The 57,671-nt window shown below is 59.6% G+C and carries 45 protein-coding genes and 1 tRNA gene (1 of these 46 running past the window's edge); 3 read left to right on the top strand and 43 right to left on the bottom strand.

What is annotated here, in order from left to right; all coding sequences use genetic code 11:
• The 13 genes from NFR19_RS06285 to NFR19_RS06225 all read right to left on the bottom strand — a co-directional run.
• Nucleotide 1: transfer RNA gene (locus tag NFR19_RS06285), tRNA-Leu, on the bottom strand; it reaches 88 nt to the left of the window's first position.
• Between the two features lie 54 nt (nt 2-55).
• Nucleotides 56-313 (bottom strand): preprotein translocase subunit SecG, encoded by a 258-nt coding sequence (gene secG, locus NFR19_RS06280; protein WP_251212940.1) that lies wholly within the window; start codon nt 311-313, stop codon nt 56-58.
• Nucleotides 314-375: 62 nt separating this feature from the next.
• Nucleotides 376-1,947, bottom strand: coding sequence for a 2,3-bisphosphoglycerate-independent phosphoglycerate mutase (gpmI, locus tag NFR19_RS06275; RefSeq protein WP_251212939.1), 1,572 nt, complete (start codon nt 1,945-1,947; stop codon nt 376-378).
• Entirely contained in the window at nt 1,948-2,727 is a 780-nt protein-coding gene (gene tpiA, locus NFR19_RS06270) for a triose-phosphate isomerase (RefSeq protein WP_251212938.1), read from the bottom strand.
• A 13-nt stretch (nt 2,728-2,740) separates the two neighbouring features.
• The gene (locus NFR19_RS06265) at nt 2,741-3,925 is read right to left on the bottom strand and encodes a phosphoglycerate kinase (protein WP_251212937.1); all 1,185 of its coding nucleotides are present in this window, start codon (nt 3,923-3,925) and stop codon (nt 2,741-2,743) included.
• A 198-nt stretch (nt 3,926-4,123) separates the two neighbouring features.
• Entirely contained in the window at nt 4,124-5,125 is a 1,002-nt protein-coding gene (gene gap / locus NFR19_RS06260; RefSeq protein ID WP_251212936.1) for a type I glyceraldehyde-3-phosphate dehydrogenase, read from the bottom strand.
• A 122-nt stretch (nt 5,126-5,247) separates the two neighbouring features.
• Nucleotides 5,248-6,177 carry a DNA-binding protein WhiA gene (whiA, locus tag NFR19_RS06255; RefSeq protein WP_251212935.1) on the bottom strand — a complete coding sequence of 310 codons (930 nt, stop codon included), beginning with the start codon at nt 6,175-6,177 and terminating at the stop codon, nt 5,248-5,250.
• Nucleotides 6,178-6,180: 3 nt separating this feature from the next.
• On the bottom strand, nt 6,181-7,311 hold the full coding sequence (locus NFR19_RS06250) for a gluconeogenesis factor YvcK family protein (protein WP_251212934.1): 1,131 nt from the start codon (nt 7,309-7,311) through the stop codon (nt 6,181-6,183).
• The gene (rapZ, locus tag NFR19_RS06245; protein ID WP_251212933.1) at nt 7,308-8,279 is read right to left on the bottom strand and encodes an RNase adapter RapZ; all 972 of its coding nucleotides are present in this window, start codon (nt 8,277-8,279) and stop codon (nt 7,308-7,310) included. The genes NFR19_RS06250 and rapZ overlap by 4 nt, the downstream gene beginning before the upstream one ends.
• Nucleotides 8,272-10,302 carry an excinuclease ABC subunit UvrC gene (gene uvrC, locus NFR19_RS06240; RefSeq protein ID WP_251212932.1) on the bottom strand — a complete coding sequence of 677 codons (2,031 nt, stop codon included), beginning with the start codon at nt 10,300-10,302 and terminating at the stop codon, nt 8,272-8,274. The genes rapZ and uvrC overlap by 8 nt, the downstream gene beginning before the upstream one ends.
• Nucleotides 10,295-13,846: a UvrD-helicase domain-containing protein gene (locus tag NFR19_RS06235; protein WP_251212931.1), complete on the bottom strand. Its 3,552-nt coding sequence runs from the start codon at nt 13,844-13,846 to the stop codon at nt 10,295-10,297. Before NFR19_RS06235 ends, uvrC begins: the two co-directional genes overlap by 8 nt.
• Complete coding sequence (locus NFR19_RS06230; protein WP_251212930.1) at nt 13,843-16,470, bottom strand: PD-(D/E)XK nuclease family protein; 2,628 nt, start codon at nt 16,468-16,470, stop codon at nt 13,843-13,845. The genes NFR19_RS06235 and NFR19_RS06230 overlap by 4 nt, the downstream gene beginning before the upstream one ends.
• A 204-nt stretch (nt 16,471-16,674) precedes the next feature.
• A complete protein-coding gene (locus NFR19_RS06225) occupies nt 16,675-17,715 on the bottom strand; it encodes an SEL1-like repeat protein (RefSeq protein WP_251212929.1) in 1,041 nt (346 codons plus the stop codon).
• A gap of 217 nt (nt 17,716-17,932) precedes the next feature.
• Here NFR19_RS06225 and NFR19_RS06220 point away from each other — a divergent pair, with 217 nt between their 5' ends.
• The 3 genes from NFR19_RS06220 (at nt 17,933) to gdhA (ending at nt 21,968) form a co-directional block, all read left to right on the top strand.
• Nucleotides 17,933-19,060, top strand: coding sequence for a beta-ketoacyl-ACP synthase III (locus NFR19_RS06220; protein WP_251212928.1), 1,128 nt, complete (start codon nt 17,933-17,935; stop codon nt 19,058-19,060).
• An 8-nt stretch (nt 19,061-19,068) separates the two neighbouring features.
• Nucleotides 19,069-20,505 (top strand): DEAD/DEAH box helicase, encoded by a 1,437-nt coding sequence (locus tag NFR19_RS06215; protein ID WP_251212927.1) that lies wholly within the window; start codon nt 19,069-19,071, stop codon nt 20,503-20,505.
• A 131-nt stretch (nt 20,506-20,636) separates the two neighbouring features.
• The gene (gene gdhA / locus NFR19_RS06210) at nt 20,637-21,968 is read left to right on the top strand and encodes an NADP-specific glutamate dehydrogenase (RefSeq protein ID WP_251212926.1); all 1,332 of its coding nucleotides are present in this window, start codon (nt 20,637-20,639) and stop codon (nt 21,966-21,968) included.
• Between the two features lie 13 nt (nt 21,969-21,981).
• Here gdhA and NFR19_RS06205 read toward each other — a convergent pair whose 3' ends face one another.
• The 30 genes from NFR19_RS06205 to NFR19_RS06060 form a co-directional block, all read right to left on the bottom strand.
• Entirely contained in the window at nt 21,982-22,719 is a 738-nt protein-coding gene (locus NFR19_RS06205; protein WP_251212925.1) for a hypothetical protein, read from the bottom strand.
• A gap of 20 nt (nt 22,720-22,739) precedes the next feature.
• Nucleotides 22,740-25,658 carry an excinuclease ABC subunit UvrA gene (gene uvrA, locus NFR19_RS06200; RefSeq protein ID WP_251212924.1) on the bottom strand — a complete coding sequence of 973 codons (2,919 nt, stop codon included), beginning with the start codon at nt 25,656-25,658 and terminating at the stop codon, nt 22,740-22,742.
• Between the two features lie 147 nt (nt 25,659-25,805).
• On the bottom strand, nt 25,806-26,750 hold the full coding sequence (locus NFR19_RS06195; protein ID WP_251212923.1) for a site-specific tyrosine recombinase: 945 nt from the start codon (nt 26,748-26,750) through the stop codon (nt 25,806-25,808).
• Nucleotides 26,747-28,123: a methylenetetrahydrofolate--tRNA-(uracil(54)-C(5))-methyltransferase (FADH(2)-oxidizing) TrmFO gene (gene trmFO / locus NFR19_RS06190; RefSeq protein WP_251212922.1), complete on the bottom strand. Its 1,377-nt coding sequence runs from the start codon at nt 28,121-28,123 to the stop codon at nt 26,747-26,749. The genes NFR19_RS06195 and trmFO overlap by 4 nt, the downstream gene beginning before the upstream one ends.
• Before the next feature lie 12 nt (nt 28,124-28,135).
• A complete protein-coding gene (gene dprA, locus NFR19_RS06185; RefSeq protein ID WP_251212921.1) occupies nt 28,136-29,089 on the bottom strand; it encodes a DNA-processing protein DprA in 954 nt (317 codons plus the stop codon).
• Nucleotides 29,086-30,606, bottom strand: coding sequence for a YifB family Mg chelatase-like AAA ATPase (locus tag NFR19_RS06180; RefSeq protein WP_251212920.1), 1,521 nt, complete (start codon nt 30,604-30,606; stop codon nt 29,086-29,088). Before NFR19_RS06180 ends, dprA begins: the two co-directional genes overlap by 4 nt.
• Nucleotides 30,607-31,044: a YraN family protein gene (locus NFR19_RS06175; RefSeq protein WP_251212919.1), complete on the bottom strand. Its 438-nt coding sequence runs from the start codon at nt 31,042-31,044 to the stop codon at nt 30,607-30,609.
• A gap of 259 nt (nt 31,045-31,303) precedes the next feature.
• Nucleotides 31,304-32,095 (bottom strand): ribonuclease HII, encoded by a 792-nt coding sequence (gene rnhB, locus NFR19_RS06170; RefSeq protein ID WP_251212918.1) that lies wholly within the window; start codon nt 32,093-32,095, stop codon nt 31,304-31,306.
• A gap of 33 nt (nt 32,096-32,128) precedes the next feature.
• Complete coding sequence (gene rplS, locus NFR19_RS06165) at nt 32,129-32,476, bottom strand: 50S ribosomal protein L19 (RefSeq protein WP_251212917.1); 348 nt, start codon at nt 32,474-32,476, stop codon at nt 32,129-32,131.
• A gap of 105 nt (nt 32,477-32,581) precedes the next feature.
• Complete coding sequence (locus tag NFR19_RS06160) at nt 32,582-32,908, bottom strand: AzlD domain-containing protein (RefSeq protein WP_251212916.1); 327 nt, start codon at nt 32,906-32,908, stop codon at nt 32,582-32,584.
• Nucleotides 32,905-33,609, bottom strand: a complete 705-nt coding sequence (locus NFR19_RS06155; RefSeq protein WP_349665514.1) for an AzlC family ABC transporter permease — start codon at nt 33,607-33,609, stop codon at nt 32,905-32,907. The genes NFR19_RS06160 and NFR19_RS06155 overlap by 4 nt, the downstream gene beginning before the upstream one ends.
• On the bottom strand, nt 33,606-34,754 hold the full coding sequence (gene mtnA / locus NFR19_RS06150; protein WP_251212915.1) for an S-methyl-5-thioribose-1-phosphate isomerase: 1,149 nt from the start codon (nt 34,752-34,754) through the stop codon (nt 33,606-33,608). Before mtnA ends, NFR19_RS06155 begins: the two co-directional genes overlap by 4 nt.
• Complete coding sequence (gene ppdK / locus NFR19_RS06145) at nt 34,755-37,475, bottom strand: pyruvate, phosphate dikinase (protein WP_251212914.1); 2,721 nt, start codon at nt 37,473-37,475, stop codon at nt 34,755-34,757.
• A gap of 57 nt (nt 37,476-37,532) precedes the next feature.
• Nucleotides 37,533-38,432 carry a pyruvate, water dikinase regulatory protein gene (locus tag NFR19_RS06140; protein WP_251212913.1) on the bottom strand — a complete coding sequence of 300 codons (900 nt, stop codon included), beginning with the start codon at nt 38,430-38,432 and terminating at the stop codon, nt 37,533-37,535.
• The gene (gene glyS / locus NFR19_RS06135) at nt 38,433-40,520 is read right to left on the bottom strand and encodes a glycine--tRNA ligase subunit beta (protein ID WP_251212912.1); all 2,088 of its coding nucleotides are present in this window, start codon (nt 40,518-40,520) and stop codon (nt 38,433-38,435) included.
• A 3-nt stretch (nt 40,521-40,523) separates the two neighbouring features.
• On the bottom strand, nt 40,524-41,450 hold the full coding sequence (locus NFR19_RS06130) for a glycine--tRNA ligase subunit alpha (protein ID WP_251212911.1): 927 nt from the start codon (nt 41,448-41,450) through the stop codon (nt 40,524-40,526).
• Between the two features lie 45 nt (nt 41,451-41,495).
• A complete protein-coding gene (lepB, locus tag NFR19_RS06125) occupies nt 41,496-42,068 on the bottom strand; it encodes a signal peptidase I (protein WP_251212941.1) in 573 nt (190 codons plus the stop codon).
• 35 nt (nt 42,069-42,103) lie between these two features.
• Nucleotides 42,104-42,913 carry a tRNA (guanosine(37)-N1)-methyltransferase TrmD gene (gene trmD, locus NFR19_RS06120; protein WP_251212910.1) on the bottom strand — a complete coding sequence of 270 codons (810 nt, stop codon included), beginning with the start codon at nt 42,911-42,913 and terminating at the stop codon, nt 42,104-42,106.
• A gap of 3 nt (nt 42,914-42,916) precedes the next feature.
• A complete protein-coding gene (locus NFR19_RS06115) occupies nt 42,917-43,450 on the bottom strand; it encodes a ribosome maturation factor RimM (RefSeq protein WP_251212909.1) in 534 nt (177 codons plus the stop codon).
• Entirely contained in the window at nt 43,447-43,704 is a 258-nt protein-coding gene (locus NFR19_RS06110; protein ID WP_251212908.1) for a KH domain-containing protein, read from the bottom strand. The genes NFR19_RS06115 and NFR19_RS06110 overlap by 4 nt, the downstream gene beginning before the upstream one ends.
• A gap of 3 nt (nt 43,705-43,707) precedes the next feature.
• Complete coding sequence (rpsP, locus tag NFR19_RS06105) at nt 43,708-43,950, bottom strand: 30S ribosomal protein S16 (RefSeq protein WP_251212907.1); 243 nt, start codon at nt 43,948-43,950, stop codon at nt 43,708-43,710.
• Nucleotides 43,951-44,209: 259 nt separating this feature from the next.
• A complete protein-coding gene (locus NFR19_RS06100; RefSeq protein WP_251212906.1) occupies nt 44,210-44,860 on the bottom strand; it encodes a hypothetical protein in 651 nt (216 codons plus the stop codon).
• Nucleotides 44,861-45,158: 298 nt separating this feature from the next.
• Nucleotides 45,159-47,630, bottom strand: coding sequence for a helix-turn-helix transcriptional regulator (locus NFR19_RS06095; RefSeq protein WP_251212905.1), 2,472 nt, complete (start codon nt 47,628-47,630; stop codon nt 45,159-45,161).
• 156 nt (nt 47,631-47,786) lie between these two features.
• Nucleotides 47,787-49,208 (bottom strand): signal recognition particle protein, encoded by a 1,422-nt coding sequence (ffh, locus tag NFR19_RS06090; RefSeq protein ID WP_251212904.1) that lies wholly within the window; start codon nt 49,206-49,208, stop codon nt 47,787-47,789.
• Nucleotides 49,209-49,211: 3 nt separating this feature from the next.
• Nucleotides 49,212-50,267 carry a signal recognition particle-docking protein FtsY gene (gene ftsY, locus NFR19_RS06085; protein WP_251212903.1) on the bottom strand — a complete coding sequence of 352 codons (1,056 nt, stop codon included), beginning with the start codon at nt 50,265-50,267 and terminating at the stop codon, nt 49,212-49,214.
• A gap of 9 nt (nt 50,268-50,276) precedes the next feature.
• On the bottom strand, nt 50,277-53,831 hold the full coding sequence (gene smc / locus NFR19_RS06080) for a chromosome segregation protein SMC (RefSeq protein WP_251212902.1): 3,555 nt from the start codon (nt 53,829-53,831) through the stop codon (nt 50,277-50,279).
• Nucleotides 53,832-53,836: 5 nt separating this feature from the next.
• Nucleotides 53,837-54,709, bottom strand: a complete 873-nt coding sequence (gene rnc, locus NFR19_RS06075; RefSeq protein ID WP_251212901.1) for a ribonuclease III — start codon at nt 54,707-54,709, stop codon at nt 53,837-53,839.
• On the bottom strand, nt 54,706-55,725 hold the full coding sequence (gene plsX, locus NFR19_RS06070) for a phosphate acyltransferase PlsX (protein ID WP_251212900.1): 1,020 nt from the start codon (nt 55,723-55,725) through the stop codon (nt 54,706-54,708). Before plsX ends, rnc begins: the two co-directional genes overlap by 4 nt.
• 66 nt (nt 55,726-55,791) lie before the next feature.
• Nucleotides 55,792-55,971 carry a 50S ribosomal protein L32 gene (gene rpmF / locus NFR19_RS06065; RefSeq protein WP_251212899.1) on the bottom strand — a complete coding sequence of 60 codons (180 nt, stop codon included), beginning with the start codon at nt 55,969-55,971 and terminating at the stop codon, nt 55,792-55,794.
• A 118-nt stretch (nt 55,972-56,089) separates the two neighbouring features.
• Nucleotides 56,090-57,671: ribonuclease R family protein (locus NFR19_RS06060; protein WP_251212898.1), on the bottom strand; the 1,582-nt coding region annotated here is incomplete at its 5' end.

The following is a 57,671-nucleotide window of genomic DNA, read 5'->3' as shown; positions in this document are numbered from 1 at the left end:
CACATATCGTTCGCACCTGATCTTCCCGGCCGCGTGCGAGACGACCGCATAGACGCTACCCCTGGCTGATCGTTCCGTGGGGGAAGATAACCATGAGCACCAGAAGCGACACCATGAAGATGATAGCGCAAATGATGGTGATGCGGTCAAGATTCTTCTCAATGATGCTGGTACCCGTTTGCGTCGAGTACATGGAACTGGCAATGGCCTCAGAGATCCCAGTGCCCTTACCAGAGTGCATCAAAATGAAGATGACCAGACCCACGCCCGACAGCACGAGCAGGATCAAGAATATGATTACCAGTGGTGTCAAAACCTCACGCTTCTTTCATCATCACGTTAGTACGCGAAACAAGGATTATAGCGATTGCTCTGCTAAACGGCAAGCAGATTATGCCCGGTCATCTCAGGCGGTATGGAGAGACCGATAGCTGACAAGAGCGTAGGCGCAATGTCGGCAAGCTTACCGTCTTCACCGCTCAAGGCATAACCCGCTCCGGTCTCGTCAACCAGGATGAAGGGCACCGGCGCCGTCGTGTGCGCCGTATGAGGGCTTCCGTCTGCGGCGCGCATCTTGTCAGCGTTGCCGTGGTCAGCCGTTACGAAGCTGACGCCGCCCTTGCGCGCCATAGCGGAAAGCACGCGCCCGACCCCCTCATCGACCGCCTCGACGGCGCTGATGGCCGCAGGGACGACTCCGGTGTGGCCGACCATATCGCAGTTCGCGAAATTGACGATATAGACATCCGCTGCGTCGGCCTCGATGGCCTCCACCAGCTGCTCGGTCACCTCAGGCTCGCTCATCTGGGGTTGCAGGTCGTACGTAGCAACTTTCGGACTGTCCACCAAAATGCGCTTCTCACCCTGCTTGGGCTCTTCGCGTCCGCCGTTCAAGAAGAAGGTTACGTGCGCGTACTTCTCGGTCTCAGCGATATGGAGCTGGCTCAATCCAGCCTGAGACAGCACATCGGCAAGCACCTGATCGGGGAAGTTCTTCGCGAACGCGACCGGCACCGGTATATCTGGATCGTACTCCGTGAGGCAGACGAACTCAACTGCGGGCGTGCACGCTCTCTCGAACGCATCGAAGTCCTCATCGACGATGGCACGCGTGATCTGGCGCGCGCGATCGGGCCTGAAATTGAAGAAGATGACCGCGTCCCCATCGCGCATCCCGCGCGCATCCTGAGAAACGGGCACCATGAACTCGTCGGTTACGCGCTGTCCATACGATGCCTCCACCGCTGCATCCGGGCTCATCTCCACCACATTCGCGCCACAGACGAGCGTGTCGAAGGCACGCTGTACCCGCTCCCATCGATGGTCGCGATCCATGGCGTAATAGCGCCCCTGGATGCTCGCAATGCGAATATCGAGATTCGGAGGCCCTTCGAGCAGCATGCCATCGATGACGCTTTGGAGCCGACGCACATATCCCAGGCCGCTCTCAGGCGGCACGTCGCGCCCATCGAGGAAGCAATGGATGTGCGTGCGTTGCACCCCTGAAGCGACCGCCGCGCGCATCAAGGCATACAAGTGCTCATTGGAAGAATGGACCCCGCCATCGCTCAAGAGCCCCATCAGATGCAGAACGCCGCCATTCGATCGCACCGTCTCGAACGCATGCTGAATGACCGGATTCTCGGCGAGCGTGCCGTCTTGGCAGGCGCGGTTGATGCGCGTCAGCTCCTGATCGACCACCCGGCCCGCACCGATGTTGAGATGCCCTACCTCGGAATTGCCCATCTGCCCATCCGGCAAGCCCACCGCAGCGCCGGATGCCTCAAGGCGCACCCATGGGCGCTCGGCGAACAGACGATCGAGCACGGGCGTCTGCGCGTGCGCGATGGCATTGTCCTCGTCAGCGTCTGCCAGTCCGAACCCATCCATGATGATGAGGCATGCAGGCAGCCGCAGCCCCGCTGCACGTGACGCTGCGCCTTCCATCTAAAGCGCCTCTCTCACGATGGACAAGAACGACTTCGCCTGCAATGACGCGCCGCCGATCAGACCTCCATCGATATCGGGCTGCGCGAGCAGAAGCGACGCATTGCCTTCATTCATGGAGCCACCATAGAGCACGCGCATGCTCACGGCGCGCTCGGCACCGAAGAGCTCGGTCACCGTCGCCCGGATGGCAGCGCAGACCTCCTGAGCTTGCTCGGGGGTCGCCGTGCGGCCCGTACCGATGGCCCAAATGGGCTCGTAGGCGATGACAGCTTCTGCCACCTCGCTGACATCAACGCCTGCGAACGCTGCGCGCACCTGCGCATCGACGTATGCAAGATACGATCCCTCATCGCGCACCGCCAGCGACTCGCCTACGCACACGATCGGACGTACCGGATTCAGTTGCTCAGCCACCAAGGCCCGCACTTTGCGATTGATATCCTCGTTCGTCTCACCGAAGAGCTCCCGACGCTCAGAGTGCCCCACGATGCAATAGCCGCACCCAATCTCGCGCAGCATGGGGATGGATATCTCGCCCGTATAGGCACCACTGGGCTCCCAAAAGACATTCTGCGCACCAACGGCTATCCTGAGTTTATCGAACTCGAAAACGGTGCGAACGGGCTTCAGGTCGACGTAGGGCGGGCAAACCGCCACATCCACGTGATCGAGCCAGTCGCGCTCGAAACCGTTCGAGATCTCCTGTGCGAGCACCACCGCCTCGCTCACGGTGTTGTTCATCTTCCAATTGCCCGCGATCAACGGTTTGCGTGCCATCTGAATCACCTCGTTATTTCAGCGCTTCCACACCGGGAAGCCGCTCGCCTTGTACCAGCTCCATCGACGCTCCACCGCCCGTAGAGATGAAGGTCATCTTGTCCGCCAGATCGAACATGTTCACCGCCGCCACCGAATCGCCGCCGCCGATGATGGTGTCTGCCACCGCATTGTCAGCCACCGCATGCGCAACGGTTTCGGTGCCCTTCGCGAACGGTTCCATCTCGAACACGCCCATAGGGCCGTTCCAGAATACGCTCGCAGCATCTGCGATGGCGCGAGCGTAGTTCGCCGCGGTCTTAGGCCCGATATCAAGCCCCATCATATCGCTTGGGATAGCATCGACCGATACCACCTCTACCGGCACATCCTCGGCCATGGAGGGCGCCACCACCACATCAACGGGCAACAACAGCGAAACGCCGTTCGCCTCCGCTTTGTCCATCATCTGACGCGCACGGTCTACCCACTCGTCCTCTTTCAGAGACGCGCCAACGCGTTTGCCCTGCGCCAGCAGAAACGTGAAGCACATGGCGCCCCCGATGATGAGCGTATCGGCCTTATCGAGAAGCGCGTCGATCACCTTGATCTTATCCGACACCTTTGAACCGCCCAAGATGGCCACGAACGGCCGCTTCGGATCGTCGAGCATGCCGGTGATCGTGTTCACCTCATCCTGCATGAGGTAACCAGCATAGGCAGGAAGGAGCGATGCTACCCCCGCCGTTGAGGCATGGGCGCGGTGCGCCGTTCCGAAGGCGTCGTTGACGTACGCATCGGCGAGCGCTGCCAGCTCGCGGCTGAATGCTTCGTCGTTTTTCTTCTCGCGCTTATCGAAGCGCAGGTTCTCGAGCACCAAGACCTCGCCGTCGGCAAGCGCTGCCGCCTTCTCCTGAGCATCAGGACCTACCGTATCCTCTGCGAATGCCACAGGCTGTCCGAGCAGATCGGACAAGCGCATCGCGGCAGGTCGTAGAGAGAACGCCTCTTCAAAACCCTCGCCTGCCGGGCGTCCCAGATGGCTCATGAGGATGACCTTCGCGCCATCATCCACTAAATGAGAGATGGTGGGAAGCGCTGCACGGATGCGCGTGTCGTCGGTCACTTCGCCATCTTTGAGGGGCACGTTGAAATCGACGCGCACGAGCACGCGCTTACCGCGGGAATCGAGCTCGTCAATGCTTCGGATCGATGCCATGAGAATCCTTCCAGAAAGAAATGGAAAACGATGCTGATCGAAAAGGAGCGGAACGTTTCTGGCATGCCAGATCGGCGCAAAAGCCGACAAGACGTGGCTTCGGCCGACGAGCGAGCCGCTTGGAGCTTCAAGCTGACGTACCAGAGATGACCGTAGCGCAAGCAGTTCGCCCCGCCGGAAAGGCGGGGCGAAACGTGACTAGAGCATGATCTTAGCCAGATCCTTTACGCGATTCGAATAGCCCCACTCGTTGTCGTACCAGCTGATGCACTTGACGAAGTTGCCTTCGCCGCCGAGCACCATGGTCAGACCGGAATCGAAGACAGAAGAAGCGGGGTTGCCGACGATGTCGATGGAGACCAGCGGATCGTCGGTGTATTGGAGGATGCCCTTCATGGGCCCTTCCGCAGCTGCCTTCATAGCAGCGTTGATCGCTTCGACCGTGGCTTCGCGCTCGAGCTCTACCGTCAGGTCAACCATGGATCCATCAGGCGTGGGGACACGCGTGGCGAAGCCATCAAGCTTGCCCTTCAGCTCTGGCAGCACCAGAGCGACCGCTCGCGCGGCACCCGTGGTGGTGGGGATCATGGACATGGCAGCGGCGCGAGCACGACGCAGGTCCTTATGCGGCAGATCCAGGATCTTCTGATCGTTGGTGTAGGCATGGATGGTGTTCATGAAGCCGCGCTTGATACCAAAGGTATCCAGAAGCACCTTTGCGAACGGAGCCAGGCAATTCGTCGTGCAGGAAGCGTTGGAGACGATATTGTCGGTCTCCTTGTTGTACGTATCATCGTTGACGCCCATCACGATGGTAGCATCAACGTTCTTGCCAGGAGCCGAGATGATGACCTTCTTGGCGCCTGCCTCCAAATGAGCCTTCGCCTTCTCGCCATCGGTGAACAAGCCCGTAGACTCGACCACGATATCCACTCCCAGCTCGCCCCACGGCAGATCCTTCGGATCGCGTTCGGAGAGCACGCGCACCCGGTGGCCATCAGCGATGAAGCCATCCTCCACCACGTCCACCTCATCAAAGAAGCGGCCATGCACGGAATCGTACTTCAGCAGATGCGCCATCGTGGGCACATCGCCCAGATCGTTCACCGCTACGACCTCCAGATCGGGATCGTTCGCCATTGCGCGAAATACGAGACGCCCGATGCGGCCGAAACCGTTGATGCCGACTTTCGTTGCCATGCTTGTTCTCCTTCACATCCGATGCGGCCAAACCGCGATCCACTATGAGCAAGATATTACCACTGGCCTTCCGGTGCCAGCGCGTTTATTGCCAAACGGTTAGACAAGCCTTAAGAGTCCTCTCAACCGAGCTCGCGCGCCATCTGCTCGATCCGTCGCATGCGGTGGTTGATGGCCGATTTCGAGAGCGGCGGCACCGCGCGGTCCCCCAGCTCTTTCAGCGAGGCATCCGGATAGCGCACGCGCAAGCGGATGAACTCCTTCAAGGCGGGCGGAAGCGTCTCCAAACCGTAGTGCTCCACCACCTTCGAGATGCTCATCAACTGGCCGACCGCCGCACTTGACGCCTTTTGCTGGTTGGCGAGCTCGGCATTGATCTGGCGGTTCACATCATTGCGCACCGATTTGACCACTCGTTCCTCTTCCAGATCGAGCGCAGCGCGATGCGCACCGGTGAACGCGAGAAACTCCAGAATGGCGCTTCCGCTTTTGAGGTACACCATGAAAGAATTGCGCCGTTGCATGATGCGCGCATTAATGCCCTTATCGGCCATGATGGCCACCAAGCCATCCGCAAGCTCTTCGCTTTCCACGATGATCTCGAAATGGAAGTCGCTTTTGGGATTCGATATGAACCCTGACCCCAAAAAAGCCCCGCGCAGATAGGCGGCCGCGCAGCATTCCTTGGCGACAAGACGCGGCTGGATGCCCATCTGCAAGCCACCTTCGGCGGTGATGACGCCCATATCGCGCAGCGCCTCGGCAAGCTGGGGCTGGTTGGGCATCTCGATGAGATAATTCGGCGTACGATGCAAGACCGAACGTCGCACCGTCAGCTCGGTCTTAAGGTGATAGAGCTGATGGAGCAGGCGGATCATCAAGCGCGCGACCGAGGGAGCATCCGTTGCGATCTCCACGCGGTAGCGCCCCGGCCCGCTCACGAACAAAGTGCCTTCGATGCGCACGAGGGCCGCAAGAACGGCTTTGTCACAATGCGAGCACTCCGCAGGAATGCGCGCGAGCTCATCGCGCACCTGAGCGGTAAACGACATCGCCTAGAGTTCCTTCCTGATAGATATCAGGCGGATCACCTGAAGCAGCGCATCACGCAGAGCAGCTGGCGCGTGCCACGTAGGATGCGCAGCATCGGCCAGATTACGCGCCACCACCAGCGGGCCGAGCGCCTGGATATCTTGCACATCCTGGAAGGTCGCGCGCACCGGACGCACCTCGTCGGGAAAATTCGCACCGACGAGGTCTTCCTCAGCCTGATAGGCGACCCCCGCCGCCGCCGCAAACGTGCCTGAAGCCGCTTTAGGTGGCTCGAGCGGGCGGGTCGTGTGGAGCAGCACGTAGTCGAGCAACCCCTCCATGCCGTGCTCCATGAGCGAGCGCACATGTTCGAGCGCCGTGAGACCCCAGGTCTCCCCCTGCACGTCTGCAAGCGAGCATACGAATACCGAGCTGCCGCGCGAACGACGGATCGCATCGGTGACGCCCGGCACGAGCAGATTCGGGATGATGGAGGTGAACAGCGACCCAGGCCCGAGAACGATCAAGTCCGCCTCTTCGATAGCGCGCAAAGCGGGCTCGAACGGGGGTATCTCGGTATCTGGTCCCACGAGACTGACCTGTTCGAGCGCGGTCTTTGAATGGCAAGCAGCCGCCTGACCGTTCAGGCGTCTCCCATCGCGGGTGAGCGCCGAGAGCGTCACGTGCGCGAGCGTCGACGGATACACATGACCCTGCGCATCCAGCAAGCGCTCGCACAAAGCGATGGCTTCTGGAAACGAGCCGCATGCGTCCTCCAAGGCAGCGAGCATAAGATTACCGAGCGCATGGTCATCGGCGATGCGCAGGCGGTATTTAAACGCGCGCACGAGCGGATCGCTCGGATCCCCCGCGAACGCGGTCAGACACTTGCGAATATCGCCAGGAGGGGTGACATCGGCCTTCTCGCGCAAAATGCCAGTCGAGCCGCCGTCATCGGCCATGGCCACGACCGCTGATGTGTCGATACCCAGCGAAAGGAGCGTGCGAATGGATACCGGTGCGCCTGTTCCTCCCCCGATGACCACCGCCTTGAAGGGCCCTTGAAGGATCGGGGGCACCTCCGAGGCATCGCACTCCGCAAGAGCGCTGAACGCTGCAGTGGCCGACGGGTCTATGTTGAACGGCTGTTTCACGCTAGTCCATCCCCGCTTGCATGCACATCCGGGGTCTCAGTGGAGTAATCAACCGGTTTGCCGCGCTCAGCCAGGGCAAGATCGCGATGCGCCACCGACACGCGGTACCCTTTCGACTTCAAGTAGTCCCCCGTCGATTCGGCCAGCGCCACGCTGCGGTGCTGGCCTCCCGTGCATCCCACGCCGATAGCCAGCTGTTGCTTCCCTTCGGCCACGTATCCGGGCATGAGCACGTCGAGCAGGCTGTGCCAGCGCTTCTTGAATTCGATCGTCTCATCGCGCAGCATGACGTAATCGCGCACCGGCGCATCCAATCCTGTCAGTTCGCGCAGCTCCGGGTCGTAATAGGGATTGGGCAAGAAGCGCACATCCATGACCACATCGGCATCGAGCGGTGCGCCGTGCTTAAACCCGAAGGAATACACCGTAACCGCCAAACCGCGGCGCTCGTCTCCGGTCGCGAAGAGCTGACGTATGGTATCGCGCAGCCGACTTGGCAGCATATCGGTGGTATCGATCACGTGCTCAGCCACATCGCGCAGTCCCATCAGCATGGTGCGCTCGCGTTGGATGCCCTGGACGATGGTGGTACCATCGGTGCAAAGCGGGTGGCGACGGCGGCTCGACTTGTAGCGCGCGACGAGCTTCTCGTCATCGGCGTCCAAGAAGATCACCTGAAAGCCGATCCCTTGCGCACGCAGCTTCGCGAGCTGATCGGTGAGCGAGCCGAAATAATCTCCATTGCGCGCATCGCACACCACTGCCAAACGACGATGCGGTCCATCTGAGCGCAGCCCGCCGTTCATCTTCACCAGATCGCCGATCAGGTCAGCGGGCAAATTATCAACGCAGAAAAAGCCCAGGTCCTCGAAAACGTGCATCGCCTCGGTGCGTCCGGCACCGCTCATGCCCGTCACCACGACCAGATCGGGCATCGCCTCAACATCGATCGGTTCGAGCTCAGTCATCTTCGCTTCCTTCCTCTCCGATGTTCTGGCGGTCATTATACTGCGCCAGCACCAAATGCAGCTCTTCTGCCACCTCATCGGGGATCACATGCGCGTCCTTGATCTGCTCGAGCGTGGCAGCCCGCAGATTGCGGAACGACCTGAAATGCTTCATGAGCGCCTTTTTGCGCACCGGCCCGAGCCCCGCCACCTCATCGAGCACCGATGCTGTCATGCCCTTGCCGCGCAGCTCGCGATGGAAGGTGATCGCAAAACGATGCGCCTCGTCGCGCACCTGCTTCACGAGATACAAGCTGGCCGACCCGCTTGGCAGCACCACCGGACCGCTCTCCTGCCACGGCACGAACAGCTCTTCGTCGCGCTTCGCCAAGCCGACCAGAGGGATATCGTCGATACCCAGCTCATCGAACATGGCCAGCGCTGCCGTGAGTTGAGGCTTGCCCCCATCGAGGATGACCAGGTCGGGCTTCGAACCGAATCGCTCGTCAGCCATGCGCTCCGGCGCATACCGGCGGCTCATGACCTCTTGCATGCTCAAGAAGTCATTCGCTTCATCGAGGGGCGTTTTGATCTTGAAGCGGCGGTATTGATTCTTGTCCGGTTTGCCTCCGGTAAACACCACCATGGAAGCCACCGTATAAGAACCATGGATGGTGGAGATATCGAAGCATTCGATGCGCATGGGCGGCGCTTCAAGGGCGAGCGCGCTCTCCAGTTGAAGCAGCGCGGTATTGATGCGCTTGTCGTCATAGTTCGTGCGCACCTTGTAGCGCTGGAGCGCGTGCTTGGCATTGAGCTCGGCCATTTCGATCAACGCGAGCTTTTCACCGCGCTGAGGCGATGAGATGCGCACCTTCGCACCGTGCGCCGATGCAAGCTTGTCCGTTAGCCATGCCTCCATCGCACTCGCATCCTCGGGCATCTCTCGCACGATCAGATCATGCGGGATGGACGCGGTCGTGTCGTAGTAGCGCAGCAAGAAATTGTGCTGAAGATCGAGGTCGGGAACATCGCGCCCGCGATTCAACACGAATTCGTTTGAATTGATGATGCGTCCTTCTCGCACGATTAGCACTTGTGCGCCAGCCACGGTCTCTTCGCGGAAAAAACCGACGATATCAGCGTTCAGATCGTGAGTGGAAACGGCATGCTGCTTGTCCGTGAGCGATTCGATGATCTCAATGCGCTCTTTCGTGCGCGCGGCACGCTCGAAATCGAGTTCAGCGGCAGCATGGGCCATCTCGTCGCGCAGTTGCTCGATGAATTCGCTGCGCTGTCCGGACAAGAAGCGCTCGATAGCGCGCACGTTCTCATGATAGGTCTTGGGGTCTATCCACCCGCAGCACGCCCCTGGCCCCAGGCCGACATGAGCGTCGAAGCACGGGCGCATCTCATCGGATGCGTCGAGAGCGGCTTGGCACACCCGATCAACGCGCGCCTCATCCGTCTCGCGCGAAGCATCCGTGACCTTCTCGAGGCGCCGCTTGAGCGCGCGCCACTCCGCGCAACTCGCCGAGCACAGCGGCACCACACGGCGCGCGATATCGATCAGACGCCGTGCGGCACGACTGTCGGTATAGGGCCCAAAGTAGCGGGTGTCGCTTCGATGCTTCTCACGCGTATACTTGATGGCCGGGAACACGTCGCCTTTGGTGAGCGCGATGAACGGATAGCTCTTATCGTCTTTGAAATCTGCGTTGTAGAACGGCGCGTGTTGGTTGATGAGGTTCTTCTCCAACACCAGCGATTCATGCTCGTTGGCAACCACGATGTATTCGAAGGAGCTGATCCGCTCGACGAGCAGCGGTATTTTGGCACGATCGTCCTGGAAGTTGACGTATTGGCGCATGCGGGCGCGCAACTGCTTGGCCTTGCCCACATAGAGCACTTCGCCATCTGCCGCCTTCCAAAGATAGACCCCGGGCAGGGTGGGCACATCGTTCAGTTCACGCTTGATGCGCGCAAGCTTCTGCTCCTGGGTCTCTTGAGAGGCCCGTGCGGACGCCTCTGACCGCTCACTCATGGCCCGTCACGCTCCGATGCGCCGCGCAGATGCGCATGCGAAGCGCATCGAGATCAGACGTGGTAAAGGCGTATTCCACCGTCTGGGGCTCTTCTGGCGCGAGCGGGTCAGCCTGCTCTACGCGCACGAACGTTGCCTGGATGCGCTCGTACCCGTTGCAGAGCAGCGCATAGGCATAGCACTGCGCTTGGAACAGATGCTTCCGGTACAGCTCATCTGCGCTCTGCCCCCCTGCGCCACCCGTCTTGTAATCGATCAAGTGCGCGCAGACGCCCTCCACCGCCAAGCCGTCTATCTCGCCCACCAAGAAAAATGAAGCCGCCCCGCTCGAGACCTTCACCGCGAAGGGCACCTCGGCTGCCTTATCCTCGAACGCGAAGAACGCTTTGGCCACCCGCGAGCCGAACCAGCGCGCGAGGGCATGCGATAGGCGCGTTGCTGCCGCATCGGAGAGATTGCACGCCAAGACTTGTGCGCGCACCGCCGTATCGGAAGGCATGCGCGGCACACATGAACCTTCCGCCCGGGCGACCACGAGCGCCTGCTGCGCTAACCGATGGAACGCGATCCCCAAGTCCGTCGCGCGCTCTTCGCGTGGTTGCCACAACTGCTCTTGTGCTGCCGCTTCCTCTTCCCCAGGCACTGCGATCGTCTCTCCGAACTCAGGAGAAAGCGATGTGTACGACCATGTTCTGCGCTGCTCGAGACTTCCCGCAAAACACATCGTTTGCGAAACGTCCGCTCTGATAGGGACCTCGAATACCTGAGACGAGCGCTCTGTGGGCTCACGTGTGACTTGTGCCCCCTCATCTTCATCAGCTGATGCCGCCAAACTATCAGGGAGGTACTCAAGGCTCACCCGCGCGGGGCATTGTCCACCGAACTCAAGGGAGGAAACCGACCGCACAGCATCCAATGGCCACGCGAGCGCCTCGTGCAACTCACGCAGAATCGGTGCACCCCGATAGCCCGCTGCTGGATCCTCGGGCACCAACGCCATCAACATGACCGATTTGACCGCCCGCGTCAGCGCTACATAGAGCAACCGCTTCGCCTCTTGAGCCTGTTGGTCAGCTGCGAAGACGCTCAAAGAGCGATAGCGCTGCCCCACCGTTTCGCACGCATCGGCGCTGCGGGGCTCATCGTGGCGCGCGAACGCGCGAATGTTGTTGTACGCGGTGCGCCGCGATGAGTCCGCCGGGCATAGCCCAGCAACATAGGTATGCTCCCCCACGTTCTCAGCTATGAAGATATCCGGCGGGCGGTCCTTCGCTCGCATCTCGGCTATGGCCACATGAGGGAACTCAAGACCCTTCGACCCGTGCACGGTCATGAGGGTGACGAATTCCGCATCTTGAGCGACCAGCAAACCAGGGCGCTCCTGAGCGAGTCGCAGATGAGCGTCGAAGCGCGCGGACAGCTCCGCGATACCGCCGCACTCCTCTTCAAGGGAAGCAATCAAACGGCATGCCTTTTCCATGTTCCCCGCGAACGCAAGGCCAGCTTGCCCTGCTCGCGCAGCTCGGTCGAGCGCCCCGCTTTCGACCAGAAGGGTGCGCAAGGCCTCCGCCGCGCTTTGCCGACGTGCGCGGCGCACGAAGGCGGACAAGGCATCCCGCGCAAGAGCGAACATCGTGCGCGCATCGTCGTGAAGCGACGCGAAGAGATGCTCGTCGGGATCGAAGAGCCCTGCCGCTACCGAGCGCTGATCGCAGACGCCATCCTCTCTGCGGGATGCGCACATGAGTAACGCATCATCGGTGATATTGAACAGCGGCGAGATCAGCGCTGCGAGCACCGCTTGATCGTCACGGCGATTACGAGCCACCTGCAGCAACGTTGCAGCGAGCGACGCCTCTGCCGAGGTGGTGAACGTGGAACCTGCCACCGTCATGGATGGCAACCCTACTGCGCGCAGGGCCTCTGCGTAGACGCTCGCATGCGCCATCGACCCCAAAAGAAGCGCCATATCACGGGCGGGCACACCGGCTGCCGCCAATTCTGAGAAATGATGCGCAATGCGAGCGGCAGCATGAGCACGCACCTCATCGATGCTCATGCGCGGCTTCGATCCACTGTTGCGATAGTGCAGTAAAGCAAGCTCTACCCGCGGAAGCTCATCGAAAACAGGATCAGCGAGATCATTGATAGCCCCTTTGGGCTCCAAGTGCAAAAACGCCTCTCCGAACATCTCCGAGCGCGAAAACAGCACGTCCACGAACTTCAAGATATCTCCATGGCTGCGGAAGTTATCGGGCAGCTCCACCGCCACTGCCTCATCCGAAGAAGCGAACAGCGCTGCGCGATACCCCTCGAACACGTTCACATCAGCGCCTCGGAAACGATAGATGCTCTGCTGAGCATCGCCGACGGTGCATACGTTCGCGAAGCCATCCTGCGCGATGCATTCGATAATGGCTGTTTGCAGTCGATCAGTGTCTTGGAACTCGTCGATCATGATGAGACGGAACATGGTGCGATAGCGCAGCGCCATCGTCTCATCAGCGCTGAGAGCACGGTAGCACTCCCGAAGCAGGTCATCGTTATCAAGGCGACTCGGCCCTTTGAGTGCACGGTAGGTTTCATCGAGGTGCTGTGCCACGGATACCTTGAAACGAACGGAGGGCAACGCCACCGCCGCACGCGCTTCCTCGAAGAGCCGCGCATATTCGCTCCGATAGGATGCGATGCGTTCAGCTCCCTCCTTCTTCGCACCGTAGGCGGGCGTTGTAGGGGGAAAGGAATGGATCACGTCCATGAATGCAGTCGAATCGAACGCTGCATCCGCAGGATCGGATGGCTCATCGGCGATCCACGCTGCCGCACTCTCTTGCGCGCAGCTGAGCGCATCCAGCACTGCACGATCCTTGTTCGAGAGCTGAGACCAGCTTTCGATGAGCTCCGTCAGTTCAGTGGCGATAGTACTGAACGCGCGCAAGATATCATGCGCATCAGCGCTGACGGGAGGCACCTCCACGCCAGCAAACCCCTCTGGCATGGCATGCACGCGCTCGAGAATCGCCTGCGCATCGCCAAGAAGAGAGCGCCCCTGTTTGGGTGCAGTGAGCTTTTCGTCAGCCAAGATGCGGCGTATGAGCGGATCATCGCTCGCCGAGATCTCGGCAGCCACCATCTCAACGGCCTGGTTCCAAAGGATATCAGCCTCGGTCTCGTCGAGCACCTTGAAAGCAGGGTCAAGACCGATTCTCAGCGCATTCTCGCGCAACATGCGCCCCGCCATCGCATGGATCGTACACACCCACGCATCATCGATCGTACGCGCTTGGTCGCGCAGACCATCAGCGATCAACTTCGCCTTGATACGGCCTTTGAGCTCTGCCGCCGCCTTCTTCGTATAGGTGATCGCGAGCACCTGGCCGATATCATCCAGCAGCGCCGTGCCCTGGCGACAATCGAAGGCTGCGGCGATGCGCTGCGTGAGAGTGAACGTCTTGCCCGATCCGGCGCCCGCACTGACCATCAGTGCCCGGTCGAGCGTATCGATGACCTGCTGCTGTTGAGGCGTGCATCTGTTCGCAGTCATAACCTCACCTCGCAAGCGGTGAAGGGGCAGTAGCTGCACTCCCGCGCACTGCGTGCGCGCGGTTCGATATCGCCCTGAAAGAGCGGCTCTAAGCGGTGCGCCATGACGCTCTCAATGGTATCGAGAAAGCCCTCGAAGGGCCCCGTCTCACACGCAGTACCAGCGAACGGCGAAACGTCATACGCTGCGATATCGAACGAACCCGCCATCGATCCCGCGTCGACCGTGCTCTTATATGATGCATAGAGCGCAGCTGCAGGGCGATATCCCGGGAATCGTTCGCGTAAAGCCAATGCGTAGATGAGAGTCTGCATCTTCTCAGGCAGTTCGTCCGCTGTGCCCTCAGATGATGTCCCCAGACTGCCCGCCGCATGTCCGGCAATGCTTCCTTTGTAGTCGATGACCGCGAAGCGCTTGGCAGCATCATCCACATCAACCCGGTCGACGCGTCCGCTCAGACGCACCCCAGCGACCAATCCGTCCTCGGGCCGAATGGGCATCTCATGCCCTAAGACGCGATAGGTGTCGGGAAGACGGTTCAAGCGGTCCAAGAAACGGTGGAGGTGACGGCGAAGATCCTCCACCTCAAGGTGCTCTGACGGCGTGAGCGCTTTCAGACGTCTGCCGGGAGCATGCGCACTCTCATCGAGAACCGTATCGAAAGCCGTATCGAGCAGCTGATGAGTCTGCACATCGACAGCGCCTTCGGCATGCTCGGCACTGAGCTCTCCGAGCATATCGTAGCAGCGCGCCATCACCGCATGAACGAAGCTTCCCTTCTCCGCGGGACCGAATCCTTCATCGAGCCCGCGCGCGCCGATGCGATTCTCGAGAAACCACGCATAAGGACAGTGCAGATAACGCTCAAGAGCCGAAGGAGAGAGAACGGGCACGCGGTCGTCTCCCTGTCCTGCACCGCGAAGATAGTCCAACAGATCGAGCTGAACGAGCCGCCCGCGCATCGCCACCGGTGCGCGAAGCGTCGTAGCAACAGGCCGAAAATCACGACCGACGCATGCCACCAGGTCGTCTTCAGCTATGCGCCGAAATCCCGGATCGATCTGCGCCATCACCGCCTCTGCGCTTTCTGCATCAACCGTATGCCCGACGATGCACGACAGCAGCTCTTCAAACGCGAAGGAGGGCCAGGTGCGCTCGCGATCATCATCGGTGGCGGGCAACAAGCAAGCAAAGCATCGTCGCGCTGCGGCAAGAGCGGTATTGAGAGCGGCGCGCACCTCGCCGAGCGCGCGATCAGGTGTCTGAATGCCGAGAAGCTGCGTCAGAGCGCCCAAGCAATCAACGGAACTTCTTGCGCAGAGCGCAGCGTCTGAAACATCGTCGATGATGACCGCGTCACATGACGATCGTGCAAGGCGGCGCAGGTCGGCCATGCTACGGAAAACGATCTCGCAGCGAGGCGCAGCGCAACGAGCTGCCACCGTCTGCGCAACCGGGACATCAGCGAGACCGGTCAGCCAGTTACGGTGCAGCGCACCGATATCTCTCAGCGCCTCCGCCGTAGCACAAAGCACCGACAGCGCTTCGCTCTCAAGAGCTGCGATCGTACTCGGAAGAAGGCCCTCTTCCAGCTTTTGGGAGAGCGATGCCGCATCGGCAAAGGGGTCATCCCCTGCTACGATCAGGCCCTCGAGCGCGCCGACCGTATCTGAAAGAGCGCGCAGCGATGCGAGCATGGCGGCGGAATCCATTGCACGATCCCCGCGGATGCTGGCATCCAATCGCTCAGCCTGCCAACCAGGAATGTCGAGCCAAGGATTGAAGGCCAGATCGACCGCCGCTTCTCGTGCGCGCGCATCATCTGCAATGAGGGCGTGGATATCAGCGAGAGCACGACCGAGCCAGGTTCGTCCAAAGGGCACCGAGGCTGTCAGAGCGCAGGCATAATCACGCTCGCGCAGAGGTTCGCACAGGGCCGCGAACGCATCATGCGGATCGTGCGCACACACCGTTATGCTCTGACAGCCCTCAGCGCAAAGACGATCCACGACCGTCAGGAGCGCATGCGGGCCTGCCGCTGGTCCTGCGGGCTGTGCGAACGCGTAACGGAGATGCGCAGGCGCAACCACATCGACCGCGTCGCTGACAGGGGACTCCTGCGCTAGCTGCCTGAAGAGCCGCTCGATCGCGGGCGACACGAAGAGAGGCCCCTCGAACGAGACGCGCAGGGGAAGCGCGCGCGCGGCCAGCATCTCCGCAGCCTCTCCTGGCTCCACAAAACCGCGCTCGCGCAAGGCTTCGCAGTAGCGCGCGACGACATCTAAGACGCGCTGCTCTGGATCATCCGACTCATCCGCGGACGAACGCGACCGAAGCGCACGACGAAGGCCCTCTGTCCCGCACGCACGCTCGACGAACGCCGCGATGGCTGCTGCGGTGCCAGGCGTATCGACCAAGCCGCCTTCTGCGGTTACCAGATCGGCTATCAGAGCCGCGCGCTGCACTGGTGCCACCAGTCGCCGACCATCGCCCCAAAGCTCCCACTGCGCCGCGATGAACGAGGATGGTGTCTGAACGTCGATACCGAGCGCGCCACCATCTTCAGCCATCCGCAAGACGGCAGCATCAGCCTGCTCGCGGCTCGCGAATATGATGGTTCTCATTTCCACGCTCTGCGATCCCCCTTGTCCTCGATGCTCGCACAACAACACCAACACGATCGGGTTCATTCTAAACACTTGTCGCACCGCATTCCATCCGCCACCTCTGTCGGCCGCGACCGGAACGCTGAAAGGAATGGATTCTCAAGATGCCAAGCCGTGCCGCGCAGATGCCCCAGAGTCGCTCGATAGCATGAAAACCCAGCATCAGACACGAAAAGGCACCGCTCCATCATGGTTCATTGTATCGCGAGCAGCACCGGACTCGGCCGAGGTCAGCTCTTCAAGATAGAGCCACGACCCGGCATTGACGCAAGAATCGAGCAGACGCACCGCGGCGGCGTACCATGCGCTCGCACGCGCACGATCGCGTTCGCAACCGCGTCCGTGCTCCAGGCATGCAGCCATGCGCACCGCAGCGCACCCGCAATCCGCAAGGCGCGCGCCATCCCCGCTCACCAGCGCAAGTATCCGTTCGGTATCGCCAGCGGCATCAAGATCATCGGTCGTGCATCCCGCCGCCCGACAGAATGCCCCCCGATACAGATTCCATGCGAGCGCTTGCTCCATCTCGCACCCCGCGCCCTGCGCGCGCATGTCTCCCAATCGCCATTTCGCTTCCGCATCTCCGCGCGCCGCTGCTCGCGACAGAGCGCGCACTGCCTTGCGAAGCACATCCTCCCGCGCATGCTTCGCATGAGCGCTCACAGAATCGCGCCAATACGCGCCTTGGCACAAATCAGCGCAATACAGTGCGCCAAGACGACACAATGCCTCGACACTGCCGCGCTCGGATGCATGCAGATACAGGATCTCGGCGGCCTGAAAGCAAGCGATCGACACCGCCGTATCAGACGCTGCCGATCCTTCCGCGAACAGGTGCTCAGCCATCTGGAGCGCGCGGTGTCCCCGCATATCCGGACCACAGGGATAGCTTCCCGACAGACGCCTCCCCTGCGCGCATGCGCCATCGGCGCCACAGTTGGGTTCAGATACCCAAATGCGAGGCAGCCGCTCATTGCCGAAGAAACCGCGCCTGTCCACTTGATATACCGGCATCGTCGTGGCACGGCGGCGGCGAAGCCGTGCGGCAACGCGCGAGATGCAGCCGCTCTCCGGCATGCCGTTCGCACGGATGAAACTGGGAGAACCGAACGCTGAGCTAACGGCGCGCGCCACTGCACTGACTGACGCTGCTCGATGTTCCGGAATAACCGTAAGCGGCAACATGCATTTGATCGCATTCACTGGTGAACCTCCTTATACGCTCGTCCATGCCACCATTATCACTGATCTCGTCTGCATACATGTACTATTATTGGTACATGTAAACCGCACCCATCATCCGTGCGAGATCGCACGTGACCATGCGAACCGCTGCGCACGGCATGCGTAGCAGCGCGTTTCTGATACCATAAGATCGTTCAAAACACAGCCATGAGCAGCCAGGGGAACGAGGTTAGACGTGGGAGCAGTCATTATCGGGTGCGGCAAGGCGCTCCCGGATCGCGAGGTAGCCAACGACGATCTGCAAGCGCTGGTCGATACCAACGACGAATGGATCTCGTCCAGAACAGGCATCTTCACGCGCCATATCGCGGTCGCAGAATCCGGCCTGACACTAGCCGCCGCCGCAGCAGCAGCCGCTCTCGGCCTTGATCAGAGAGACACGCTCAAGCCCGCAGCGCAAGGATGGAGCGCACAGCCCATCGACCCAAGCAGCATCGATCTGGTCTTGTTCGCTACGGTAACACCCGACGTGGTCGTTCCCTCATGCGCGGCCCTGGTAAAGCGCATGCTCGGCCTTGATCGCGCGGTCGCCATGGATATCAACGCTGCTTGCACAGGATTCATCTACGGTCTTACCGTTGCCGAGTCGATGCTCGCCGCATCCCAGAGCGCACCAGGAGCATCCAGCCGCACGCGCTGCCGACGCGCGCTCGTCATCGGATGCGACCGCCTCTCGCGCGTGACCGATTGGAACGACCGCAATACCTGCGTGCTCTTCGGCGATGGGGCAGGCGCAGCAGTCGTGGAATGGAGCGATGAGAAACCAGGCATCCGGGCGTCCTACCTGAGAAACGACGACGACGAGAAGAACGCATTGACCTGCGCGAACTTCATCGAGGCACCGCAGCCGTTCTCCCCTGTCGGCGTTGACCCCGCGGCTTGCGAGGACGCCTCGCTCTCCGGCGTTGATGCGTTGCTCGGCATTGATGAAGCGGTTGCCGCGGGCGGCATGCGCCAAGTCATTCGCATGGATGGCCGTTCCATCTTCAAATTTGCCAGCAATGCCATGACCCATGCGGTAGAGGAGGTGCTCGAGCGTAGCGGACTCACGCTCGACGACATTGATTGCGTCATCCCCCACCAGGCCAATGAGCGCATCATCAAGTTTGCGGCGAAGAAGCTCGGGCTTGATCTTGATGCGTTCCAACTCTCCATCGCCAATACCGGCAACACCTCATCAGCCAGCGTTCCCATGGCGCTCGCCGATGCGTATTGCACCGGGCGTGTGAAAGAGGGAGACAACGTGGTCTTGGTCGCTTTCGGCGGCGGTCTCACCTCGGGTGCCGTCCTGTTCCAGGTCTAGCGCATTCCATGGGTAGCTTCAAAGAGCTGCGGTTGCCAGAAGGCGCCTTGCGCGCGGTCGAACGCCTGGGATACGACGAGCCGACACCCGTTCAAGAGCAGGCTATCCCTCACATTCTTACAGGCGACGATGTCATTGCAGCGGCTAGCACGGGTACGGGCAAAACGGCAGCGTTCTTGCTTCCTGTGTTGGGGGCGCTTCCCTCTTCGCGCGAGCACGGCCGTCCGCCACGCGTTCTCGTTATAACGCCTACACGCGAGCTTGCTCAGCAGATTGCGCGCGCCGCGATGATCATTGGCAAATGCACGGGTCACTACGTTACGACCGTTTCTGGGGGCACGAAATACGCCAAGCAGCGAACGGACTTGAAGGGTGGCACCGATATCCTCATCGCCACCCCCGGTCGTCTAGTCGATCTCATGGAGCGCGGTGCGGTAGACCTCAGCCGCCTCGAAACGTTGATCCTCGATGAGGCGGACCGCATGCTCGACATGGGCTTTCTGCCCGACGTCTCCCGCATCGTGGATGCTACGCCCGCGCACCGCCAAACGCTTCTTTTCTCGGCCACGATCGATGACCGGGTTCGCACGAAGCTCGGTGGCATGCTCCATGCAGCGCAGCTGATCCAGGTGGCTCAGCGTGGCGAGACCGCAGCGAGCGTGAAGCACTACGTCATGCCCATCAAGCAAAAGAACAAGCCCGATCTGCTCCTTGCCGTGCTCGGTGAGATCCCCTACCAGCGCGTCATCGTATTCGCGCGTACCAAAGCGCGCGCAGAGCAGGTGGCGGAGACGCTCAAGACGGCTGGCCTCGAAGCGGAAACGCTGCACTCGGATCGCTCTCAAGCCGAGCGGCGTGCCGCTCTGCGCGCGTTCCATCGTGGCGAGGTTGGTGTGATCGTGGCTACCGACGTGCTCGCGCGCGGCATCGATGTTCCTGCGGTGGACTACGTGGTCAACTATGACCTCCCGGATATGGCCGAGGATTACATCCATCGCATCGGCAGGACCGGACGTGCGGGAACAACCGGCCTGGCCATCTCTTTCGTGAGCCAAAACTCATTGAAAGCGCTCGCGAGCATCGAGCGCTTGATCGGCCAAGAGATCCCCCTCCGTCGACTTTCCAGCTACGATGTCGACGTGGAGGTGCTCCAAAGCCGCCGCGAGCGACGTGCGCATCTGTCGCATTCCGACAAGCGGGCGGCGAACTTCGCTTCGGTGCGCGCCAAGCGCCGACGAGCCCATACGACCGAACGCACTGACTATAACTACGAAGGCTGGGGCGATAAGCGCCGCGGCAAGAAGCATGGTGACGGGAATGGCGATACCGCCCGCACGAAAAGCCGCAGGGGCGCCGGACGCATGCAAGCCTCACCCAGCACGGAAGCGCACCGACACGCAAAGCGTACCCGCTCAAAACAGACCAAGCGGGGCAAGCGGCGCTAGAGAGACAAGGCGCGCGTACCGCCTACCATGCACACCGCGATCGCCTCTTTGTTTCAAACGCATTAATTATGCTTCACCGTGCTCCGGTGCGCCCTATAATGCCATGCATAGGTACCCTTCAAGGAGGCGAGATGAAATACACTGAACGAGTGCTTGAGATGGTCAAGCAGAAAAACCCAGAACAGCCTGAATTCATCCAGGCGGTCACCGAGGTGCTCCAATCGCTTGAGCCGGTGATTGATGCGCATCCCGAATACGAGAAGGCATCGCTGTTGGAGCGTCTCGTGGAACCCGAGCGCGTCATCATCTTCCGCGTTCCTTGGGTGGACGACGCTGGCACTGTTCACGTGAACCGCGCATTCCGCGTTCAGTTCAACAGCGCCATCGGGCCATACAAGGGCGGTCTGCGCCTTCATCCGTCGGTGAATCTGGGCATCATCAAGTTCTTGGGCTTTGAGCAGATATTCAAGAATAGCCTGACCACCCTGCCCATGGGCGGCGGAAAAGGCGGTTCCGATTTCGACCCGAAGGGGAAATCGGACATGGAGGTCATGCGCTTCTGCCAGTCCTTCATGACCGAGCTCCAGCGTCACATCGGCGCCGACACTGACGTGCCAGCAGGCGATATCGGCACGGGAGCACGCGAGATCGGATTCATGTTCGGCCAGTACAAGCGTATGAAGAACGTCTTTGAAGGGGTCCTGACCGGCAAGGGCCTTTCGTTTGGCGGCAGCCTGGCGCGCACCGAAGCAACCGGCTACGGCTTGGTCTACATCGTCGCAGAGTATCTGCGCTGCGCAGGAGATGACCTGACCGGCAAGACGGTATGCGTCTCCGGCTCGGGCAACGTCGCTATCTATGCGACGCAGAAGGCGCAGCAACTCGGTGCGAAGGTGGTCACCCTGAGCGATTCGACGGGCTGGATCTACGATCCGGCGGGCATCGACGTCGATCTGGTCAAGCAGATCAAGGAAGTGGAGCGCGCCCGCATCAGCGAGTACGCGAAGCGCCGCGATGGCGTGGAGTACCACGAAGGACGCGGTGTCTGGAGCATTCCCTGCGATATCGCGCTTCCCTGCGCAACGCAAAACGAGCTGTTCATCGACGATGCGCAAACGCTGGTGAGCAATGGTGTGAAGGTGGTCGCAGAAGGCGCCAACATGCCCACCACCATGGACGCGACCGAATATCTCCAGGACAAGGGCGTGGTCTTCCTCCCCGGCAAGGCGGCCAACGCGGGCGGCGTGGCAACATCTGGTCTTGAGATGTCGCAGAACTCCGAGCGGCTCTCCTGGACCTTCGATGAGGTCGATGCGAAGCTGAAAGGCATCATGGTCAGCATCTTCCATGCGGCCGATGATGCAGCGAAGCGCTACGGCGTAGAAGGAGACTATGTGGCAGGCGCGAACATCGCCGGCTTCGAGAAGGTGGCTGATGCCATGATGGCCGAAGGCATCGTGTAGCGAGCCATCACCCTCACAGAGAATCGATGGAACGGGCGGATGCCACGTTGTTGTTCGAGAAGAACACAACACCGGCTTCGCCCGTTTTTGGTGCTTGAACCACTAGCGTGTCATCCTCGCGGTATCCCGTGGTGGGATAGACATCGGAGGACTCGGTCAAGATCACCACGTTGATGCCCTGCAACGATGCGAGCAGCGCCGTTCGCATCGTCACGCAGATCACGACGTCTGCGCCTTGCTCATGAAGATCGTCAACGGTATTCCGAAGCGCCCGTTTCGTTTGGTATGAACTCACACCAAAAACACCGATCGTGCGATCCCCTGCATTCAATATGCACGGTTCAGGGTGGTAGAGAATATCCTGTGTATCGATGGTGATAACCGAGGCGTCCTTCTTCACGTATAACTCGCGCACGTCAGAGGGAAACACGCCCACCTCGTCGCGGAGCGCCGTTGCGGGATAATAGGAAAGGATGCGCAGCCCGATCGTGTCAGCGATGGAAGGAATGCCGTCAGCATCGCGGTCATCCAGCCCAGCATCGGCATCGCGGTCATCATCCTCTTCGACGACGGTGCCCGGATAGACGACGGCCGTATATCCTGCCATGTTTCCTACGCGATCATCGACCGATGTGGCATACACCGTCCAGGTGAGCCCTGTGGCAAAGTACCCAAGCAGCACAGCACCGCCAAGCAGCACGAGGACAAAGAAGATGAGCAGTCCGACTCTTTCGCGTGTCCGGTTTCCCATAGACCGGATTATAGCCCCATTCAGTCGCTTGCTGCTAGAGCATCCACCACCGTCTCGGCAGTCTGCAAGACGCGCTTGACGAAAAGGCCCGTAAAACTGCCCTTCACCTCGGCAACCTCTTCGGGCGTGCCCGTAGCGACAATGCGACCGCCACGGTCGCCTCCCTCAGGACCCAGATCGACGATATGGTCAGCGCACTTAATAACATCGAGATTATGCTCGATAACCAGCACGGTGTTGCCGCTATCGACCAACCGTTGCAGCACCTCGAGAAGCTGTCGGACATCCTCGAAGTGCAACCCCGTCGTAGGCTCGTCCAGAATATAGAACGTCTTCCCGGTGGAGCGCTTCTGAAGCTCGCTTGAGAGCTTCACGCGCTGAGCCTCGCCACCTGAGAGCGTGGTGGCCGGTTGCCCCAACCGGATATACCCCAGCCCCACATCATGGAGCGTTTGCAGCTTGCGTTTGATGCCGGGGATGCTCTGAAAGAAGACGAGCGCATCTTCCACGGTCATATCAAGCACCTCGGAGATGCTCTTGCCACGATACGTGACCTCAAGAGTCTCACGGTTATAGCGCTTGCCGTTGCACACTTCGCAAGGGACGTAGATATCGGGCAAGAAGTGCATCTCTATCTTGATCTGTCCGTCACCTTTGCATGCCTCGCAGCGTCCTCCATTCACGTTGAAGGAAAAACGACCCGGCGAGTAGCCGCGCGCCTTCGCCTCTGCGGTCGAGGCGAACAGTGCGCGAATGTCGTCCCAAAGACCGATATAGGTGGCGGGATTCGATCGGGGGGTTCGGCCAATGGGACTCTGGTCGATGTTGATGACCTTGTCGAGCTTGTCCAAGCCAGTGATCTTCTTATACGAGCCGCAGCGACGATGAGCGTGGTTCAATCGATTGGAGAGCGCAGGAGCCAAGGTGTCGGTGATGAGCGAACTCTTGCCCGACCCAGAAACACCGGTGATGACCGTCAACGTGCCCAAGGGCACCTCGAGCGTTATGTTTTGCAGGTTGTTCTCAGATGCGCCTGTTAGCTTGAGCTTCCCACGACCAGGTCGACGCCGCTTCGCTGGTACCATGATGGCGCGCCGCCCGGAAAGGTAGTCGGCGGTGAGCGAACCATGCGCCGCCATAACCTCTGCAGGTGTTCCGGCAGCGATGACCTCACCTCCGTGCTCGCCTGCACCCGGACCCATATCCACCACGAAATCTGCCGCTCGGATGGTATCCTCGTCATGCTCTACCACGATGACGGTATTCCCTAGATCGCGCAGATGCTCCAATGTTGCGATCAGGCGCTCGTTATCGCGTTGATGCAAGCCGATCGAAGGCTCATCGAGAATATAGAGCACCCCCATGAGTCCCGCGCCAATCTGGGTGGCAAGCCGAATGCGCTGCGCCTCACCGCCGGACAGCGTGGCCGTTGCCCGCTCGAGCGTCAGATAATCGAGACCCACGTCAACCAGGAACCGCAGGCGCGCGACGATCTCCTTCACGATGGGGCCTGCGATCATCTGATCCTGACCCGTAAACCGCAATGACTGGAAGAACGCGAGCGAATCAGCTGCCGCCATATCGGTAACATCGAAGATCGATTTGTCGCCAATAGTGACCGCGAGTATCTCAGGCTTAAGACGTTTACCGCCGCATTCCTCACACGCAACGGTATCGAAATAGGCCGCGAGCTTCTCGCGCTTCGCATCAGTGTCCGCGTCAGCATACCGCCGTCTGATGACCTCGAGAATGCCCTCCCACTCGATGAACCAATAGGTGTTGCGCCCATCAACGGTGGTATAGTCAACGCGCACCTTCTCGTTTCCGAGGCCTTCCATCAAAGCCTTGCGCACCTTGCGCGACATATCCTCCCAAGGCACATCATCGCCCGACCCCATATGCTCGGCCACCGCGCGCAATATCTGCGGGTAGTAGTTGCCGCTCTTCAGGGGCGCCACCGCGCCTTCGCTCAAGGTAAGGGACGGGTCGGGCACGACCAAGGAGGCATCCACTTCCTCGCGGCTCCCGATGCCGAAGCACGAAGGACAGGAGCCATACGGCGCATTGAAGGAGAAATCGCGCGGCTGTAGTTCATCCATGGAAAAGCCATGATCCGGGCATGCGAGCGCCAGCGAGAAGAGATGCTCCCCGTCCGCCAAGCCTCCGCGCGCACCCGAAGAGACTTCTGCTGTGCGCACCTCGTCGGTGTCAGATGACAGCACCTGCACGAGCACGCGCCCGTCCGCAAGTTTCGTCGCAGTCTCAACAGCCTGTGCGATACGGCTGCGCGCCTGCTCTTTCAGCGTGACACGATCGACGACCACGTCGATGAAGTGCTTGATCTTCTTGTTCAGCGTACGCGGTTCACCCTCAAGACGCACGACCTCGCCGTCAACCCGCACACGCGTGAACCCTTCCTTTTGAAGATCGGCGAACAGCTTGGTGAATTCACCCTTGCGCCCAGAAACGATGGGCGCCATGATCATCGCCTTCGCACCCGCATCGCCAAGCCCCAAAATCTCATCGGTCACCTGATCGGTGGTCTGCCGCTTGATCTCGCGACCGCAGACCGGGCAGTGCGGAATGCCCACACGCGCGTACAGTAAGCGCAGATAGTCATAGATCTCCGTGGTGGTTCCCACGGTTGAGCGCGGGTTTCTTGAGGTGGTCTTCTGATCGATGGAAACCGCCGGAGACAGACCGTCTATAGAATCAAGGTCAGGCTTGCTCATCTGCCCGAGGAACATGCGCGCGTAGCTGGAGAGGCTCTCCACATAGCGGCGCTGACCCTCGGCGTACATGGTATCGAAAGCAAGGCTTGATTTGCCTGATCCGGAAAGCCCGGTTATCACAACCAGCTTGTCACGTGGTATGGTGAGGTCTATATCCTTCAGATTGTGCTCGCGGGCACCTTTGATAACAATTTCGCTCTGCGGCATGGCGTTCGCTTTCTTGCTCGATCGTTGTTTCGGTCATTGTACTACAAGAAAGCGAATGTATGTTCGTGATATCCTACTGCCCGTCGCAGAGCGAAGAGACTTCAAGTAATCTCCATGGACCCCATCACAACGATACGAATGGAGCGTTTATGCGCGCGGATGCGCCTGTGCATGCACCGCTCGCAGCCGTTCGGGCGATACATGGGTATAGATCTGGGTGGTTGAGAGGTTCGCATGCCCGAGCATTTCCTGCACACTGCGCAAATCAGCACCGCCTGCAAGCATATCGGTGGCAAACGCATGTCGCAATGCGTGCGGGGAATAACCGGGGTCAAGACCGGCAGCCAGCAACGTCTCCTTGAACATGCGCCGTATCGCATCAGTCGAGAATCGGTTGCCACGGCTTGACACGAACAAGCTCTCGCATGCCTTATCCCCCACCAGAGCAGGGCGACCGCGCTCAATATACGATGCGATCGCCTCTTGCGCTGTCGTATGGAGCAGCACGATCCGCTCCTTCGATCCTTTACCGAACACCTTAGCGGTGCCGTTGCGCACATCAACATCACACAGCTTCACCGCAGACGCTTCCGAAACGCGCGCGCCGGTCGCATAGATGAACTCGAGCACGGCCTGATCGCGTAGCGAGAGCGGGTCGTCGTTGTCCGCATGCACTGCCAAGAGCCGATCGACCTCGTCCTCCGAGAGCGGTTTGGGCAGCTTCGCGGGAAGAGAAGGTCCCTGGATGGCGCTCGCAGGATCATTCGATGAAAACTGCTCGGCGCAGAGCCAACGATAGAACGAGCGCAGCGCCGAAAGATGCCGGTTCACCGTCGTGCGCTCGTAGGCCGCCGCGTCAAGCTCCGCGAGGTAGCGGCGAAGGCGGCGGTGCGTCATAGTAAGGACATCAAGCCCAAGGCGCTGCACCCAACGAAGGTACGCCTCAAGATCGGTCCGATAGCTGCGAATCGTGTTCTTCGAGGCACCTTGTTCTCGTGCGAGCGACGCGCAGAAATCCTCAACGAGTTCCTGACCTGGCACCTCCACATCGTTGTTCGGCGCGTCACCGATCGGCCTTGGAGACGTGCTCACCGCGAAGCACCCCGCACAGATAAGAGACCAGCGGTCATGAGCTGCTCGACGTATGATTCCATCGCTGCGCGCCCGCGCTCAGCAAAGGCGGCATATCGCTCGCGCTTGTTGCGGATCGGAGCAGAGAGGGGCGGCATGAGCCCAAAATTCACATGCGAAGGCTGATAGGAACGCGTTGCCGGATCGGTTGCATGGCGCATGAGAGCACCGAACGCGGTCGTATCGGGCAAAAGCGGTGCTTCGACACCCTTGAGCAGCGCGGCAACAGAGAGGGCAACATGCGCGCCAGAGCGGATCGCCTCGGTATACCCTTCCGTGCCCGAAAGCTGCCCCGCAACGAAAACGGGCGTTTCGAGCAAGAGGATATCCGGCGCATACAAGCGTCCGGTGCCATCGAGCATCTGCGGACTGTTCAGGTATGTATTACGGTGCATCACGCCGTATCGAGCAAACTCAGCCTCTTGCAACCCTGGAATCATGCGAAAGACGCGCCGTTGTTCAGGAAACGTGAGATTTGTCTGAAATCCAACGAGGTTATAGCTTTGCCCGGCCGCATCCTCGGCTCGCAACTGCACGACCGCCCACGGACGGCGACCCGTCGCAGGATCGACCAATCCAACGGGCTTCATCGTGCCAAAGCGCGGCGCATCGAGTCCCTTGCGGGCTATCTCTTCGATCGGCTGGCACGCCTGGAATAGATCGCCGCTCTCGAACTCTTTCTTCATCACGCGCTCAGCAGCCACCAATTCACTGATAAACGCCTGATAGGCTTGCTGATCGAGCGGGCAATTCAAATAGTCCCCTGCTCCAGTTTCCTCGTAGCGGCTCTGACGAAACACGACGCTGCGATCGAGCGAGTCAGCCATCACGATAGGAGCAGCCGCATCGTAGAAAGCGAGCTGATCGGCTCCGCTGCGCCGAGCGATATCGTCCGCGAGCCGATCGGAGGTCAACGGACCCGTGGCGAGCACCACCGCATCGCACGTAGACGCAACCGCCTCCAGATCGGCAACCTCTACCCGCTCGATACGCACGCGCGGATGAACTTCGAGCAGGTGCGTTACCATTCGCGAAAACGCATGCCGATCGACCGCTAAGGCACCGCCCGCATCAATGCTGGTAGCCAATGCAGCGTGATACACCGGTGACGCAAGCGCTTCGAGCTCTGCCTTCAACATGCCCGCCGCAGAATCGGGCTTATTCGACTTGAACGAGTTCGAGCAAACGAGTTCTGCCATATTCGCGCTCTTATGCACGGGCGTGGGTACCTGCGGGCGCATTTCATATACCGTTACCGAAAAGCCAAGATCGGCCAAGCGCAGCGCCGCTTCACTGCCCGCAAGACCTCCGCCTATGATGGTGATCGCATCCATGAAGCCAATATATCACCTGCTATGCCGATCTCGCTCAGGGCATCGGCCATCGTTTGCCATCGGTCCATAGCGACCATCCGCATATCGCACCGCACGACCCGCTTGCACTTGATGCGCTACCCACACCGCGATATCCGACAGGCTCTTGCCCTGCCCGGCCGCACGTGACACCTCGAGCAGTTCGTCCATGCTGAGCGGCTGCGCCTGAAGAGCGCACGCAAGCGGATCATCTTCTGCCACGACGGCTTCATCTTGCTCCGACGCACAGGTTTGCTTCAAGCAACCAAAAAGGCAGAAGAGCTGATCGTAGAACGTGTCATCGTCCACGATCGGCGTCGCTCCCTGACAGAGAAGGCGATTTGCCCCAAGCGACGCCGGTGACGTGATGGCGCCCGGCACCACCAAGACCTCACGATTGGCCTCCAAAGCCTCATCGGCTGTCGAAAACGTGCCCGAAGGAAGCCCCGCTTCCACGATGAGCGTCGCACGAGCAAGACCCGCGATAAGGCGATTGCGCGCGCGAAACATATAGGGCATGGGTGGCACGTCCCATTCCTGCTCCGATACGACCGCTCCCCCACCTTCTATCACCCTCTGAAACAGCTCACTATGCTCCGCGGGATACACACGATCGCAGCCTCCGCCCAAGAACACGACCGTGGTGCCACCCGCTTGAAGGGCAGCCTCATGGGAAGCGGCATCGCAGCCACGGGCGCCTCCTGAGATGATGACGACCCCTCGCTCTGCCGCCAAGCGTGCGAAGCGCGCAGCGCAGGTCCTGCCGTACGGCGTTGCCTTGCGCGCACCCACGATAGCGAGACCCTCTTGCAGCGCCGCGCGCTCCCCTATCCCATAGAGCTTCTCCGGTGGCTTCAAGATAGTGCGAAATACGTCAGGATACCTCGTGTCCTGCGCGGTAAGCTCCCAGCGTGGGCCGGTGAGCGTAGACGATCGTCGTCCCATCATCGCGCTCCTTCCCTCATTCGAAATGCCAACGCCTCAGCAAGATGATCGCAGGTAACGTCCCAGCTTTGCTCCATATCAGCGATGGTGCGCGCGACCTTCAGGCAGCTCACGAGCGCCCGTCCGCTCAGCGATTCCGCATCGGCCATCGAGGTGATGAACGAGCGTTGCTCATCGCCGAGCGCGCACGATTCGATGACCTCAGCGGGCCGGTTGCCGACCGATTCGCAAACAGGTGGCTGAACGTCCATGCGCCGCCGCTGTCTCCGCTGCTCTGCGAAGTCGCGTGCAGCGAGCACGCCTTGGCGCAGCGTTGCTGAATCAGTGCCTGAACCGCTCGATAAGATGCTGTCAGCTGGCAATCGCCGCACATCCAGTTGAAGATCGATCCGATCCATCAGCGGACCTCCTACACGCGCCTGATACGCGCGAATCTGCGGAATCGTGCATTCGCATGGGCGAAGATCATCGCCGAGATATCCGCAGGGACAGGGATTGGCCGCTGCCACCAACATGAAGCGCGCCGGAAATTCAATATTGCCATCCGCGCGCGTGAGGCATACTTTGCCCGCCTCGATGGGCTGGCGTAAACTTTGAAGCGTCGCTGGCTTAAACTCGGGAAGCTCATCGAGGAACAGCGTACCGCAATGCGCAAGAGATATCTCTCCTGGCCGAATCGGCGAGCCACCGCCAACCAATCCTGCTATCGTTGCCGAATGATGCGGGTGCCGAAACGGGCGAATACCCTGCAAGATCGCATCAATATCCTCGCCCGCCACCGAATGCACCGCAGCAGCTGCCAGCATCTCGTCTTGATCGAGCGGGGGCAAGATGGATGCGATACGACTCGCTATCATCGTCTTACCCGATCCAGGAGGCCCGACCATCAACAAGCCATGGCCACCCGCAACAGCTATCTGAGCGGCGCGCTTTGCCGTCTCATGACCAGCAACATCGCAAAAATCGGGAGCGTTCTTACCGGAAGCCTCAGCGTTGGTGCGCGCGTAGGTCACCCTTGTGAACGGTTCCTCGAAGGCAAGCGCGCTCAGATCCCGTATGCTGTACTGCGCAAGGCCTTCCAGAGGAACCGCCTGATCGCCGCAACTAACCAAGCTCAGACCGAGGCGATGCGCGCAGATGCCGAATGCGAGCGTTCCTGCCACCGGACGCACACCGCCATCTAACGAGAGCTCTCCCACGAACAGCCTGCCCTCAAGAAACGCTGGGTCTACCTGCCCTGAGGCTACCAAGATGCCCAACGCTATGGGCAGATCGAACCCTGATCCACTCTTACGAAGCGACCCAGGCGCCAGATTCACCACGATCTTCTGGCTCGGTACGGCAAATCCACATGATATGATGGCACCACGAACTCGTTCGCGCGCTTCCTGGATAGCGGTATCGGCCATGCCCACGATGCTCATGCCGACCAAACCGGCACCCACCGACACTTCCACCGTGACCGGAATGGCGTCGACCCCTCGAATCAACGCGCTTGCCACCGCGCATTGCGAACGCATTCATATCACCGAGAACGCGCTGATATGATGCCGGATGAGCGCACGATCGGGCGCTACCGCCACGATGGCAACCACGTCAAACCGCACGACCGCTTCCGTTTCCGCATGATCTGCCACATAAGAAAGCGCGATCTTCTCATACGTGTCGCGCTTCTTGGCATCCACTGCCTCGGAAGGAAACCCTCGCTCTATTCCCGAACGCGTTTTGACCTCGACGAATACTAGAGTGCTCCCATCACGTGCGATGATATCCGCTTCGCCGAACCTGCACTTCCAATTGCGCTCTACGATATCGTAGCCCTGACGGTAGAGAAATCGAGCAGCGGCATTCTCGCCGCGCTTCCCTAGTTCTTTGTTCGCGTTCCTCTTTCGCTGCGCAGCCTGCGACGACTTGCTGCGGGCAGCTTGAGGCGCTTCCATGACTGCTGCTGTTGACATCGTCTCCTCCTTCTCTTGCGGTAAGGAAAGACGATAGCGTTGCATCCGGGCGCGCACCGCGCACGCATGCGGTATGAGCTAGGCATCGATCATGGTGCCTCTGAGGTACCGCCGCGATCGTCGCACCATGTGAATCGAATATGTTCGCCAAGTTCGTTCAACGCGCCTCTGCCCGATGCGCTTGCTCACTTGGACGCTCTTCTTGCATGATTCTTACACGGATCAAGCACATCTTAAGCGAGAACCAAGGCGCCTCACATCAAAACAAGCTCTCCTGGGTAAAAGCGCCGCAAAACGAGGTGCGATGGAGCGGGCTGAGTCCTAAACGACGAATAGCGTCAGTATGTGCAGCGGTACCATAGCCCTTATGCTGAGCGAATCCATACCCAGGATAGCGCTCGTCCATCTGATCCATCAGCGCATCACGGTCCACCTTCGCGAGCACCGATGCGGCCGCGATGGCCGCCACACGCGCATCGCCCTTGACCACGCTGACTTCCCGCGCATCCAAGCCGAGCGGATTTCCGTCGAGCAGAATGAGGTCAGGATGAACGCCCGCCGCTTCTATGGCAGCGATCGCACGCGCGAACGCATCCCGCAACGCGGTTGCGATTCCCATCGTGTCAATGTGTTCAACAGAGGCGTACTGAACCGTCCATGCAGAAGCGCGCTCCTTCACCTGAGAGGTGATGCGCACTCGCTCATCTTCGGACAAGCGCTTCGAATCATCGAGCCCTTCGATGCGCGCATCAAGGGGCAGCACAACCGCGCCGACCGCGAGCGGGCCCGCGAGAGGACCGCGCCCCACCTCGTCGAGCCCGAGCGCTACCTCTGCACCTGCTTGCATCATGAGCTGGCCCTGGAAATCATACAGACCATCGAGACGTGCCGCTTCCGCGGCCTGAGCGTCAAGGCGCGCTCGCGCTGCCGCTACCGCTTGACGCACACCTTTGCGCGTATCGGCCGCTAGCGAACGCTCGAGCACGCAAAAGCGCTCCTCGTCTGCCTGACGCAATTGAGTCCGTATCTGTGCTACTGTGAGTTGTTCCATACATGAAAAAGGCCCCATGCGGGGCCTTGACGCTTACGAGAAGGATTTCTCCTTGATCTTCGCCGCTTTGCCCACCTTGTCGCGCAGGTAGTACAGCTTCGAGCGACGAACCTTGCCCTTGCGAATCACTTCGATCTTCTCGATCTTCGGAGAGTGGACGGGGAACGTACGCTCCACGCCAACGGAGAAGCTGATCTTGCGCACCGTGAACGTTTCACGGCTGCTCTCCCCATGACGACGGATCACATCACCCTGAAACACCTGGATACGCTCGCGATTGCCCTCAGTGATGCGGTAGTGGACCTTCACGGTATCGCCCGGTTTGAAATCCGGCACGTCGTTCTTTATCTGCTGCTGCTCGATTGCGCGAATAACGTCCATTTCAACATTCCTAGTTCGTATTTCGGATTACCAAACGCCAGCGACCCTGCCGCAGACGCGATTAACCAGTATACTGCTGGCCTTTCGCCAGTGCAAGCATCTTTTTCAGCAAATGAGCGCAAGAAGCGCGTAGACGGCCACCCCCGTCACGGCGCTCCACAGCAACGAGCGAGTCTTGCGCGCAACGATCACCACGATGCACGCGACCAGAAGCGGTATGGCAGCAGGCCATGCGCCCTCGTCGAACATCCCCGGTTCCAAAAGGTCGTTTGCGACCAAGGCTGCAAACGCAGCTGCAGGTATCAACCCAAGAGCCTGCATGGCCCACTGCGGCAGTTCGCGATCCTTCAAGAGAAACATCGGCAGGACACGACAGGCAAGGATGGTCAAAGAGCACCCCACCAGAATGACCCAGAACTCTTCCCAGCTCATACCCGCCTCCGCTCTGCGCTTTTGCGCACCGCGGCATACCCCATCGCCACAACAACGCCGAACACCGCACCGATCAGGATGGCCGGCCCGGACAAACCTATCATCTTGCACACCACGACACCGATCATAGCAGCGCCTGCAGCGATGACGTTCGCTGACGTCAGCTTCTGGGTGACCAACAAGCAGATGAAGATGGATGTCATGGCGAACGCGGCGATATTGAGCGGAATCCCGATGGCGCTGCCCACCAACACGCCTACCGCGTTGGAGAGCGCCCACGAGGACTGCGAGAACAGGTTCACCATCAAAGCCCGATCAAGAGACCAATCCCCTGCTTCGAACTGAGCGACCGATACGCCATAGCTCTCATCGGTGACGGTAGCAGCGAAGAGGAACGAGAGCCCCTTCGACGTATGCGCAGCATATGGCGCGAAGTAGGCCGAATAGAGCATCTGACGCGTATTGACGAACGAGACACTCGCAATGATAGAAGCGGTTGGAGCACCCGCGAGAAACATGTTCGGGATCATGAACTGACCCGCACCCGAATAGAAGAGCAACGACATGATCAGCGCCTGAAGCGCGTTGAGACCGATGGAATCGCACAGGATGCCACACGGAATGCCGATGGCCACATACCCCAGCATGACCGGCACTGCCGCATGAAAGGCTTGGGCGATATAGGAGCGCGATGGCATCATCGCGCCACCACCTGCGCAAGCTCACCAGGAGCGAACACGCCTGCTTCGGTGATAACGGCATCGATCAGATCGGCCGGCGTCACATCGAACGCAGGATTGTACACGTCAACCCCCTCAAGGGGACAAGCCAGCACTTCGGCAGCGGCGCGCTCTTCGATGGGAATAGCTCGCCCGTCTGAAGTGCGAGGATCGAACGTGGACAGGGGTGCCGCAACATAGAACGGAATGCGGAAATACCGCGCGAGCACAGCGAGGCCCAGCGTGCCGATCTTGTTCGCCGTATCACCGTTCAGCGCGATGCGGTCAGCTCCTACGATCACCGCATCCACCGCGCCGCTCGCCATGACAGAGGCGGCCATATCGTCGCAGATCAAGGTGACGGGCACCCGCGCTCGCGCCAACTCCCACACCGTCAGGCGCGCACCTTGGCACACCGGGCGCGTCTCATCGGCATACACCCGACTGATCTTTCCCTCGTACGCGGCTGCGTACACGACCCCAAGCGCGGTGCCATAGAATGAACACGCCAAGCTTCCGGCATTGCAATGGGTCAAGACGCAGCTTGACGGACGGAGCAATGCTGCTCCATTACATCCGATGGCTCGACAGCGCTCTTCGTCTTCTCGTATCAGCTCGCAGGTATATGCGCTCAGCGCATCGGCTGCCTGCTGCGTGCGCAGACCATCCACAAGAGCCCTCTCAGCCACCTCGTATGCACGCGCCACCTCCGCGCTCAAGTTCACCGCGGTCGGGCGCGCCTGCGCTATCGCATGTGCCGCGTCGCTCAGACGAGCCCGAAAATCGGCATCATCGCAGGGGTCAACACCCGACATCTCACCGCAAAGCTCGAAAGCACGCAGCGTGAGCGCCATCGCACCCGCAATGCCGAGCGCAGGAGCGCCGCGCACCGCCAACCGTTTGATGGCATCGACCACCTCGCGCCAGTCGGTGGTGCACACATACGCTTCCTCGAGCGGAAGCCGGGTCTGATCGATCATCACCGCTACCGGCGCACCGGCCACTTCGCAACCCTCAGAGAAAAACGAGGCAACCGCATCAGCAGCTGCCTCGTTGAGCGTATCGGAAGAGGATCCATCGGCCCCTATCAGGGCCACGGTACGCGGGAGCGCATCCAGGAACAGCACCTAATCTTCCTGAATCGCCGCCTGGGCCGCTGCCAGACGAGCCACCGGCACGCGATACGGCGAACAGCTCACGTAGTCCAGCCCGATACGATTGAAGGTATGGATGGAATCCGGATCGCCACCATGCTCGCCACAAACGCCGCACACGATATCGGGGTTGCCCTCATGTCCCAGATCAACGCCAAGAGCCACCAGCTTCGCAACGCCTCCCTCGTCAACCGTAGCGAACGGGTTGACCGGCAACAAGCGCTCCGAGAGGTACGTCGGGATGAACTCGCCTTCCACGTCATCGCGGCTGAAACCGAAGGTGGTCTGAGTGAGGTCGTTGGTGCCGAAGGAGAAGAAATCAGCCTGAGTGGCGATCTCGTCTGCGGTAAGAGCAGCGCGTGGCAGCTCGATCATGGTACCGATGGGGATCTCAAGCGCAACGCCCTCTTTCGCGGCTACCTGGGCGATCACATCCTCGCCAACCTCGCGCATGAACGCAAGCTCGTTGACGGTGGACACCAGCGGAATCATGATCTCGGGTTTCGGATCGAGCCCCTCCTGCTTCAGTTTCGCCATTGCAGATGCGATAGCGCGAATCTGAAGTTCCGGCAGCTGCTGATACATGATGCCCAACCGCACACCGCGCATGCCGAGCATGGGGTTTTGCTCGATGAGCCCGTCGATCTTCTCCAGAAGCTCGCGCTTCTCGGCAAGATCGGCTGCCGCCGCTCCTGTAGCCTCCAAGCGAGCGATCTCAACCTCCAACTCGCGCGGATTGTCCAAGAACTCATGCAGAGGCGGATCCAGAAGACGAATGATCATGGGCAGCCCATCCATCGCCTTGAGCATCTCGTAGAAGTCCCCGACCTGCGCCTCATAGAGCTGCTCAGCCGCACGATCGCGATTCAGCTCGTCATCATTGAGAATGTAGGTCTGAATGATCTGCTTGCGATCACCCAAGAACATATGCTCAGTACGGCACAATCCGATGCCCTGAGCGCCGAACTCGCGTGAAAGCTTCGCATCATCAGGGTTATCCGCGTTGGCGCGCACCCCCAAGCGGCGGAACTCGTCAGCCCACTCAAGAATGGTATCCAGATCGCCCGTCAGCTCGGGCTTGACCAGATCGACCGCGCCAAGCACCACGATGCCAGTCGTGCCGTCAATGGACACCAGATCGCCCTCGCGGATGACCAAGTCGGTGCCTGCGATCTGCGCCTCCTTCTTCTCGGCGTCGATCTTGAGCGCCTCAACGCCGCACACGCATGGCACGCCCATGCCACGCGCGATGACCGCCGCATGCGACGTCTTGCCGCCATGCGAAGTCAGAATGCCCTCAGCTGCGATCATGCCCGCGAGGTCGTCCGGGTTCGTTTCCCAGCGCACCAACACGCACTTGCGACCAGCCTCGGTAGCTGCTACCACATCGGCCGCGCTGAACATAGCTTCGCCAACCGCTGCGCCCGGGCTTGCGTTCAAGCCGCGCGCCACCACATCGTAGGTGGCATCCTTGTCAAACTGCGGATGCAACAGCTGATCGAGCTGCTCGGGCTCAACGCGCATGACGGCTTCGCGCTTGTCGATGAGACCTTCCTCCACCATCTGGATGGCAATATGCAGCGCGGCTGCTGCCGTGCGCTTGCCCGCGCGCGTCTGGAGCATCCAAAGCTTGCCCTGCTCGATGGTGAACTCGATATCGCACATATCACGGAAGTGGTTCTCCAGGATGACGAAGATGTCCTCGAGCTGCTTGCCGGCCTCTTCGAGTCCTGCCACGTTCTTCAGCTCGGCGATGGGGCTCGTGTTGCGGATGCCCGCTACCACGTCCTCACCTTGGGCGTTCACGAGGTAGTCGCCGTAGAACTCCTTCTCGCCATTAGCGGGATTGCGCGTGAAGGCCACACCGGTAGCAGAGGTGTTGCCCTTGTTACCGAACACCATGGACTGCACGTTCACCGCGGTGCCCAGATCATCAGCGATCTTGTTCTTCTTGCGATAGAGGACCGCACGCGGGTTGTTCCAGCTGCCGAACACCGCCTCAATGGCCAGTTGCAGCTGCATCATGGGGTCTTGCGGGAACTGCACTGTGCCGTCCACCACGAGCGCCGGGTAATCGTCGGCAGAAACGTTCTCGCTGAAAATGCGCTTGAACACCGCCACCAACTCTTGCAGATCCTCTGCGGTCAGGTCCGTATCGCTCGTGACGCCGCGGTCGTTCTTCATGGTGATGATGGCGTTCTCGAACAGGTCGCCATCCAAGCCCATCACCACGTTGCTGAACATCTGAATGAAGCGACGATAGGAATCCCAGGCGAAGCGCGGGTTTTCGGTCTGCGCGATCAACCCGTTGATGGATTCGTCGTTGAGCCCCAAGTTCAACACCGTGTCCATCATGCCCGGCATGCTCATGGGCGCGCCCGAGCGCACCGACACCAGCAGCGGATCGGTAGCATCGCCGATCTTCTTGCCCATGCGCTCTTCCAGATCGGCGCGATACTCGGCGATCGTGTCCAGAGCGCCTGCGGGCCACACATTGCCCGCATCGGCATATTCCATGCAGGTCTGACAGGTGATCGTGAAGCCGGGAGGCACGGGAAGCCCGATGTTGGCCATCTCGGCGAGATTGGCGCCTTTACCTCCCAGGACGGCCTTCATGTCGGTGTTGCCCTCGGTAACGTTGTTGCCATTCGCATCGTTGCCAAATGCGTAGACACGCTTCACAGAATCTGCCACCTTGTTCTCCTTACGTGATAGCTCTTGCCATCTGCGCTGCGCTCACCCCACGCGAGCCTACAGCGCTTGGACAATCATATCAGTGGCAGCAGGATGGTTGCGCAGGTAGTGGCTGAGAATCTCCTGAGCGGTTTCCTCTACGGCGCGTTTGTCGGTGCGTATCACCACGCAGCCCAAACGGCGCATGAGCTTGCGCGCGCTTTCAAGATCCTCGTAGATGAACTCAAGGTCAGCATAGCGGCCCGCCGCCTTGGTCGCCTTCCCTAAGCGCTGCGTGCGAATGTCGGTGAGCACCTCGGGACTCGTCATGAGACCGAACAGCCGCGTCGGGTCCACCTCGAATATCTCAGGAGGTGGCGCGGTGGCTGGATCGACGGGCACGTTCGCCACATGGTAGCCATGTTGGGCCAGGTAAATGGAGAGCGGTGTCTTGGATGCGCGCGAGACCCCCAACAGCACCATATCGGCCCGCGTGAGGTCTTGCGGATTGCGACCATCATCGTGTTCGATGGTGAATTCCAGCGCCTCGACACGATGGAAGTAATTGATGTCAGCCACGCGCAACGCGCCAGGCGTGCAATCCGGCACCAGCCCGCTTACTGCGGCGATCGCGTCGATGGAGGGCGTCAACAGGTCAACGCCATAGACGTTGGGGCTCTCGCGAATGAAGGCGGACACCTTGTCGCGCATCTCCCCATGCACCAGCGTATAGAAGACGAGCAGCTTGTCATCGCCGAGCTGCTTAACGTGATAGCGCGCGTGCTCTTCAAGGTGGTCGCGCACCTCTTCGTACGACTTCACCTTACCGAGCACCTCGATCTTAGGGTTGGTCACGCCAAACTGCGCAGCGGCAGCCTGCGCAACGGTGCGCGCAGTCTCGCCGATGGAGTCGGAGACAACGTGAATGGTGGGGAACGACTCTGGCTTTACGCCGCCCTCCCCCAAGAATCCATCCATCTACTTTGCCTTCGCCATGCAACCAAAATCGGCCACGTTCTTGAACACGCCGATGAAGCGGTTCAGAAGACGGAGACGATTCTGACGCAGCGCCTGGTCTTCATCCATGACCATGACCTGCTCGAAGAAGTCATCGATGGGCCCGCGCAGCCGCGCAAGCTCGTCGAGCGCTTGACGGTAGTCACCATGATCCAAAGCCTCGTCAACAGCGCTTTGGGCCGCGCTGACCGCGTCGGCGAGCGCGTGCTCTGAGTCGGAGAAGAGCGCAGCATCGTAGTTGCTTCCCGCATCCGCATCGCTCAGATTGTTCGCGCGCGCATAGGCGATCGCCAGGTCGGTGAAGGTCTCCGGCGCTTCCGCACGCGCCGCTTCGAGCGCGCTGACGCGTTCGATGACCACGATGGGTTCGGTCACACCCGTGGCAATGACCGCATCGATCGCATCCGATGCGTTGCCTGCATCCTTGAGCAGCACACGCGTGCGGGTCAAGAAGAATTCCTGCACCGCGTCTATGACCGCTTCCTTGTCGAAGGAAAGCCCGCTTTCCCGATAGATGCGCAGAGCATCGTCAAGCGCACGCGCCAGCGAGATATCCACGCCCGCCTGCATGATAGCGATGATGCCAAGGGCAGCGCGGCGCAATGCGAATGGATCGGACGAACCCGTTGGCGCCTGGTCAACTGCGAAGAGACCACAAACGGTATCCACCTTGTCAGCAAGGGCGACCACGCGCCCTACCGCATCCGAGGGCACCGCATCACCGGAAAAACGCGGCATGTAATGCTCAGCGATCGCGCGCGCAACGCGCTCGCCCTCGCCTGCCGCCTCCGCATAATACGACCCCATGACACCTTGCACGCTCGTGAATTCCACGACCGCATTCGTTACCAGATCGGCTTTCGCCAGATACGCTGCCCGCGCCACATCGCCGCGCTCGGCCTCGGTCAAAGCAGCATCCAGCGCGATGCGCTCTGCCAGTTGGCTGACGCGCTCGGTCTTTGCGCGCATGGTGCCCAACTGCTCTTGGAACACCACCTCGTCAAGGTGCGCTACGTACGCCTCGAGCGGCTTCTTGAGGTCCTCTTCGTAGAAGAACTTCGCATCGTAGAGGCGCGCTGCCACCACGCGCTCGTTGCCATCAACGATGGTGGTCTCCTGCGCAGGGTCGCCGTTGCTCACGATGATGAAGTTATTGGAGAGCGCACCACGTGCATCGTAGAGCGGAAAATACCGCTGATGCATCAACATGGCATCCACGATGATCTCTTCGGGAACTGCCAAGAACTCGGCATCGAAGGTGCCGACCATCACCGTGGGATACTCAGAGAGATTGATTACCTCGGTGAGCGTCTTGTCGGGCAACTGCGCCGTGCAGCCCGTAGCGCGCTCGGCCTCAGCCACACCTGCACGGATCACCTGCTCGCGCTCGGCCTCGCTTGGCACCACGAACGCACTGCGCACCACCTCGAGCAGCTGATCGGCGCACGGTACCGCATGAGGCCCTGGGCTCAAGAAGCGGTGCCCGCGCGTGGTTGCTTGAGCGCTGACCCCTGCGAACGTGACGGGAATCACGGTATCGCCGAGCATCGCGCAAATCCAACGCACCGGGCGGCTGAACAGCGCGCGCATAGTGCCCCACCGCATCGACTTGGGCCACGAGATGGACTCGATAAGACCATGAAGCACCGAAGGCAGAAGCTCAGCTACCTCTTGCGCCGGTGTTTCCACGGTCGCGAACACGTATTCCACGCCATCCTCTTCGCGGCGTTCAAGCTGCGATGCATCCAGGCCCTTGCCCCGGGCAAACCCCTCGGCCGCCTTCGTGGGCACCCCTGCCTCATCGAAGGCGATCTGCGCCTTGGGCCCACGGAACTCATCCACGCTGCGCTCGGTCGATGCGGCGACCTCAGCGACCAACGCGATCAGACGGCGCGGACTGGAATAGATGGTGACCTCACCATGCGGGATGCGTTGCGCATCAAGCGCCTCGGGCACCAAGCGCGCCAGCTGCGCTGCGGCAGCCTTCAGATCGAAAGCGGGTATCTCTTCGGTGCCTATCTCGAAGGCAAGCGTCTGCTTGTCACCCATCGCCTACGCCACCTCTTTCTCATCGGATGCGGGCAACCCCACAACATGTTCCATGTACGATTCACAGCACGCCTTCGCCAGCGTGCGCACGCGCAGAATGTAGGCCATGCGCTCCGTTGCAGAGATGACCCCGCGCGCATCCAGCAAATTGAAGGTGTGGCAGCATTTCAGGACGCTGTCGTAGGCTGGCAGCGGAAGACCCGCCTCGAGCGTCTTCATGCACTCAGCCTCCCGATCAGCAAACTCCTGGAAGAGGAATTCGGTATCGGCGACTTCAAAGTTGTACGTAGAATACTCGCGCTCGTTTTCCAAATACACATCACCATAGGTGAAGGTGATGCCATCGGCACCACGGCTCCAAACGATATCGTAAACCGAATCAACGCCCTGGACGAACATGGTCAAGCGCTCAAGGCCATACGCGATCTCGGCAGGAACAGGATCGCACTCGAAGCCACCCACTTGCTGGAAGTACGTGAACTGCGTGACCTCCATGCCGTCGATCCATACTTCCCAGCCAAGACCCCAAGCACCGAGCGTGGGGCTTTCCCAGTCGTCTTCGACGAAGCGCACGTCATGGGCGGCCACATCGATGCCGATGGCCTCGAGCGATCCCAGGTACAGATCCTGGATATCATCGGGAGAGGGCTTGATCAGCACTTGGAACTGATAGTAGAACTGCAAGCGATTGGGGTTTTCGCCGTAGCGTCCATCGGTGGGACGGCGGCAGCCTTGCACGTAGGCGGTGCGCCAGGTTTCGGGCCCGAGCGCGCGCAGCGTGGTCGCAGGCGCATTGGTGCCCGCGCCAACCTCATTGTCGTAGGGTTGCAGCACCACGCAGCCCTGATCGGCCCAATAGCGCTGCAAATTCATGATCACATCTTGAAACGTGGGCGCGCCCGCACGCGGAGCACCAGCGGTCTGACTCATAGACACATCTCCTCAGAAAGGCCACATCGTGCGCTGTGGCTGCGCTTATTCCAGCAGCCCGAAGCTGCTCAAAGGCCAATACTTCAGCACGGCTCTTCCCGTCACCGAGTCCACCGGGATGGATCCGAAATAGCGGGAGTCCTGCGAATTGGTACGATTATCGCCCATCACCCATACCTCACCAGCGGGAACGGTGTAGGGATACGTGATTGAGGTGCCATACGCCGTTGTCAGCGGGTAGGACGGCTTGCCGTCGGTATAGGGCTCGGTGAGCTTCACCCCATCAACGTACACATTACCATCGCGCAGATCAACGGTTTGCCCCTCGGTAGCGATCACCCGTTTGATGAGGGTACGTGAGGCAATCTCTGGGTCAGCAAAGGTGATGATGTCGCCTTGAGCCGGCGTACCTGCGTAATAGCTCAGCTTCTCAGAAAAGACCATATCACCGGTCATGATCGTCTCTTCCATCGAGCCTGACGGTATCTCGTACGCTTGAAAGACGAAGGTGCGCAAACCCCACGAGAGCGCCACGATGAGCACCACCATGCCAAGGATCGACAGGAGCGTTCGGCCCGTATGAGAGCGTTTTGGCTCGGCGTGTTCTCCTGCATACATATCGGTCAGTCTTCTCTCGTCCATCATGCCTGCTGTCATACCTCGTTCGGGTTTTTCGCGTGAGGGAACATGATAGCGCTCTTCAAGGCTTCTTCGGGCACACCTTCCAAAGAATCCAGATATTGCAGGTCATCGGAGGAAAGCGCACCGGCCTGTCGGGCACGCTCTATCAGATCGGGACGCAGCACGAAGGTACGCGCGAGGCTTTGCTGGCGCCGCCATGCTTCGATATTGGCATGATGGCCCGATAGGAGCACCTCCGGCACCTCCATATCGCGAAACGTAGCGGGCCGCGTGTACTGAGGGTATTCCAGAAGCCCGTGCGCGTACGATTCATCATCGGCGCCGCAGGCCGCACCGAGCACGCCCGGCAGCTTGCGCACCACCGCGTCGATCACCACCATGGCGGCAAGCTCGCCGCTGGTCAGCACGTAATCCCCGAGCGACACCACGTCGGTCGCAAGCGTATAGACGCGCTCATCCATGCCCTCGTAATGCCCGCAGACGAACAGCATGCGCTCGCAGGTGGAGAGCTCACGCGCATACGTGTCATCGAAGCGTCGACCGGCCGGACTCAAAAAGATGACGCGCGTGGTCGGCTCAGATGCGGCGTTCATGCCGAGGATATCCTCCACCGCCTCGAAGATGGGCTCGCATTTCATCAGCAGCCCATCGCCGCCCCCGTATGGGTAGTCGTCGGTGGTGCGATGGCGATCGTAGGTCCACTCACGCAGATCGAACGCCTCGAACGCCAAGATGCCCTTTTCCTGTGCGCGCTTCATCATGGATTCTCCCATGGTGGAATCGAACATGCGCGGGAAGGTGGAAAGCGTTTGCACGAGCACAGCTCATACCTCCAGAAGTCCCGCTGGGAGGCGCATGGTGATCACACGCGCATCCTCGTCGAACGATACGACCAGCTCGTCTACCAATGGCACCAGCTTCGGCCCTGCAAGCGTGTCCACGCTCAGCGTGATCTGAGTGGGATGCTCCACGAAATCCAGGATCTGCCCGATACGACCAGCGTGCTCATCGTAGACCATCCAGCCTTGAAGGCCTGCGCTCAGCGCACTGCACATCCTCACAGCATCGCCCACCTCATCTTCCACGCTCTGGCGCGCAACAACGCAATGGCAGCCCACCAGCTCTTGCGCCTGATCGGCGCTGAGCGCCTCAACGAAGCTGATGACCGCAGACGATGCGCGCTCTTCGGTAACGGATGCCACTGTGAGCTGCCGAGGCACATCGATGCGCGGCGGCACAAGGTGCACCTGCATGCCCGAGCACAAAAGAAATGGCAGGTTCGCAGCCGATACGGCCACGAACCTGCCATCTGCGTGCTTCATCTTTTCAAGCGTGGCGATATCCAGCCACGGACTCACTCGTCGATCAACTCCACATCCACCGTGCGATCGCACCGCGATGCAGCTGCTCGCGTCAGAGTGCGCAACGCTTTGATGATACGCCCCTGACGGCCGATCACCTTGCCAGCATCGTCGGGGTTGACGCGTATCTCGATCAGGATGTTATCGTTGTCCTCAACAGTGGAGGTTATCTCCACCCCATCAGGGTCCTCCACGATGGGAACGACGATGGTCTCTACCAGATCCGCAAGATTCTGCTCGATCTCAGGCATCGCTTAGGCTTCCTCGCGCGCCTGCTTCAAAAGACGCTCAACGGTATCGGTGGGACGAGCACCCTTTGCCAGCCACTCGTCAACCTTCTCAAAATCGAACTTGATCAGCTTCGGTTCGCTGCACGGATTATAGCGACCGACCTCGTCGATGAACTTGCCGTCACGCGGGCAGCGCCCATCAGCGATGACGATGCGGTAGTAAGGGCGTTTCTTCGCGCCATGACGCGCAAGGCGGATCTTAACCATGGATGGTACCTTTCTTGTCCTTTAAGAAAAATCAGCAGTTGAACATGTTATCCCTGCTGAGCCTGACTTGCAAGCCACAACCATAAGAAGCTCTAAACATGATGCTGCTAGGAGCAATATTCTATCACCTGTACTAAATACCCATTTCTTCTCTCAGTAACCATCGACCAGACATATGGCATAAACGTAGAAGGGTGAGCCAATCAATAAATAGTCAAGATGCCCACCCAAAAGCGCTTGCAGATACCCAATAGGTAAATTAGCAGCTCCTTCTATCATCGGCAGTAAGAAGCATTCTCGCGTCGCCCCTCTCTCCATCAAGAATGACGCTTTTTATACGCAAGGCTGGCGAATACATCTCGGCAGGTACATACCAACCGATATTGAAAATTCTCCTTTGCCCAGAGTCCAGACTGAAGCGAAGTCCATCCTTGGGGCCAGCAGACTCCGTAGGACCGTCAAAATACCAAACGTCACCGATGTTCGCATCGAGGGATACTATGTCATCGAAAAGAAAAGGATTCTCAATAATGGTATTATCCAGAGCGTGTGCATCGATATTCTCTAATTCGATCGAGCAGATAAGAAACATGTAATCTGACTCATGATTCGGTGGCGCGGGAAGGGAAATATCTTCAGCAGCAATGCCTGCATCTTTGGCATGGTCATATAAAGCGCTCTCAACAACAGAGATTCGAAATGCCCCCTCAAAACTTACTCTATCGTTTTTGGAACGGTATACATCAACCGTATCTCCTTGCATATTCTCAAACAAAACAGCGAACGGCTCTCTATTCTCATCATTCTCTTCCGAAGGGAGAGACAAGTAGATTCCTATGAGCAATGTACCCATTACCAATAGGAGCGCAATCGCCTCTCTCAGCGCAAAGCCGCTTTTGAGTTCCTTCATATCATTACCTTTTCATACCAGAAAAAGAGGGCAGGAGTAATCCCTGCCCTCCATCATGATTAGCCTTTACCCTCCATTAATGGACGTGTATCTTCCTGCACTGTCGGGGCTCCATACTCCCCAAACGCTTCCAGGTTGTGAGTTTGCCCATCCTGTGAGCGAACATCTTTTCCCCTTTCGAGATGATTGTATTCTGCGGGATCCCGAATGAAAGAGTAGACGAATGGCCCGCTCATATATGTCATCAAGGGGTATGAAGAATGCTGTACTGACTGTCTACAAGGTGATCACCGATAGATCAAAGAGGAAATCCTCCCTGTTTCATATCTATCCCAATACCACATGCGACAGTTTCGATTAACTCATGTTTGCTCTTAATACTGAGAAGGCGATATCCTATGGCCCTCGATGATTTGACGGTCCCCTTTGAATAATGCAAAGATGCTTCGATCTCTGAGGATGTTTGTCCTTCTATAATCCCAAGAAGTATCGAAGCTTGAGTTTCATTGAGCCCTCTGCTTCTCAAGTACGCACGAATACGTTCACGGGTCGGCACTGTTGCCACTTCAGAATCGACAAGATTTTGAAATTGATTCTGGAATAGCACCCTGTTCATGTGTCTTGAGAAAATGATGACAGATATGCATAGAGCTGCTTCCATAAAAACCATGAATACAATTCCTGCCAGCTCTACTTGCTCTTTACTCGCAAATGGTTGCATTGCAACCTCATTGAGCATCAGATGATCGTAATAGGAATTCATCCCCATTGCTCCGATCACCCCTATAGCACCAAGACACACCATGTTCGCTATGAAATAGGCCCGATCGAGCACACCGCAATTCTTGAGTTCCATAAAAGACCAAACGCAAAGCGAACATGTTGCACACAGCAATGGATTCGTGCTGATGCCGGGAATAAAAGAGCAGAGCGCTCCTACGCCTAAAAGCGCTAGGAGTATCTTTTGCGAGCGTTTATCTGTCCTCCTGAAAAGAAAAGAGGCGCACAGAACGCAGACGAGCAGTAGTGGCGGGATGAGCAAATCAAAGGCAGACGGACCACTCAGAGCACGCCATGACTCTTCACATGCGAATCCAATGAGAAGCGGAATCGCGAATCCGAACGCTAACCTACTATCTCTTCGCTTTAGAACAGCATGGTTTTGCGTAGATTCCGATGCTGTATAGCGGTATGCAGATATATACGCAATCATTGCAATGAGAACGACCGAAGCAACAAAGACCGAGAGATACAGTATCGGCTCTTTCCAGCTCGAAAACAGCGCAAGAAAGAGCGCACAAAGCATCGAAAGAGCGTATGAACAAGGCTTCGCAACATCGAAAGAACCTCTTGTTGCAGCAACAAACAGTACTGAGGATAACGACCAGACGAAGATAAACGATGAAATAAAAAGCTGTATATCTGATGAGCTCCCGTCACGTGCCAGCTTTATTTCGGAAGCGAAGAGTACGAACAAGGATCCAAGGAGAAGGATCCCGGCAATAGCTGGAAGCAATCTTGTGAACAAGGAGCATCTACTGCGCACAGGTTTTCTGCTTGGAGATGCGCAGAAGAGAACCATTGCCGACCATGCCACAAAAGCATAACCACCGCCAAAAACCATTTCGCTACCCGTGCCCCATCCTCCTGCACTGATGATACCTGGCAGGAAAAGAGTAGCAAGTAAGTAGGCACTTGCTCCAAAAGATGCTACCGGCAGCATTGTGGGTATGCCCTTTGACCCAAATACCATTCCCTGGGCAAGCCGATCGTTTTCTGCGTAAGAAGGTTGTACCTCATCCGTGCAAATCGTTCTTTCAGCGTCTCCCTCGTTTTTCTTTTCACCTAAAGAATCTTGATGAGAATTCAGCAACGCATGAAGTTCTGTCGAATTGCTGATCTTGAGCTTTCTATATGCACGCTGTAGATACGTTCTTACCGTCGACGCGCTGACATTCATTTCGGCTGCCGTCGCTTGCGATGACTTTCCCTCCAAGAGAAACATAACTGCCGATCGTTCTCGATCAGTCAATGATGCTTCGTTGCACAGCTGCAATGCTTGGCAGCACCACTCATCTTGACTTGACGTATCAGGCTGAGATCGTCTTTGGCGTCTCGTTGCGATCATCTCGCAGATCACGAACACACCGAACGCTAAACAAGCAAATGAACCCATGATCGCATGAAAAGAAAATGTACTGGGAGCATATATATCATAGATGCGAGAAAGCCCATTCTGAATAAGCATGCCAACGCCAAAGGCAACCAAACCACTACGAAATGCATCGACACGACGAATCAGGGCTATCGCAAACAAGACATAGACGAGCACGGGAATAAACCAAAAAGAAATGGGATGCGTATCCACCCAGTCCTTTTGACCGCCTCCAAGTCCTACAATGGCTGCCATGATCGATGCGTGCGCGAAACCGAAAAAGAGCGTCACCATAAAGAAGGACCACGAAGGATAGCGGGTTTCATTTCCCCTTGCAGAACTGCTTTCAGCGAATAGCACCCCCGAGCAAGCACAGAGCAAGGATGCTAACAGCGCAAGAAGAGATTTCGCAGTTTCATGATGGGGCACCAGAGCCCACAAGCGATGCCAAAGCGAACCGGCACCGTACTCCACTCCATCGCTCAAAGCCAGCGGCATACTGAGCCAATCAGCGAGCACCAGCAAAGTCGTACATACAATTCCGAACACCATCAAACCGAAAAGACCTCGGCGGCGATGCGTCTCCGGTGTTCGCGATACCAGAAACTGCCCCACAAGAGTACCAACGATTAGTCCGCAAGCTAAAACAGGGAACAATCGCGATGCAGCAGGCGGTACATGAAGTTGCTCTAGAAAGAAGGGCGTTCCAAAAAGAATCGCAAACCAAAAACACCATACATAAGAGATGATAGCTTGACGATCTTTGATAAGCTACTCCCCCATTAGGTTCGACAGATTGCGCAGATCAGACATGGAAAGCCCGTCCAGACCGGGAATGCCTAATCCGCGTCTACGACCGGCCTTCTTGCCCTTCTTCCCTTTCTTGCCGCGCTTTGACGGCTGGGAGAAATTCGCGGTCATCTTCTTCACCATCTTGCGCGTCTCGTTGTACTGGCGCATGAGCGTGTTCACGTCCGTCACGGTGACGCCCGCACCCGCCGCGATGCGCGCGCGACGCCCCGCGTTCAGAACCTCGGGATGCACGCGCTCTTCCTTGGTCATGGAGTTGATGATGACCTCCATATGGTCGAGCGCCCCTTCGTTGATCTGCCCCTCGCCGAGCATCTTGTCGCCACCGGGCAAGGCGCTGATCAGCTTGCCGATACCGCCCATCTTGCGTATTTGGCGGTTCATGGTGATGAAGTCGTTCAGCGTGATGGTGCCGCGCGCGAGCGCTTCGGCCGCCTCGGCCTCTTCCTCTTCCTGTTGCACGCGCATGGCGCTCTCGATGAGGCTGACCACGTCTCCCATACCGAGGATGCGTTTGGCCATGCGATCGGGGTGGAACTCTTCGAGGGCATCCGGCTTCTCACCGGCGCTGATGAACTTGATGGGCTTACCGGTCACCTCGCGCACCGACAGCGCACCGCCGCCGCGCGCGTCGCCATCCATCTTGGACATGATGACACCGTCGAAGTCCACCCTCTCGGCAAACGCCTCCACCACGCCCACGACATCCTGACCGGTCATGGCATCGACCACCATGAGAATCTGATCGGGCTTGACCGCCTCTTTGATGGCAGCCGCTTCATCCATCATGGCCTCATCCACATGCAAGCGCCCTGCTGTGTCAACGATGACCACATCGCGCAAGTTGTCGATCGCGTCTTGGATGCTCTCGCGGGCAATGCCGACCGGATCCTTCCCATCACCGCGAAAGACTCGTACGCCGATCTCGCCACCGAGCGTTTGCAGCTGGTCGGCCGCAGCCGGGCGATACACGTCGCATGCCGCCAAAAGCGGCGCATGCCCTTCCTGCTTCAAGCGGTATGCCAGCTTAGCCGCCGCCGTAGTCTTGCCCGAGCCCTGCAATCCGACCAGCATGATGACGTTCGGGATACGACTGCCGAGCACCAGCTTCGAATCGCTGCGGCCGAGCAGCTCGGTCAACTCATCGAGCACGATCTTCGTGACATTTTGCGCAGGCGTCAGCGAGTCGAGCACCTCGCTGTCCAGGCAGCGTTCCTTCGTGCGCGCGACGAACGCCTTCACGACCTTGAAATTGACGTCGGCCTCAAGCAACGCCATGCGAATCTCGCGCATCGCAACGTCGATATCCTCTTCGGTGAGGCGCCCTTTCGAGCGCAGACCGCTGAAGATGCCTTGGAGCCGAGAAGAGAGATTCTCTAACATGACCTACCACTTCTCCCAGAAATGCTTCTTCGCGGGCACCTCGCCCGCGTCGTCCAGTTCGACAAACTCCGCCCACGTCATCTTTGGCGGCGCTGCGGCGCGCGCAGCTGCATCGGCTTCGGCGAAGTCCTCGACCATCGCCTCGGAAGTCTCGTAGTCGCCGATGAAAGCGGAAACGAAATCGTGCGCATCGAAATCGCGCAAGTCGTCAATGGCCTCGCCCACCCCGATGCGCAGAATGGGAAGCTCGAGCTCGTGCGAGATGGCAATGGCAATGCCGCCTTTCGCAGAGCCATCCATCTTCGTGACGATCAGCGCATCCAGGTCGAGCGCTCGATTGAACTCGCGTGCTTGGGCGAGCCCGTTTTGACCGGTGGTGGCATCGATGACCAAAACGGTGTACACCGGCACCGTAGCGCGCTTGCGCACCACGCTCACCACTTTCTGAAGCTCGCGCATCAGGTCATCTGAGGTATGCAGGCGTCCCGCTGTGTCGATCAGAACAAGGTCAGCCGCGCTCTGCTCGGCACGCTCGATGGTCTCGAAGCAGACGCTCGCAGGATCGGCGCCGCGCTCGCGCATCACCATCTCAACACCCGCGCGATCCGCCCATACCTGAAGCTGCTCGATAGCAGCAGCGCGGAACGTATCCGCCGAACCAAGCAGCACCCGACGACCCGCATCGGTAGCTGCCTTCGCCAGCTTGCCAACCGTGGTGGTCTTGCCGGTGCCATTGATGCCAACGAAGAGAACGATGGCCGGACCGCCCGCGAGTATCTCTTCGCCACCCGAAGCGAACTCAGCTTCGATGCGGCAACCCAGCATATCGAGCACCGCATACGAATCGGGCAACCCCTTGCGTGTTGCTTGATCGCGCAGATCTTCCACGATCTGCATGGAAGCCTCAGGGCCCATGTCGCTGAGGATCAGCGTCTCTTCCAGATCATCCCAGAAACCCCCATCGAGCACTGGGCCCCGGTCGAGCAGCACGTTCATCTGCTCTTTAAACTTGTCACGGCTCTTCGCTAAACCACCGTTGACCTTATCAAGAACGCCCATAGATCCCCGCTATTCCGCATATTCCAACGCTCGGTCCAGTTTCTGGCTTATCACCTTGGTCACACCGTCGGCTTGCATGGACACCCCGAACAGCACATCGGCCATCTCCATAGTGCGCCGTTGATGCGTGATCATAATGAGCTGCGTAGCATCGCGCAAGCTATCGATGTAGGCTGAAAGGCGCCGCAGATTCGTGTCATCAAGCGCCGCCTCAACCTCATCCAGAATATAGAAGGGCGTCGAGCGCGTCTTATACACCGCGAACAGCAGCGCCAGCGCCACGAGCGACTTCTCACCGCCCGACATGAGCGACATCTTCGTGATCCGCTTGCCTGCCGGTTGCGCGTTCACCTCAACGCCGGAGTTCTCCAGATCATCGGGCGCGTCCAGCGATAGATGCCCTTGACCCCCCGGGAAGAGCGTGGAGAAAATGGCTTGGAAGTTCTCGTTGACCTGAGCGTAGGTGTTCGCGAAGTCGTCCTTCATGCGCACATCGATGACCCGGTTGATGCGCATGAGCGCGCGCCGGGCTGAATCTAGGTCGGCGAGCTGGCCCGACAGATAGTCGAAGCGCTCTTTGAGCTCGCTGTACTCCTGCGCAGCATCGGGGTTGATGGTGCCGAGATTCGCGATGCGACGCGTGAGCTTGAATGATGCCTCTTCCGCCTCTGCGCGGTCCTCAAGGGCCGGGCGCGCCAAAGCCACATCGACAGGCGTTGCGCATTCTTCCACGATCGCGGTCACCGCAGCCTCAACCTGCATCTCCAAACGAGCGCTCTCCACGCGGTTTTCGTTGAGCTGTTCAGAGACCTCGTCATAGGCATGGTGCGCCTGCTGGGCCGCCTCGCGCGCCTGGACCATGCGCTCATGGATGCTGCTCGATGCCTGCTGAGCGCGCGTTGCCTCTTCTCCGGCACGCAGCGCACGCTCGCGCGCGAGCGTTGAAAGGCCTTCAAACAGTGCGATGAGCGGCTCAAGACGCGTCGCCGAGAGCTCTTTAGCGCGCAGGAGCGCCTCTGTTTCCGCATCACTGTGCGCAAGCTCTTCCACATCGTCCGCACGACGCGAAGCCATCCGCTCAGCGTACACGGCGCGCTCTTCCATCTTCGCGAGCGAAAGCTTGGTCTCAGCATGGCGCTCTTGAATCTGCGTGACCTCGTGCCGCAAAGGCGCCAAGCGCGCCTCCACCGAATCGAGCTCATCTCCCCGCTCTTCAAGCTGGCTTTCCAGCTGAGCGATGCGCTCGGCGCTCTTCTGGCTTTCCGTATCATCCTCTTGACTTTGACGGTGCGCCTCGTCGCTGCGCTTCGTCAGCGTTGCCAGCTCCTCTTCAGCGCGGACAGCGCGTGCCTGCGCCTCGTCAGCCTGCGTGGCATCCGACTGTGCGTTGCCGCGCATCAGTGCCAACTGGCGGCTCACATCAAGACTGTCGTTTTGGGCTTGAGTGAGCTCGCTCTCTGCAGCGCTTGCGCGTTCGATAGCATCAGTGGTTGCCCGTCGCGCCTGTTCAAGCCCCGCGCGCAATTCCTTCATGCGACGCGCCCGAGCGAGCACGCCCCGACCGCCATCAGCAGCGCTGCCGACGGTCACCTTGCCAAAAGGCCACACGATATCGCCTTCGGCCGTCGTGAAGCGCAAACCGATGCGATCGGCTTTATGGGCTGCCAGCGCAGCTGATAGGCTCTCGCAAACGATCACGTCGCCCAAAGCGGCCATGACCGCGCTCGCAGCGTCAGAGGGATAGCTCAGGTCATCCAACAGCGCATGGCCTGCTCCGGTATACGCTTGAGCGGCATAGGTTGTCGCACGCGAAGCATCGCGGCGCAGCAGGAACGTGACTTCGCCCTCTTCATCGTCGGGAAGCTGCGCGAGCACAGCGGACACATCCTCGGCATCGTCGATCAAAAGCGACATCACATCAGCGCTGAGCAGCAGCTCGGTCAACGTCTCAACGGTATCGTTCGCCTTGACCACTGCAGAAAGCGGCTCTATGTTACCTCGCAAACGCGCGGCATGCTCAGCGATCCACGCACGCGCAGCACCAGCGCTCTGCACGCTTGCCCGCTCCATTTCCTCAAGCGCATCAACCTGAGCCGCCAAGGACTGCTCGGCGGCGCGCGCATCATCGAGCGCACTGCGCGTCGTTTCGCGCGCGGTAACGCAGCTCGCCACCAGCGCCGCGGCCGCCTTTTCCTGTTCGGCGATGCGCTCCATGGCTTGGGTGGTCGTCTCCGCCTGAGCTCGTGCTGCCTCCGCATCGGCGCGCGCCATCAGCAACGCAGCCTGCGCATCGTTGACCTGCTCTTCGAGAACGGCAAGATAGGCCGTGCGACTTGCCTGCGCCTCCCGACGCTCAGCCTGTATGCGCCGCAGATCGGCCAGCTCCGCCTCAGCCGCCTTGTTCGCAGCCGCCAATTCCGCACCGCGCTGAGCGAGCGCCTCCAGGCGCGCACCTGCTTCACCTTCTTGGGCTGCCAGCTCTCCTGCCGTATCGCGCACGCGCGCCAACTCCAAGCGCGCAGATTCCAATGCGGCGTTCGCCTGAGCTAGCTCGCCCAAAGCGGTCTCGCGACGCGCCTTCGAGGTTTCCAGGGTCATGCGCAGCTCTCCCGCACGGGCGGATGCTTGACGCTTTCGGTCGCGCATCAGCATCAACGTGGAGTCAAGATGATCCGCAGCGCTGCTGCACGCCTGATGGCTGCGCGACAATGCGCCCACATCGGCGCTCTCTGCCCGCATCTGCTCCTGCACGCGCTCAATATGCGCTTCGGCCTCATCGATGGCCGTACGCTTTGCCTGCACGGTCGCGCTCAACGCAGCCGTGCGCTCCTTGCAGGCATCCCACTTCACGCGGAGCTGACGCAAGTCGTCAACAGCCAGATCGAGCTTGATCTCAGCGAGTTCAGCGGAAATCGCAGCGTAGGTCTGAGCGCGCTTAGCCTTGCGCGAAAGCGGACCCAATTGCCGCTCCACCTCGCCCACCACATCGCGCACGCGCGCAACATGGGTCTCCATTTTCTCGAGCTTGCGCTCGCTTTTCGCCTTGCGCTGCTTGTGCTTCAACACGCCAGCCGCCTCTTCGATGAGAGCGCGGCGGTCAGCCGCGTCGGAGCGGAGGATGGAATCGAGCGACCCCTGGCTGATGATGGAGTGCGTGCCCGTTCCCAGCCCCGAATCGTGCAGGATATCGAGCACGTCCATGCGCCGCGCGAGCGTGCCGTTGATAAGATACTCGCTCTCACCCGAGCGATACATGCGTCGCGCGATGGACACTTCACGGTATTCCACCGGCAGCGTGCCATCGCTGTTGTCGAGCACCAGTTCGACCTCGGCAACACCGGTCGCCTTGCGCGCTGACGAGCCTGCGAAGATGACATCTTCCATGGCTTGTCCGCGCAAGTTGCGCGCGTTGCGTTCGCCGAGCACCCACAGCACCGCATCAGAGATGTTCGATTTCCCTGAGCCGTTCGGACCAACAATGGCCGTGATGCCCGGCTCCAGCGTCAAAACGCTGCGATCGGCGAATGATTTGAACCCTTTCAGAACAAGCGACTTGAGGTACATGAAGCCTACTGCTCCCGATTCTTGCCTTTGGCATCGCGGCGGGCATCAGCTTCCCGCTTGCGCGCCGCTGCCTGCGCCTGCTTGTGCTCGCGCTTCTCAGCAGCACGAGCCGCTTTCGCCTTCTTCGCCGCATCCTTCTTCGCACGTTTCTTATCCCCGTCATCGGGACCGAAGCCTAAGAACTCCTGAAGGCGCGCCAGCGTTGACTTCGCCGCCTGGCTCTCGGCCTCTTTCTTAGTGCGCCCCGTGCCAAGGGCAAGCGCATGATCGCCCGCATACACCTGGCTCACGAATGTACGGTCGTGCGGCGGGCCTTGCGTTTCCACCAGCTTATACGTTGGTGTGATGCCGTCTTCTTGCAGCTTCTCTTGAAGCGCGCTCTTGGGATTCTCAGGCTCTTTGGCCATATCGATGTTCATGCGCGGAATGAGCGTCTCTGTCACGAACGCCGTTGCGGCCTCGGCACCTCCATCGAGATAGAGCGCCGCCACTACGGCCTCGTACACGTTCTCAAGCGCCGAATGCAAGCCGCGCTTGCCTGTGCCGGTCTCTGACGAGCCGAATACGATGACATCCTCAAATCCCAGCTTCTGCGCTACATCGGCAAGGCTGCTACCAGAGACGAGCGCCACCTTGATGCGCGTAAGACCACCCTCATCAAGATCAGGATACCGGTTAAACGCCGTCGATACCACGATTGCGCCCAAGATGGCATCGCCTAGAAATTCGAGGCGCTCGTAGGAGGAGCGCACCGATTTGCCCTCGGCAGCCGAGGGATGCGTAATGGCTGACAGGATATAGCGCTCGTTGTTGAAGTGATAGCCGATGATCTGTTCGGCCAGTTTGAGCTTTTGGTTCTGTTCCTCGGCAAGGCTCACGCTTGCGTCCCTTCCTCAGAATCGCCCACCGGAATGATGGTCCTCTCGATAACCTGCGCAACATCTCCGCGCACCGCACGAGCGCAGACGAGCACACCGTTTTTCACCGCTTCGGCGCTTGACGAGCCATGTCCGACCACACACGCGCCCCGCACTCCTAAAAGCGGCGAGCCGCCAAAGGTGTCAGGACTGAGCTCATGCTTCAACTGGCGCAACCGACCGGCCACGAGTGCCGCGCCGATCTTCTCTTTTACGCCCGATGACAGGGCATCTTTCATATAACCGAACAAGAGCTGAGCGCTGCCTTCGATGGTCTTCAACGCGATATTGCCCGTGAATCCATCCGTCACCACCACATCGAAGCGCCCCTGCAGAAGGTCGCCCGGCTCGCAATTGCCCGCGAACGCAGGCACGTGCTTTCGCAGAAGCGCATGAGCCTGCTGCGCGAACGTTGACCCTTTCGCGTCCTCTTCGCCGATATTAAGCAGCCCGATCCGCGGATGCTCGATATCGAGCACATCGCCGGCATACACCGAAGCCATCTGAGCGAACTGCACGAGGTACTGCGGTTTGCAATCTGCATTGGCACCCACATCGATCAGCAGACACGGACCAGCCGCCGCCGGGATCACTTGTGCGAGCGCCGGACGCTTGATGCCGCGGATGCGACCAATGTGCAACGTTGCCGCTGCCAAGCATGCCCCGGTAGAGCCCGCCGAGAAGAAACCCTGTGCAGCGCCGGTGCGCACCAGTTGGCACCCCACCACGATCGAGGAATCCTTTTTGCGGCGCACGGCATTCGCGGGATGCTCCCCCATCGCGATGACCTCTTCAGCCGCCTGGGCCGTGCACCGCTCATGCGCACGCGCAAAAGGATCCACAACCTGAGCAGGACCGCACAGGATGACGCGAAGCGCCTCGTCAGCCGCGAGCGCTTCGGCAACTCCTGTTAAAACGACGCCAGGGGCATCATCTCCGCCCATGGCGTCTATGGATAACGTGATATCTTCCGACATGCTGAGGTCGAATACCCAGCGCGTCACCCGAACAGATCAGGCAATACGCTCATCAATATCAGAGTACTAGTCGGTAACGATAACTTCGCGGTTACGGTAAAAGCCGCAATTGGGGCAAACGCGATGCGGCAGCTTCACTTCGCCGCACTGCGGGCAGGTGCTCCGGCTGGGGGCGTCCACCTTATCGTGCTGGCTGCGGCGACGGTGCGTGCGGATGCGGCCCATTCTTTGCTTAGGTACTGCCATGTGTCTACATTCCTCCTATTTCGCGGGCATACGTGCCCGAACCTCGTTGAAACACAGGAACCCAAATAATACCATCACCCGATGGCGCCATCAAGGACATTGCAGCCAAACGGCCATCTTAACGCTGAGCGTTTTGCTTGCTCGCCAGCGCAAACGTGCAGGCGGGCGCGAGCGTATCCACTTCCGCCAAGATCACCTCGAGCGGCTGCCCGAGACGAAAGCTCGTGTTCGTATCCGAGCCGCGCAACGTATGAGCCGCAGCATCGAACACGAAATACTCGTTCCCCAAGGCGCGAACGGGCACAAGGCCCTCGGCCATGCAATCGAGCTGCACGTAGATGCCATACGTTGCCACCCCTGATATGACCGCGTGGAATCGGCACCCGATGGAACCCTGGAGGTATTCGGCCATCTTGACCTCGACCGATCGTCGCGCCGCCGCCTCGGCAGTGCGCTCCGTCTCCGAGCAATGCTCGCACAGTGCCGCCATGGTGCGCTCCATCGGGTGAACGGTCTTTCGCTCGCCGGTCAGCTGCGCGCGCAGCATACGGTGCACGATCAGATCGGGATAGCGGCGAATGGGGCTCGTGAAATGACAGTAAGCGGACAGCCCTAATCCGTAGTGCCCATCGTCGAGAGGTGCATAGACCGCTCGGCTCATGGCGCGCAACATGAGCGAGGTGACCAGCTGCTCTTCGGCACGACCCGACGCTTCTTCCAACACCTGCTGCACGGCGAAAGCATCTCCGTACAACACGCGCTGCGCGAGCGGCGCGCTCATCCATTTGAATTCGCGCAATACGCGCACCACGCCTTCCAAGGCATCGGCGTGCGGCGGTTCGTGCACGCGAAAAGCGGCGCTCAAGCCGCTCGCATCCAAATGCGCCGCCACCACTTCGTTGGCGAACACCATCGCCTCTTCGATGAGCATGGTGGCATCGTCTTTCTGCCGAACCTCAATGGCGATGGGGCATCCCGCCTCATCAAGGCGCACCTTCGCCTCTTTCGTGCGAAAATCGATGCCACCCCGTGAGAAGCGATATGCCTCCCGCGCCTTCGCGAGGCGACTGGCCGCAGCGAGGCGCTCGACCAAGCGCGCATCCAAGCCGTCATCATCCCCCTTGAGCGCTCGCAGCGCACTTTGATAGGTCAACCGCGCATCAGAGCGCATGAGAGCCGGATAGATATCGTAGGCGACCAGGCTCGCATCATCGCGCACGTAGAGGTCCACGGTCATGCACCGGCGGTCTTCCCCCGGTTTCAGCGAGCACACATCATTGCACAGCGCTTCAGGAAGCATCGGCACGACACGGTCTGCCAAATACACGCTCGTTCCGCGTTTGCGCGCTTCGCGGTCGATCGCGCCATCCCAGGGCACGTAGTGCGCCACATCGGCTATATGCACACCGAGACGCCACGCGCACGGCTCACCTCGGAACGCGTCCACTGCCTCGACCGAGAGGGCATCGTCGAAATCCTTGGCATCTTCCGGATCGATGGTGAAGGTGAAGCGGTCGCGAATATCGCGGTAGCCATTCGCAAGCGCACTGCTCCCCTCGACCGCCGCCGCAGCTGCCTCAGCGCTCACCTCATCGGAAAAGGAGACGCGCAGGTCGTAGCGAGCGATGATGCGCTCGCTGGAGAGCTGAGAGGCCCCCGCATCGCCGATCACCTCAAGAATATGACCTGTCGCAGCGCTG

Source organism: Adlercreutzia murintestinalis (assembly GCF_943192905.1).
Lineage (GTDB): Bacteria > Actinomycetota > Coriobacteriia > Coriobacteriales > Eggerthellaceae > Adlercreutzia_A > Adlercreutzia_A murintestinalis.
The sequence above is the reverse complement of the archived record's forward strand: the minus strand, read 5'-3'. Positions and strand labels throughout refer to the sequence as shown.

Bases quoted from the DNA above. Each gene is read 5' to 3' on its own strand.
- rnhB (WP_251212918.1), bottom strand. From the start codon at position 32,095: ATGGAACAACTCACAGTAGCACAGATACGGACTCAATTGCGTCAGGCA.
- dprA (WP_251212921.1), bottom strand. From the start codon at position 29,089: ATGATGGGACGACGATCGTCTACGCTCACCGGCCCACGCTGGGAGCTT.
- plsX (WP_251212900.1), bottom strand. From the start codon at position 55,725: ATGTCGGAAGATATCACGTTATCCATAGACGCCATGGGCGGAGATGAT.
- NFR19_RS06130 (WP_251212911.1), bottom strand. From the start codon at position 41,450: ATGAGTCAGACCGCTGGTGCTCCGCGTGCGGGCGCGCCCACGTTTCAA.
- rpsP (WP_251212907.1), bottom strand. From the start codon at position 43,950: ATGGTTAAGATCCGCCTTGCGCGTCATGGCGCGAAGAAACGCCCTTAC.
- rapZ (WP_251212933.1), bottom strand. From the start codon at position 8,279: ATGACTGAGCTCGAACCGATCGATGTTGAGGCGATGCCCGATCTGGTC.
- gap (WP_251212936.1), bottom strand. From the start codon at position 5,125: ATGGCAACGAAAGTCGGCATCAACGGTTTCGGCCGCATCGGGCGTCTC.
- gdhA (WP_251212926.1), top strand. From the start codon at position 20,637: ATGAAATACACTGAACGAGTGCTTGAGATGGTCAAGCAGAAAAACCCA.
- gpmI (WP_251212939.1), bottom strand. From the start codon at position 1,947: ATGGAAGGCGCAGCGTCACGTGCAGCGGGGCTGCGGCTGCCTGCATGC.
- glyS (WP_251212912.1), bottom strand. From the start codon at position 40,520: ATGGGTGACAAGCAGACGCTTGCCTTCGAGATAGGCACCGAAGAGATA.
- NFR19_RS06175 (WP_251212919.1), bottom strand. From the start codon at position 31,044: ATGTCAACAGCAGCAGTCATGGAAGCGCCTCAAGCTGCCCGCAGCAAG.
- lepB (WP_251212941.1), bottom strand. From the start codon at position 42,068: ATGTATGCAGGAGAACACGCCGAGCCAAAACGCTCTCATACGGGCCGA.
- NFR19_RS06180 (WP_251212920.1), bottom strand. From the start codon at position 30,606: ATGCGTTCGCAATGCGCGGTGGCAAGCGCGTTGATTCGAGGGGTCGAC.
- NFR19_RS06160 (WP_251212916.1), bottom strand. From the start codon at position 32,908: ATGAGCTGGGAAGAGTTCTGGGTCATTCTGGTGGGGTGCTCTTTGACC.
- NFR19_RS06100 (WP_251212906.1), bottom strand. From the start codon at position 44,860: ATGAAGGAACTCAAAAGCGGCTTTGCGCTGAGAGAGGCGATTGCGCTC.
- tpiA (WP_251212938.1), bottom strand. From the start codon at position 2,727: ATGGCACGCAAACCGTTGATCGCGGGCAATTGGAAGATGAACAACACC.
- NFR19_RS06110 (WP_251212908.1), bottom strand. From the start codon at position 43,704: ATGCCTGAGATCGAGCAGAATCTTGCGGATCTGGTAGAGACCATCGTC.
- rplS (WP_251212917.1), bottom strand. From the start codon at position 32,476: ATGGACGTTATTCGCGCAATCGAGCAGCAGCAGATAAAGAACGACGTG.
- ftsY (WP_251212903.1), bottom strand. From the start codon at position 50,267: ATGGGCGTTCTTGATAAGGTCAACGGTGGTTTAGCGAAGAGCCGTGAC.
- uvrA (WP_251212924.1), bottom strand. From the start codon at position 25,658: ATGCCGCAGAGCGAAATTGTTATCAAAGGTGCCCGCGAGCACAATCTG.
- uvrC (WP_251212932.1), bottom strand. From the start codon at position 10,302: ATGAGTGAGCGGTCAGAGGCGTCCGCACGGGCCTCTCAAGAGACCCAG.
- smc (WP_251212902.1), bottom strand. From the start codon at position 53,831: ATGTACCTCAAGTCGCTTGTTCTGAAAGGGTTCAAATCATTCGCCGAT.
- whiA (WP_251212935.1), bottom strand. From the start codon at position 6,177: ATGTCGTTTACCGCTCAGGTGCGCGATGAGCTCGCGCGCATTCCTGCG.
- NFR19_RS06215 (WP_251212927.1), top strand. From the start codon at position 19,069: ATGGGTAGCTTCAAAGAGCTGCGGTTGCCAGAAGGCGCCTTGCGCGCG.
- trmFO (WP_251212922.1), bottom strand. From the start codon at position 28,123: ATGGATGCGATCACCATCATAGGCGGAGGTCTTGCGGGCAGTGAAGCG.
- NFR19_RS06265 (WP_251212937.1), bottom strand. From the start codon at position 3,925: ATGGCATCGATCCGAAGCATTGACGAGCTCGATTCCCGCGGTAAGCGC.
- NFR19_RS06230 (WP_251212930.1), bottom strand. From the start codon at position 16,470: ATGAGAACCATCATATTCGCGAGCCGCGAGCAGGCTGATGCTGCCGTC.
- ffh (WP_251212904.1), bottom strand. From the start codon at position 49,208: ATGTTAGAGAATCTCTCTTCTCGGCTCCAAGGCATCTTCAGCGGTCTG.
- NFR19_RS06140 (WP_251212913.1), bottom strand. From the start codon at position 38,432: ATGGATGGATTCTTGGGGGAGGGCGGCGTAAAGCCAGAGTCGTTCCCC.
- rpmF (WP_251212899.1), bottom strand. From the start codon at position 55,971: ATGGCAGTACCTAAGCAAAGAATGGGCCGCATCCGCACGCACCGTCGC.
- NFR19_RS06205 (WP_251212925.1), bottom strand. From the start codon at position 22,719: ATGGGAAACCGGACACGCGAAAGAGTCGGACTGCTCATCTTCTTTGTC.
- NFR19_RS06235 (WP_251212931.1), bottom strand. From the start codon at position 13,846: ATGACTGCGAACAGATGCACGCCTCAACAGCAGCAGGTCATCGATACG.
- NFR19_RS06155 (WP_349665514.1), bottom strand. From the start codon at position 33,609: ATGATGCCATCGCGCTCCTATATCGCCCAAGCCTTTCATGCGGCAGTG.